This is a genomic window from Achromobacter sp. 1L-A-4-B-C2 (genome assembly GCF_057291955.1).
Genome location: NZ_JBXAWP010000004.1, coordinates 1 through 54183 on the forward strand (window position 1 = coordinate 1; position 54183 = coordinate 54183).

The following is a 54183-nucleotide window of genomic DNA, read 5'->3' on the forward strand; positions in this document are numbered from 1 at the left end:
TGCATCCTATCTTGCAACCCCGCCACCGGCTTTCGCTAGGGCGACTCTGGAAACCAGAGGTCGGTTACTACTCAGGTGGCTTGCGATTTCGATCCGGGTAAACCCTTGCTCGTCATCACCAGCCAAGCCCAAGACTATAGCACGATTTTTGCAGACTGTGCAACTGGCTTTTGCCTGATTTGCACCATTCCTTGCAATCCCGCTTAGCTGCCATTGCTGGCGGCTAAGCGGCAGGCCGGAGCCCGTCGTACTGCTTGGCTTCGCCGTTCAAAAATGTCTGAACTGCGAAGGAGCGAGACTATAGCACGAAATTTTTGGCGTTCTGGCCAAGTTGACACCCGTTTTGCAGAAAAATGAACTTTTAAAGGGACGCACCCTCTTTGAGGCCATCCGAAGCCATATCTTCGGAACCGTACGGAGGGCAAGTAGTGCAGGCCCGCGGGGAGCACCCCTCTATGTCTACAGATGAAGCCTCTATATATAAGGCGTCTATATATAGAGGCTTCAAAGACGCGCCTACAGACGCAGCTCCGTCGTTTCCTTGATTTGCTGAAGCGCAAAGAAGGAACGCATGTCGATGACTGCCGGGTGGCGCATCAGCGTGTCCATTGCGAAGCGTGAAAAATGCGCCAGGTCGGCCACCTGTATCCGGAGAAGGTAGTCCATATCGCCAGACATCGCATAGCACTCGACCACCTCTGGCCACAGCTGTACGTCCCGTGCGAAGTCGCTCATTGGTGCGTGACTGGAACCGCTGTGCTTGTTCAAGCGTATGTTCACGTATGCCAACAGCCCCAGTCCGACCTTCTCGGCATCGATCAAGGCGACGTACTTTTTGATGAAGCCCTTTTCTTCCAGCCGTCGGACCCGTCTCAAGCATGGGCTGGGGGATAAGGAAACGCGGTCAGCCAGTTCCTGGTTGCTTAAGCGACCGTCGCGCTGCAGTTCGGCCAGGATCCTGAGATCTGTCCTGTCAAGCTCGATATCAGACATTTATTGCCCCGAAGTTTTCCATTGCAGCAATATTATTGCCGAAGCCCGGGGCTTCGAAGCCATCTTTGCAATTGTCTGCCCGTCGATCCTACCTACAATCTCCTTCTAGACTTGAAGAACAAGTCGTCCTGAAAAATGATGCAAGGGAGCAGACATATGAGCAGCGCATTTCAACCGTGGGACAACCCAATGGGCACCGCCGGGTTCGAGTTCATTGAGTACGCCGCGCCGGACCCCGCCGCGTTGCGCAAGGTGTTCGAACTGCTCGGCTTCAAAGCCATCGCCAAGCACCGCCACAAGGATGTCACGCTGTATCGCCAGGGCGGCGTCAACTTCCTGATCAACGCCGAGCCGGATTCCTTTGCACAACGCTTCGCGCGACTGCACGGTCCGTCGATCTGTGCGATCGGTTTTCGCGTGCAAGACGCCAATGCGGCATACAAGCGCGCCTTGGAACTGGGTGCGTGGGGCTTCGACTCGCACAGTGGTCCGATGGAATTGAACATTCCCGCCATCAAGGGCATCGGCGATTCGCTGATTTACCTGGTTGACCGCTGGACCGGCAAGGAAGGCCACGGCGGTATTGGCGACATCAGCATCTATGACGTGGACTTCGTGCCCGTGGACCCGGACAATGCGCAGGCCGACCTGAACCATCGCGGCGCGGGCCTGACGCTGGTGGATCACCTGACGCACAACGTGCACAAGGGCCGCATGGCCGAGTGGTCGGAGTTCTACGAGCGCCTGTTCAATTTCCGCGAAGTGCGCTACTTCGATATCGAAGGCAAGGTGACGGGCGTGAAGTCGAAGGCCATGACTTCGCCTTGCGGCAACATCCGCATTCCGATCAACGAAGAAGGCACGGAAGAGAAAGGACAGATCCAGGAGTACCTGGACCTGTACCGCGGCGAAGGCATCCAGCATATCGCGATGGCTACGGATGACATCTACAGCACCATTGAGGCGCTGCGCGAGTCGGGCGTCGTGTTTCTGGATACGCCGGAAACGTACTACGAACTGCTGGACCGCCGCCTGCCCAACCACGGCGAAGACGTTGCCCGCCTGCAGAAAAACCGCATCTTGTTGGACGGCGCGCCGGGTGGTGGCCTGCTGCTGCAGATCTTCACGGAAAACCAGATCGGGCCGATCTTCTTTGAGATCATTCAGCGCAAGGGCAACGACGGATTCGGCGAAGGCAATTTCAAGGCCCTGTTCGAATCGATCGAGCTGGACCAGATGCGCCGTGGCGTTGTGAAGAACGTCGAGTAATCGCTTCCCCTGCCGGCGCGCGGTGCTCATGCAGCGGCGCCGGCCTTGAAACCTCACCAAATGGTGAGGTTTTTTTTGCCCCCGGCACACGCGCGGGCACCGGCGAAGATGGACTCAGCGCTTCAGGCGATCCTGGAATTGCTTGCGGAACTTCGCGACCTTGGGCGCGATCACGAACTGGCAATAGCCTTGTTCGGGATGCAAAGCAAAGTAATTGCTGTGGTAGTCCTCGGCTTGCCAGAACCGGGCCGGCGGCAGCAGCTTGGTGACAATGGGCGCGTCATACACCTGCTGCGCCTCCACCTCGGCGATGACCGCTTCGGCCTGCTCGCGCTGCGACTCGTTCTGCCAGAAGATGGCCGACTCGTACTGCGGGCCAATGTCATTGCCCTGGCGCCCCGGCGTGGTGGGATCGTGGGTAGCGAAAAACACACGCAGCAAATCGCTGAACGACAACTCCGACGGGTCGAATTCGATTCGGGCCACTTCGATATGCCCGGTCTCTTTGCCGCACACTTGCTCGTAGCTGGGGTTGTCGACGTGCCCGCCGCTGTAGCCGGGCAAGACGCTTTTGACTCCACGCAGATCGGCGAAGACCGCTTCGACGCACCAGAAGCAGCCGCCGCCAAGGACGGCGACCTCGTTGCCGGGGGAAGGTTGTTCTGCCATGACGATTCCTCTCTTATAGGCGACCCGTTCGTGGGCCGCGCCCCCGCGCATCGTGCGCGGGACGTAAAGATTAAGACTACTGCTTGGCGGGCGCCAGCGACAATATCCATTCGGCCAGCAGGCGGGCGTCTTCCTGGCTGACATGCGTTTGGGCAGGCATGGGAACCGCGCCCCACGCGCCACGACCGCCACCGCGAATCTTGCCCGCCAGGTAATCCACCATGGCGTCGCCCTGCCCGGCATAACGTTCCGCCACGCTCTTCAGCGGAGGCCCCACGCGCTTGGCTTCTACTTGATGGCAGGCCATACAGGCCTTGCTTTTGGCCAAATCCAGGCCGGTGGTTTCTGCCTGGACCGCGCCCGCGCTCAACACGCAGGCGGCGGCCACCCACAGACTAATCTTCAAATGCATCGGTAACTGCCCCACGGCTCGCGGTGCTGGCGAGCTTGCCGAATTTGGCAAGCACACCGCGTGTATAACGCGGCTTGGGCTGGACCCAGGCCTGGCGACGAGCCGCCAGGTCTTCGTCGCTGATGTTCAACTGCAGCAGCAGTTTGTGGGCATCGATGGTAACCGAATCGCCTTCCTGGATCAGGGCGATCGGGCCGCCAACGAAGGCTTCAGGCGCGACGTGGCCGACCACCATGCCCCACGTGCCGCCGGAAAAACGGCCATCGGTGATGAGCCCGACCGTTTCGCCCAGGCCCTGCCCCACCAGGGCAGACGTAGGCGCCAACATTTCGCGCATGCCGGGCCCACCCTTGGGACCTTCATAGCGGATGACAACGACGTCACCATCCTTGATCTGCCGCGCCATGATGGCCGTCATCGCGTCATCTTCGGAATCGAAGACGCGTGCCGGGCCGGTCATGACGGGATTTTTCAGCCCCGTGATCTTGGCCACACAGCCTTCCGGCGACAAATTGCCCTTGAGAATCGCCAGATGCCCCTGCGGATACAGCGCGCGGTCCAGGGGCATGATGACGTCCTGATCCGCGCGTGGTGTATCGGGCACATCCGCCAGCGTCTCTGCGATGGTCTTGCCGGTGATGGTAATGCAGTCGCCATGCAAGAGGCCGGCATTGAGCAGCAGCTTCATGACCTGCGGGATGCCGCCCGCGCGATGCAGATCGGTGGCGACGTATTTGCCCGACGGCTTCAAGTCGCACAGAACGGGCACACGCTTGCGGATCCTTTCGAAGTCGTCGATGGTCCACGGCACCTCGGCGGCATGGGCAATAGCCAGGAAGTGCAACACGGCATTGGTCGAGCCGCCAGTGGCCATGATGACGGACACGGCGTTTTCAATGGATTCGCGCGTAATGATGTCGCGCGGTCGAAGATTGCGCCGCACCGCATCGACCAGGACACGCGCCGACTCGGCGGCCGACACGACTTTCTCGTCGTCCTCGTTGGCCATCGTGCTGGAATACGGCAGGCTCATGCCCATGGCTTCGAAGGCAGAGCTCATGGTGTTGGCGGTGTACATGCCGCCACAGGAACCCGAGCCAGGTATCGCGCATTTTTCGATTTGCTTGAAGTCGGCTTCGGGCATGCGCCCCATGGTGTATTCGCCCACTGCCTCAAACACGGACACGATGGTCAGGTCGTTGCCTTTGTAATGGCCGGGCTTGATGGTGCCGCCATAGACGTAGATGCCGGGCACGTTCGTGCGCGCCAGGGCGATCATGCCGCCCGGCATGTTCTTGTCGCAGCCGCCGATGACCACCACGCCATCCATCCACTGGCCTTGCGCAGCGGTCTCGATGCAGTCAGCGATAACTTCGCGCGACACCAGCGAATACTTCATGCCCTCAGTGCCCATCGACATGCCATCGGATATGGTGGGCGTGCCGAACACCTGCGGATTCGCGCTGGATGCACGGATGGCGTCGATGGCCGCGTCCGCCAACCTTTGCAGGCCGCTGTTGCACGGCGTGATCGTGGAATGGCCGTTAGCCACGCCAATCATGGGGTTGTCGAAGTCGGCTTCCTTGTAGCCCAGCGCGTAGTACATGGCGCGGTTGGGCGCGCGCGCGACGCCATGGGTGATGTGGCGGGAACGTTCATTGTTCGGCATGGTCTGTCTCTCCTGTCGGCCGTCGGGGCGCGGACATGGCGAACGCACCCGGGGAGCTGGCTCGCTTGCACGCATGCGAATCTTCAGTGCTCGCCGGTTATTATCATTCAACTTTATTGTGTCGGGCAGAACATGCTGCAATATCCAAAATTCGATCCCGTAGCCCTGCAGATCGGGCCGCTGGCCATTCATTGGTACGGGCTGATGTATCTGGCGGGTTTCGCCCTGGTGTATGTGCTTGGGCGTCGGCGCATCACAAGCGGCCACACCACGTCGCTGAACATGCGCGACCTTGAAGACCTGATTTTTTACAGCGTGCTGGGCGTGGTGCTGGGTGGCCGGCTTGGCTATGTGCTGTTCTACAAGCCTGCGTACTATTTGGCGCATCCGCTGGAAGTCGCCTATCTATGGCAGGGCGGCATGTCGTTTCACGGCGGGCTGATAGGCGTGATCGTCGTCATGCTGCTGTTCGCCCGCAAGAAGAAGCTGCCGTTTTTCGCCATCAGTGATTTCATCGCGCCGCTGATCCCGCTGGGCCTGGGTTTTGGCCGACTGGGCAACTTCATCAATGGCGAGCTTTGGGGTCGTCCGACCGATGTGCCGTGGGCCATGGTGTTCCCGGACAGCGGCGACGGGCTGGCGCGCCATCCGTCCCAACTGTATGAGCTGGGCCTGGAAGGCATCGTGCTGTTTGCGTTGCTGTGGTGGTTTTCCAGCAAGCCGCGCCCGCTGGGCCAGGTTAGCGGGCTGTTCCTGATGGGCTACGGAACGTTCCGCTTCCTGGTGGAATTCACCCGCGAGCCGGACAACTTTCTTGGCCTGCTCGCGGGGGGCTTAAGCATGGGACAGTGGCTGTCCGTGCCGATGGTCGCCTTGGGCGCCATCATGTTCACCCTTACTGCAAAACGATCGTCCCGTTAACAGCGACGCTGACCGTGACGTCTCCCGCTTCCAGCGGGACGTCCGGGCTGAAGCCGCCAGAAGCGTCTTTGGCCATGGCGGCTGCGCCCAACATGCGCGGCATCGGTACCGGGCCACCCGAACCACCAAGCTCGAGCTTGGACAGGCGATAGCCCGAAAAGCCGAACGCGTTTGCCGCGGCCAGGGCGCGATCCTTGAACGCCTGCGCCGCTTCTTTCAGCAGCTTGCGTTCTTCGGCCTCGCGCGCTTCACGCGACAGCGAAAACGCGATGTTCGAGATGGCGGTCTTGTCCGATAGCTTGGACGCCAACGCGGCCGCCGCGTCGAAGTCCTTGGACTCCAGCACCACTTCGCCCTGGCCTCGCCAAGAACTGATCTTGCCCTTGCTGTTCGTGTTCGGCCACACGTTGAAACCGCCCGTGCGGACGTCAACGCCCTTGGTATCACGCGCGCGCTTGACGACGTCATCCAGGATGGCCGTCAGCTTCTTGCCCGCCGCAGGCTGATCGGGGGCATCGACTTCAGCAGTCAAAGAAATGCGAACGGTGTCCTGCTTGACCTCGGATGAGGCCGCAGCTTGCAGCGTCATTTCGGGAGAACGATTCGTGGACGATTCCGCTGCCGCGGGCGCCACGGCACCTTGCGCTTGTGCGTATGCCGGTTGCACGGCGGCGATGGCGGCCACGGCTGCGCACGCTGCGCCGAGTTTCGTCAGCGAAAAAACAGGGTGTTTGAACATGGACGGGTCCTAGGAAAGAGGACAGAGGGGAAGAACTTGGGGGATTTTTGGCACCCGACGCGGACCTGCGCTGTTGGCAGGCCCGCTGGGATAGATGCCCCGCCTGTGCCGTCAAGGCCGGCATCTCGAACCCTGAGGTTCAAGGTGGTCGCGTTCCGAAGAGCGTCGGGTTCGTCTACGAGAGACAATCACTCCAGCTCTGCACTCCCGCAACCAATATGCCAAAAGACATAGGTTCAGAGAATGTATGGCCTAGTCACGGACACGGCAGGGACAAACTGAAAATTCTTGAATACCGCTTTATGAACGTTAGAGCAGTTTTTCCTGACCCGACAAGGCGTCATCGAGTACTGCGTTCATGTCCTCAATTCTACGCTTGAAGTCGCCAACCGCCAAACCCCCTAGCGGACCATCGGGCGCTTTCATCGCAAGCAGCTCGCCGGCGACTTGCAAAGCGGCCATGACGGCAATGCGTTCGTTGCTGGAAATCTTGCCGGTTCCCTGGATGCGCAGCATCAACTGGTCGACATGACGCACGGCGGCCATCAACGTGGGCTTCTCTTCAGCAGAGCAAGCCAGTGAATAGTCGCGTCCTAATATGGTTACGTCTACGCGTTCCATCAGTGTTGCTCTCCAGACGGTGCGCCCGGCAGGCGGGCCAGCACGGCGTCAATGCGCTCGCGGGCCGAAGCGGCGGCCACGCGCAAGCGCTGTAGTTCGTTGTCGCGAGATTGCAAGGTGCCTTGCAGTTCGGATTCGCGGGCGGCGAAGCGCGACTCAAGCGCTTGGCGTTCGGCGGATTCGCGGGCAAGCTGCTCGCGCAGGGCAACTTCCGCCTGCTGGGCTTGCTCGAGCATTGCGGTGACGGCGCCGTCGTGATCCTGAAGCTTGGTTTTCAACGTGACGATGTCAGCCTCGCGCTCGGCGGCGCGCTGCTTCAGCACACGCTGTTCAGCTTCGAAGTCGTTCAAGCGTAGGCGCAACGCATCACGCTCTGCGTGGAGTTGGCGGGTGCGTTGCACCAGTTGCCCGATTCGGGCGGCGAGTTGGTCTAGATCTTGCAGCATGGGCGCTATCGTAAACCATCCTGAGGTAGACCGGGCCTCTTCACGCAAGGTGAGAAACCCGGCAATATTCGGTAGGAATTACGGTTGTGATGTCGGCGGCGCGAGGCTAACCGATTCCGGCCCAAGAAGAAAAGTCCCCCTCCTCCAAAATCCCCGCATCCGGCCGATCCGGCTTTCGCATTTCTTTCTATAAACTTTCACTTAGCTTTCAAAAAGCCCTCAATCTTCCCGCGCCGTTACATCTCGGGGTCGGGAGTTCCCGAATTCTAGGGAAAACCCCAGCCTTTCACGGACCTTACAGGGTTTGCAGCGTGGCAGGCGTCCATTACCATTCGCCCTTTCAAGAAACCACGCCGTCGCTTTCAGAATAACTAATGGCACCCTGAAGTGCCTTTTTTGTGCCTGTCACTCGCCTTTCGGCGAGTCCCCTCCGGCTACAAACTTTTTTATCTACATGCTGTAAACAGGAGCCAACCAATCATGCAGCTACGCAATCGACAGGACTTCTGGTCTGGGGTGATGTTCATCGCCCTTGGACTGGGATTTGCCTGGCAGGCCAGCAGCTACCAAATGGGTACTGCTGCCCGAATGGGCCCAGGGTACTTTCCTTTCTGGCTAGGCATTGTTCTGGCTTTGCTGGGCGCCATCGTGCTGCTTGGCTCGCTTTCCAAGAAAGCGCAGGACACGCACGTCGACAAGTTCGACTGGCGCATCGTTTTTCTCGTCGTGGGTTCAGTCGTCTTGTATGGCTTCATCCTCAAGCCGCTGGGCATCTACCTTTCGGTATTCATCCTGGTTGTCGTAAGCAGCCTGGCCAGCCATGAGTTCAGCTTGAAGGTCGCCGTCGCCAACGCGATCTTCCTGGTGGTGTTCTCGTATCTGGCATTCGTCAAGGGGCTGGGGCTGATCTTCCCGCTGTGGCCGTCCTTTCTGGGCATGAACTAAGGAGCAACCGGTCATGGAATTGTTTGACAACCTGATGTTGGGCTTCTCGGTGGCGTTCACGCCCGAGAACCTGGCCTATGCACTGCTGGGCTGCATTCTGGGTACGCTGATTGGCGTGTTGCCCGGTATTGGCCCGGTCCCGACCATCGCGATGCTGCTGCCGATCACGTATGTGTTGCCCCCGATTGCCGGCCTGATCATGCTTGCAGGCATCTATTACGGCGCGCAATACGGCGGTTCGACCACGGCGATTCTTGTGGCGCTGCCAGGGGAAACGTCCGCGGTGGTGACCGTGCTGGATGGCCACCAGATGGCCCGTAACGGCCGTGCCGGTGCCGCCTTGGCTATCGCTGCACTGGGCTCGTTCTTTGCCGGTTGCGTGGCCACGCTGCTGTTGGCCGCCTTCGCGCCCCCGCTGGCTGAAGTGGCCTTCAAGTTCGGCCCCGCCGAGTACTTCTCGCTGATGTGTCTGGGTCTGGTCGGCGCCGTGGTGCTGGCTTCCGGCTCGCTGCCCAAGGCGATCTCGATGATCATCCTGGGCCTGCTGTTGGGCATGGTCGGCACCGACGTCAACTCGGGCGTTGCCCGCTTCGACTTCGGCATCCCCGAACTGCAAGACGGTATCGACTTCGCCATCGTGGCCATGGGTGTGTTCGGCTTTGCCGAAATCATGACCAACCTGGAGCAGAAGGAAAACCGCGTCGACATCACCGACAAGATCGGCTCGCTGTACCCGAACAAGCAGGAATTCAAGGAAGCCGCTCCCGCCGTGCTGCGCGGTACGGCCCTGGGTTCGGCCCTGGGTATCTTGCCCGGCGGTGGCGCCGTGCTGTCGTCCTTCGCTTCCTACACCCTGGAAAAGAAGATCTCGAAGAATCCGGAACGCTTCGGCAAGGGCCACCCGGCCGGCCTGGCTGGTCCGGAATCGGCGAACAACGCTGCCGCGCAGACGTCGTTCATTCCGCTGCTGACGCTCGGTATCCCGGGTAACGCCGTGATGGCGCTGATGGTCGGCGCAATGACGATTCACAACATCCAGCCCGGCCCGCAAGTCATGACGAGCCACCCGGAGCTGTTCTGGGGCTTGATCGCTTCGATGTGGATCGGCAACCTGATGCTGGTGGTGCTGAACCTGCCGCTGATCGGCCTGTGGGTCAAGCTGCTGAAGGTGCCCTACCGCATCCTGTTCCCGGCGATTCTGGTGTTCTGCACGATCGGTGTGTATTCGTTGAACTACAACTCGTTCGACATCTTCACAACGGCTATCTTCGGTGTCATCGGCTACGTGTGGTCGAAGCTCAAGTGCGAAGGCGCACCGCTGCTGCTGGGCCTGGTTCTGGGCCCCATGATGGAAGAAAACTTCCGCCGTGCCTTGCTGCTGTCGCGTGGCGATTTCAGCACCTTCGTGACGCGTCCGCTGTCGGCATCGCTGCTGGCCGTGGCTGCCTTCCTGGTGATCCTGGTGGCCCTGCCCGCCATCCGCAAGAAGCGCGAAGAGACCTTCGTCGAAGAAGAGTAAGACGCGAACCCGCCGCCTTGCGCGGCGGTGTCGGCGCGATCCAAACCCCTGGGCTTGTCCCAGGGGTTTTTTTATTGGGCTGACCTGGCGAAAGCTGCCAAAGGCTACGCAGGACTACGCCCCGCCGGATTCGGGAAGCCGCTACGGTAAAGTACGGGTTTACCCCACGCGATGATTCGGCATGAATTTCGACTGGAACAACCCGTACCCCACCACCCGCATTCCCGTTTTCGCCCGCAACGTCGTCGCCACGTCGCAGCCACTGGCGGCGCAGGCGGGCTTGCGCATCCTGGCCCAGGGCGGCAATGCCGTTGACGCGGCCATCGCCACCGCCGCGACCCTCACCCTGACCGAACCAGTCAGCAACGGCCTGGGTTCCGACTGCTTCGCCGTCATCTGGGACGGCGCCAAGCTTCATGGCCTGAATGCCTCCGGCCCCGCCCCCAGCGCCTGGAATGTGGATTATTTTCGGCGCAAGCACCAAGGGGCGATTCCCATGCGCGGCTGGGACAGCGTCACCGTGCCCGGATGCGTGGCCGGCTGGGCCGCCTTGCATGAAAAGTTGGGCAAGCTGCCGTTCGCCGAGGTGTTGGGCCCCGCCATCGAATACGCCGAGCGCGGTTACGCCGTGTCTCCCGTTGTGCATGAAAAATGGGCGGCGCAAGCTGACTTGCTACAGCCCCAACCGGGCTTTGCCGACCATTTCCTGCCGCGCGGCCGGGTTCCCCACGTGGGCGAACATTTCGTGTTGGCGGGCGCCGCCGCTACCCTCAAGCGCATTGCCGCAACAGGCGGGCGCGATTTCTACGAAGGCGAAACCGCGCACAAGCTGGTGGCACACGCGCAGGCGCACGACGCGGCGCTGACCTTGGCGGACCTGCGCGATTATTCGCCCGAATGGGTAGCGCCCATCAGCCAGCCGTACCGTGGCCATACACTGCACCAGATTCCCCCCAACGGCCAAGGCATCGCGGCCCTGATCGCGCTGGGTATCTTGCAGAATTTCGACCTGGCCGCGCGCCCTGTCGATCATCCCGACACCCAGCATCTGCTGATCGAAGCCATGAAGCTGGCGTTCGCCGACGTTTATGCCCATGTCGCCGACTCCCGCCACATGCGCATGACGCCCGAGCAAATGCTGCGGCCCGATTACCTGGCTGAACGCGCACGCCTGATCAGTCGAAACGCGGCCCAGGACTTCCTGTCCGGCCATGCACCGCAAGGCGGCACGGTGTACCTGACCACCGCCGACAAGAGCGGCATGATGGTCAGCTTCATTCAATCGAACTATATGGGCTTCGGTTCGGGAGTGGTGGTGCCTGGCACCGGCGTCAGCCTGCAAAATCGCGGGCACTGCTTCAGCACCCGCCCAGAGCACCCGAATGTGGTGGCCGGCGGTAAGCGCCCTTTTCACACCATCATTCCGGCGTTTCTGATGCGGGACGGCGCGCCGGTAATGAGCTTTGGCGTCATGGGCGGCAACATGCAGCCGCAGGGGCAGGTGCAGACGCTGGTGCGCATGCTGGACTACGGCCAGCAGCCGCAAGCCGCCTGCGACGCACCGCGCTGGAAGTGGAACCACGGGCTGACCATCGACGCCGAACCCACTCTGTCGACCGCGGTGGCGCAAGGCCTGCGCGCGCGTGGCCACGTGCTGGAAAGCGTGGACGACCCTTACATGGACTTCGGATCCGGTCAGTTCATCTGGCGGCTGGGGGATCCTGCCGTTGATGGCTATGTCAGCGCCAGCGATAGCCGACGCGATGGACTCGCCGCCGGCTTTTGATTGCGTTAAGGTTAGTGTCCTCGGACAGACCTTACTCACATAGAGCGGAGTTTCCTGCATGGCAACGATCGGTACCAAGAGCTACGACGCGGTCGTAGCCCAGAAAGTCGCTTTTCTCGGCCTGGGCGTCATGGGTCTGCCCATGGCCGGCCACCTGGCCCGCGCGGGCCACACCGTGACGGTGTACAACCGCACGCCCGCCAAGGCGCAAGCCTGGGCCGCTGAATTCGGCGGCCGCCACGCAGCCACGCCACGTGAAGCCGTGGCCGGCGCACAAATCGTGTTTGCCTGCGTGGGCAATGACGACGACCTGCGCAGTGTGGTCCTGGGGCCTGACGGCGCTTTTGCGGGCATGGCGCCGGGCGCCGTGTTCGTCGATCACACCACCGCGTCGGCCGACGTTGCCCGCGAGCTCTACGCACAGGCCAAGGAACTGGGCCTGAACTTCGTGGATGCGCCCGTCTCGGGCGGGCAGGCCGGCGCCGTCAACGGCGTTCTGACCATCATGTGCGGCGGCGAAGCCGCGGTGTTCGACGCCATCAAGCCGGTGGCGCAGAGCTTCGGCCGCGCGGTCACGTTGGTAGGCCCCCCGGGCTCTGGCCAATTGGCCAAGATGGTCAACCAGATCTGCATTGCGGGCATCGTGCAGGGCTTGTCCGAAGCCGTGGCGTTTGGCCAGGCTGCCGATCTGGACATGAAGCTGGTGCTGGACGTGATCAGCAAGGGCGCCGCGCAAAGCTGGCAGATGGAGAACCGGGGCGGCACCATGGTCGACGACAAGTTCGAATTCGGATTTGCGGTCGACTGGATGCGCAAGGACTTGGGGTTGGTGCTGGCCGAGGCCCGCAACAACGGCGCCCGTGTGCCGGTGACGGCATTGGTGGACCAGTTTTATGGCGACGTCCAAAAAATGGGCGGGGGTCGCTGGGATACTTCCAGCCTGGTGAAGCGCCTGCGCGACTGAGCGTTGCGCGGGTAACGTCGCCGGAACGCGGCGACAAAAAAGGCGAGCCGGTTGGCTCGCCTTTTGTTTCTACATCATGGCATCACAACATCACGACACCCGTGACTGCCTGCATCCCGCGATCAGGCTGCCAGGCCCGCCGGTGCTGAATCCAGGACCAGTGCATCAATGCGCTGCTTGGCCAAGGTCACCCCTTCCAAGACTGCCACTTCGCCCATCGCCATGCCTTCGGCCGCGATGAACGTCACGGCGTCCATGCCCAGGAAACCCAGCATCTGCCGCAGGTAGGGCGTCATCGTGTCGGACGGCGTGCCTTCGGCCTTGCCCCCGCGGGCCGTCAACACGAACACCTGCTTACCCTTGACGAGGCCTTCCGGCACGCCTTCGGGCGTATAACGGAACGTGACGCCCGCGCGGGCCACGTAGTCCAGGTAGCTCTTGAACTGCGCCGGCAAATTAAAGTTGTACACGGGCACGGCGAACACGATGCGGTCGGCTTCCATCAGTTCCGCGACCAGCGAATCGCTCAACTCAACGATGCGTTGCTGTTCCACGGTGCGGGCATCGGCGGGCGTGAACAACGCACCGGCCGTGTTGCCGTCAAAGTACGGAATCGGTTGTGCGCCGATGTCGCGAACTTTCACGCTGGCGGCCGGGTTGGCGGCCTTCAGGCGGGCGATCAGGTGGTCAGCCAATTCCTTGCTGTGCGAACGGTTGCCGAGGATCGAGGAAAGGATAACAAGGGTCTTCATAGCGAATTTCTCCAGTTGGCCCGCCAGGGGCGGGCGTCGGAATCTGACAGCGCCACATCCGGTTCAAAGGGAAATCCGGACTGGGGCTGGGCGCCGGGTGGCGGTGGCAGATCCCGAATGCATGGCGTCACTGTAGACCGGTTCATTATTCGCATAAACCGGGATATGATGAACTGTTCGTTCCAGGAATAGAACAATCATGCAAGATCTAAACGACCTCTATTACTTTTCCCAAGTCGTTGAGCAGGGCGGATTCAGCGCCGCCGCCCGCGCGCTGGACATTCCCAAATCCCGCCTATCCAGGCGGATTTCGCATTTGGAGGAAAGCCTGGGCGTACGCCTGCTGCAACGCACGACACGACGCCTGCGGCTGACTTCCGCCGGGGAACGGTATCTGCACTACTGCCGTGAAATGGCGGCGTCCGCGCGCGCCGCCGACGACGCCATGCGCCAACTGCAAGCGGAACCGGCCGGCCCCGTCATCGTAAGTTGCCCGGTGTCGATTGCGCAGGACGTGCTGGCGCCGCTGTTGCCCGAATTCCTGGATGCGTGGCCGGCAATTTCCGTGCAGTTGCTGGTAACGAACCGGCGGGTTGACCTGATCCGGGAAGGCGTGGACCTGGCGTTGCGCGTCCGAACCAAGCTGGACACCGACGCCGAGCTGGTCGTGCGCCATCTGGGCACGGCGCGCGGCACGCTGGTGGCCAGCCCCGGCTACTTGCAGCGCCGGGGCAGCCCGGACACACCGCAAGATCTGGCCTCGCACACCACGTTGAGCTTTTCCGACCCGCAGAACGAAGTGCGATGGCCGCTGCGCAATGACAAGGGCGAAGAAGTGCAGATCGAGCTGAAGCCGCAGCTATCGTGCAACGACTTCATTGTGCTGACCGAAGCAGCCGTGCGTGGGCGCGGCATTGCACTCTTGCCGTCGATCGCCACGCAAGAACAGCTGCGCCGTGGCCAGTTGGTGCCGGTGCTGCCGCAATGGCAATCGCCGGAGGGCATCGTCCATTGCATCTATCCATCGCGGCGGGGCATGATGCCCGCCGTCCGGACGCTGTTGGATTTCCTGTCGCAACGCCTGCCTTCGATGTACCAGCGGCTGGAAAAAGCCGTGACGCCCGCGACTCAGTAGCCGCGCGTGCGCTCGACCACGCCGGTGATGGCTTCGCCGCGCATCAGTTGAGCGACCTTGCCCGCAATCTGCTCGATGCTTTCGTCGCGCAATGTACGGGCCGCGATGTGCGGCGTGACGTGCACGCGCGGGTCGCGCCAGAAAGGATGATCGCGGGGCAGCGGCTCGGTGTGAAAAACGTCAAGCGTCGCGCCGGCGATCTCGCCTTCTTCAAGCATCTGCACCAGATCCTCTTCAACCAGATGCTCGCCACGGCCGACGTTGACCAGGTGCGCCTCGGGCAGCAATTGCGACAGCGTCTCGCGGTTGAGGATGCCGCGCGTGTCGGGCGTCAGTGGCAACACATTGACCAGAAAGCGCGTGCGGGCCAGGAAGGCCGGCAGCGCGGCTTCGCCGGCAAACGATTCGACGCCGGCAATCTCGCGCGGCGACCGTGACCAGCCCGCCACCGGGTAGCCAAACTCCGCCAGGGTTTGCGCCACACGCGCGCCCACCTGACCCAGCCCCAACACGCCCACCGGCCAATCCGACTGTGCGGTGCCTTCACGCGTGTCCCAATGCTGACGGGCCTGCGCTTCGTCAAACGCCTGGAAATCACGCGACACGCGCAGCAGCGCGTACAACGCATATTCGGCCATCTGCACCGACATGCCGGCGTCTTCCAGGCGCACGATACGCACGTGCTCGGGAATCTCGGGCATCTTCAACAGGGCGTCTACGCCCGCCCCCAGATTGAACAGCGTCGTGATGCCCGTCTCGTGCTTGAAAAGCTCGGCCGGAGGACGCCAGACCAGCGCCACTTCGGCGCCTGACGGCGGGCCATCGGGATTCCACACCGAGATGCGGCACCCGGGCATCGCGGCTTCCAAAGGCGGCACCCAAACGTCGGGATCGTGGTGGGGGCAAGCGAAAAGAATATGCATGTTGGCGGCTCTGCAAGGCGTTTCGGAAACCGCAAGCATGCAGGATGGCGTCACACAAATCAAACGGCCCGGCATGAAGCCGGGCCGTCGTTGTACGGATGCAAGCGCCGTTTAAACCGTTTGCGGCACTTCCGGTTTGGTCTTGTCCTTGCCCTTGCCACGGCGCGCGAACGCCCACACTTGCAGCAGGATCAGCAAGGCGCTGGCGGCGATGAACCACGCGCTGATCGGGCGTTGCACGAACACCATCAGATCCCCGCGCGACAGCAGCAGGGCACGGCGGAAATTCTCTTCCACCATGGGGCCCAGCACGAAGCCCAGCAGGATGGGCGCCACCGAGAATTCCAGCGTCATAAGAATCGCGCCGATCACGCCGAAGGCCAGCACTTCCCAAATCTGGAAGAGACTGTTTTGCGTGCTGAACACGCCAACCGCAATGAAGAACAGCGCGGACGGGAACAGATAGCGGTACGGCACTTGCAGCAGCTTGACCCACACGCCGATCAGCGGCACGTTCAGCACCATCAGCAGCACGTTACCCACCCAGAAGCTGGCGATCAGGCCCCAGAAAATGTCCGGATGCTCGGTGATCAGCTGCGGGCCAGGCTGGATGCCCTGGATCAGCAAGGCGCCCAGAATCAACGCCATCACCGCGTCGCCGGGAATGCCCAGGCTCATCGTGGGAATGAAGTCGACCTGCGTCTTCGAGTGCGACGACGCTTCCGGCGACGCCACGCCGGCGATCATGCCGGTGCCGAACTTTTCGGGCGTCTTCGAGATCTTGCGTTCCAGCGCGTAGGCGACGAAGGTGGTGATGGTGGGACCCGTGCCCGGCATGGCGCCAAACAGCGTGCCCACCGCCGTACCACGAACCATCGGCCAGAAAGCCGTCTTCAATTCCTGCTTGGACGGCCGCATGTCGCGAATGCGCAGCTTGGCGCCGCTACCGATGATGGTCATGCGATTGACGCTCATCAGGAAGTCGGCCACGCCGAACAGGCCCATCGAAATCGCGACCAGTTCCAGGCCGTCGGACAAGTCCAGCAGGCCGAACGAGAAGCGGATGGTACCGGTGTTCACATCCGTGCCGACCACGCCGCACATCAGGCCGAACAGCGTCATCGCTACGCCCTTCAGCGGCGAGCCGCGCGACATCGTCGCACCCGCCAGCAAGCCCAGCAGCATGATCGAGAAGATCTCGGTCGGGCCGAACTTGAAGGCCACTTCCACCAGCAAGGGCGACGCGAAGATCATGACGATGATGCCGACCGAGGCCGCGAAGAACGAACAGATCATCGTGATGCCCAGCGCGGTCCCTCCCTTGCCTTGTTTGGTCAGGGGGTAGCCGTCAAGGCAGGTGACCGCGTGCGGCGGGTGCGAAGGCAGGTTGAGCAGAATCGCGCCGATGGCGCCACCATATTGCGATCCGTAGAAGATACCGGCCAGCATCAGAATGGCGGGCACGGGCTGCATGACGTAGGTCAACGGCAACAGGATCGAAATGGCCGACAAGGCGCCCATGCCGGGCAACACGCCGATCAGGTTTCCGACCAGCACGCCAAAGAACGACCACATCAGGTTGTGCCACTGGAACGCAACGCCGAAGCCGTACCAAAGGTCCATCAAAGATTGAGAGATCATGGCGCTTCAACCCCAACGAAACAGCGGCAGCTGCAATTGCAGCGCCCACCAGAAAACGACGACCGCGATCGCGGACATGGCGACCGACAACAGAATTGCTTGCTTGATGGTGTTCTTGCGATCACCCAACGCCGAGATGAATACGATGGCGAAGGTGGCCGGCAGCAGGCCGCCGTAGTGGCCCAGCAGCAGGAACGCCAGGATGCCGAGCAGGATGCAGGCGCTGCCGCGCATGTCCGGCAAACCATGTGCATGGCCGTCGCCCGGCGCGGGCGGCGTGGCATCGCCCGAGCGAGCGGATATCGCGATCAGCACACCGGTCAACGCCAGCAGGCCACCCAATGCGGCGGGGAAAAACCCGGGTCCCATGTGGCTCAGCGAACCGATGTGATAGTCGGTGCCGCCGTATATCGCCCCCAACCCGATCAGGACCATCAGCGCGCCGCCGTAGTAGTCCTTTCTGTTGATATTTTTTTGCACTTGCTTCCTCCTTCCGGTGCAGGACCGTGCCGGCCCTTGATGCGCCGCTCGACACGAGCCTCGCCCGGCCCTTTACAACGAACCGGAGCGCAGATTACGGAGGGAAGCTGCTAATTCGCTTTCTGTGCGCTGTCGCCTTCCTGAATTCGGGGGTTATCCCTGAGGAGCGGCAACGCGGGAAAGGGGGAAACAAAAAAAAAATTTGAAAGGCGGTAGCCAGCGGGTGGGGCAGGCGGGCGGCAGGCGGTAGGGCTTATTGCTCGCCTTTCAAGTCCATATCAAGCGGACGGGGGTACTGCGAAACCGTCGGCGCCAACGGTAACCACAACACCGATGCCAGCCCGACGCCGCCCTGTGCATTGCGCTCGCCGTCCCGCAGTTCGATGTCGCCATCGTTGCGGCGGGCATAGGCCCGCGCAATCGCCAGACCCAGCCCGGACCCCGATGACGCCACCGGCTTGTCCGTGCCGACCCGCTCAAATCGCGCAAAGGCGCGGCTGCGCAGCACCGGGTCCAGGCCCGGCCCGTTGTCCGACACCGAGACCTCGGCGCGGCTTTCCAGGCGGCTGACCGACACCGTGATGCGAGCGCCCACGGGCGCGTAGTTGATGGCGTTGTGCACCAGGTTGGACAGCGCTTCATGCAGCTCGGCTTCATTGCCCGACACCGGGGCGGACGTCTCCTGCCCTTCTTCGGAACCCGCCTGCACCCAGCCCAGGTCCTGCTGCTTTTCGTGCGCCAAGGGCAGGTATTGCAGCACCACTTCGCGCGACACGGCGTTCATGTCGAGCAGTTGGCGCGGCAGGGGTTCCGCCTGGTTGGCATGCGCCAGCGACAGCAGCTGCTCGGTCAAGCGTCGGGTGCGCCCCAGCTGGTCAACGATGGCGCGCAGCCCTTCGCGCGTGCGGGCGGGGTCGCGTTCACGAAGCGCGTATTGCGCCTGGGTCAACATGATGGCCAACGGCGTGCGCAGCTGATGCGAGGCATCGGCCAGAAAATGCGATTGTTCGTCCAGCACACGGCGGTATCGGGCGATGTGGTGATTGACGGCGTCGACCAGCGGCGCCACTTCGCTGGGTACACGAGAGGCGTCCAGCGGGGTCAGGTCATCGGGCCGCCGGTTGCGGATGTCGGCACGCAGGCGCCGCAAGGGCTTGAGCGCCCATGACACGCCCCACCACACCAGCACCACCACCAGCGCCAGCATGCGGGCGTCGCGCAAGATTTCCTGGCGACGCGCGTTGTTCTCGGCTTCGATCCGTTTGCCCGTGCTTTCGGCCACCACCACCATCACTTGCCGATGCAGGCCCTGGTAGTACAGGTCACGCACCACCGCCACGACCCGGACCGGATCGTTACGGTAGACGCCGTCGTAGAAAATAGGTTGGCCGTTAGAGCGGGGCCAGCTTGGAGGCCGCGGCATTTCCGGCATGCCCAACAGGGTCTTGCCCTGCTCGGTGGGCACGGGCGAGCCATCGGGCACGGGCGGGTCCATCTGTTCGATGCGGAAGTACTTGCGCAGGCCCGCCCGGGATTCCAGCATGACTTGCGCGTACAGCGGCGTGGCCACTTGCAGATTGCCGTCCGGGGTGAATTCCAGGCTGCTTTCAAGCACGCGCGCAGGCTCGACCAGCGCGCTGTCATAGGCTTCGTTGGTGATCTCGGACAACGTGCGGTAGTCGTTCAGGCTGTCGATGACCAACAGCACCACCACGCCGGGCAGCAGCAAAATGATAAGCAGCGCGCGGATGCCCACACGCGGCAACCCGGGGATCCGCAGGCTCACTTAGGTTTCCGTGGACTCGCTGGCCACGCTTTCCAGCATGTAGCCCAAGCCGCGAACGGTGACGATACGGACGTCGCTGCCGGCCAGTTTCTTGCGCAGCCGGTGCAGCACGACCTCGATGGCGTCCGGATTGGCTTCGCTATCGTGCGTGAAGACCTTGCCGAATAGCTGGGATTTGTCCACGGGGTAGCCACTGCGGGTCAGCAATGCCGCCAGGGCGGCATGTTCGCGCGGGGTCAGGAACAGCAGGGAGCCGTCCAATGTGAACGCGCGGCTTTCACTGTCGTAGGACAGCGAGCCGCATTGCAGGCGGGGATGTTGGCGGCCGCGGCTGCGACGCACCAGGGCGGTCAGCCGCGCTTCCAGTTCTTCCAGGGCGAAGGGCTTGGTCAGGAAATCGTCCGCGCCAAGATTCAGCCCGCGCACCCGGTCTTGCAGCGCACCTTGGGCGGTAAGCAGCAAGACCGGCGTGCGGTCGTCGCGGTTGCGCATTTCGCGCAGGACGACCAGACCGTGCTTGTCGGGCAGGCGCAGGTCCATGACGATGGCGTCATATTCCGTGCCCGCCATGAAGGCTTCGGCGGTGCGGGCATCTGCCGCGTGGTCCGGCACAAACCCGCTTTGGGCCAACGCGCGCATCAACCAGGACGCCATGTCCCGTTCGTCTTCAACCAACAATATGCGCATGACCGTCCGTTCCTTCGGGCAAATTCTCTGCTGCCCGCTGTCCGTGCACGCGTTGGCGCAGATAGCGGGTTTCGTGATGACGCCGAAAGAGGATCGCCGACAACTCGTTCAACGCCTGGGTATAGACGTCGCGCTTGAACTCGATGACAGCGTCCAGGGGTACCCAATACTGGCTCCAGCGCCAGGCATCGAATTCCGGATGCTGCGTCGCGCGCAAGCACACATCGCTGTCACGTCCCACCAGGCGCAACAAGAACCAAATCTGTTTTTGTCCTTTATAGTGGCCACGCCACTCACGCCGGACGAAGTGATCGGGCACGTTATAACGTAACCAATCGCGTGTACGCCCCAAAATACGGACATGCTCGGGCTTCAAGCCCACCTCTTCATGGAGTTCGCGATACATGGCCTGCACCGGGCTTTCGCCATATTTGATGCCGCCCTGGGGGAACTGCCATGCATGTTCCCTGATACGCTTGCCCCAAAAGACCTCGTTTCGACTGTTGACGAGAATGATGCCGACATTGGGGCGGTAGCCTTCGCGGTCAAGCATGGGCCACCCCCACCGAATTCAATACAATTACAGTCGATTATACGTATCTGCTGCCACCTTTAAACATGCGCGCATCCAACTACCACATCAACACCCTCAAAGAAGCCCCTTCCGAAGCCGAAGTCGCCAGCCACCAGCTGATGACCCGGGCCGGGATGATCCGCAAGCTCGCGGGCGGCATCTACACTTACATGCCCCTCGGGCTGAAGATCATCCGCAAGGTCGAGGCGATCGTCCGGGAAGAAATGAACGCGTCGGGCGCCATCGAGCTGCTGATGCCGGTGGTGCAACCCGCCGAACTCTGGCAGGAATCGGGCCGCTGGGAGCAATACGGCGCCGAGCTGCTGCGCATCAAGGATCGGCACCAGCGCGATTTCGTGCTGCAGCCTACGTCCGAGGAAGTCATCACCGACATCGCGCGCAATGAAATTCACAGCTATCGCCAGCTGCCGCTGAATTTCTATCACATCCAGACCAAGTTCCGCGACGAACGCCGTCCGCGCTTCGGGCTGATGCGTGGCCGCGAATTCACGATGAAGGACGCCTATTCGTTTGATCGCGACGAAGCCGGCGCGCTCAAGAGCTACGACACCATGTACGCCGCGTACATGCGTATCTTCGGCCGCCTGGGCCTGCAATTCCGCGCCGTGGCCGCCGATACCGGCTCCATCGGCGGCACGCGCAGCCACGAATTCCAGGTCATTGCCGACACCGGTGAAGACCTGCTGGTCTACAACGCCGAAACCGACTACGCCGCCAACATCGAACTGGCCGAAGCCGTGTCGCTGTATCCCACCCGGGGTGCGGCCACGCAAGCCATGGCCGACGTGGCAACGCCGGGCGCGGCCAAGTGCGAAGACGTGGCCAAGCTGTTGGGGCTGCCGCTGGACAAGACGATCAAATCGATCGTGCTTGCCACCGACGGCGACAAGGGCCGCGTCGACATCTGGCTGCTGCTCTTGCGCGGCGACCACGAACTGAACGAAATCAAGGCGGGCAAGCTACCCGGCCTGGCGGGCTTCCGCTTTGCCACGGAAAGCGAAATCGTCGAGTACTTCGGCTGCAAGCCGGGCTACCTTGGCCCCGTCAAGACGGCCAAGCCGGTGCACGTGATCGCCGACCGCACGGTCGCCAACATGGCGGATTTCGTCTGCGGCGCCAATAAAGAAGATTTCCACATCCAGGGCGTGAACTGGGGTCGCGACCTGCCCGAGCCCGAACTGGTGGCCGACCTGCGCAACGTCGTCGCGGGCGACCCGTCGCCGGACGGCAAGGGCACGCTGTCCATCCAGCGCGGCATCGAAGTAGGCCACGTCTTCTATCTGGGCAAGAAGTACTCCGAAGCCTTGAAGGCCACCTTCCTGGACGAGACCGGCAAGCCGGCGGTGCTGGAAATGGGCTGCTACGGCATCGGCGTGACCCGCATCGTGGGTGCTGCCATCGAGCAAAACCATGACGCGCGCGGCATCATCTGGCCCCGCGCGATCGCGCCTTTTGAAGTGGTTATCTGCCCGGTGGGCTGGGGCAAAAGTGAAACGGTGCGTGACACCGCGCAGAAGCTCTATGAATCCCTGCTGGCGCGCGGCGTGGACGTCATTCTTGATGACCGCGATGCTCGCCCCGGCGTCATGTTCGCCGAGTGGGAATTGATCGGCGCACCGCTGCGTGTAACAGTTGGAGAACGCGGCTTGAACGATGGTGTGGTGGAATTGCAAGCGCGTCGGGAAACCGAAGCTGCCAAGATTCCGGTAGAGTCCGCGCTTGAAGCGGTGCTGACGAAACTCGACACCCTTTAAACCCTATAGTAGATACGGACTTTACCGCGTCCCGACCCGCTTCATTGCCTACCCGCACCGTGACCGATCCGAAGTCCAACGAATCCCTGCTGCAAGTCCGTGTCTATTACGAAGACACGGATGCGGGCGGGGTGGTTTTCTACGCCAACTACTTGAAATTCCTGGAGCGCGCCCGCACGGAGTGGCTGCGCGCCCTGGGAGTCAACCAGTCCGGGCTGGCCGTTGACGAACAACGCTTATTCGTTGTCCGCTCCTTGGACATGTCCTACCGGAAACCGGCCAAACTGGACGATTTGCTTACCATACGCAGCCGAATCACCAAACTCGGCCGCGCTTCGATACACTTCGCGCAGCGCGCGGAACGCGACGGGGAACTGCTTGCCGAAGGCAACATCCAAGTCTGCTGTGTCGACGCCATTCACATGCGGCCGGCAGAGTTGCCAGCCGCCGTTCGCGCAAAACTGGAATTCATTCAGGAATAACCATGCAAGTCACCAACGACATGTCGTTGCTTTCGCTGATTTCGCACGCCAGCGTGCCGGTCCAGCTGATCATGTTGATGCTGTTGGGCATTTCGATCATGTCCTGGACGTACATTTTCGCCAAGCGCCTTGCCATCAAGCGGGCCCATACCCAAACCCGCCGTTTTGAAGACGACTTCTGGTCGGGCGGCGACTTGTCCATGCTGCAACAGGCCGTGGCGTCGCGCCGCGACGAACAAGGCGCCCTGGCCCGCATCTTCGATGCCGGCATGACCGAATTCCTGAAAGCGCGCCGCGGCAATTCGGCCGGCGACGCCACCGCATTGCTGGACGGCCCGCGCCGCGCCATGCGCGCCGCCTACCAGCGCGAAATGGACGCGCTGGAATCGCACCTGAACTTCCTGGCCTCGGCCGGTTCGGTGTCGCCTTACATTGGCCTGCTGGGTACGGTCTGGGGCATCATGCACGCCTTCATCGGCCTGTCGAACATGCAGCAAGCCACGCTGGCTTCGGTGGCTCCCGGCATCGCCGAAGCGCTGATCGCTACCGCCATCGGCCTGTTTGCCGCCATTCCCGCCGTGGTCGCCTACAACCGCTTCACGAACGACATCGACCGCATCTCGATCCGTTTCGATAGCTTCGTCGACGAATTCCTGAACATTCTGCAACGGCAGGTGCGCTAATGCCCTCGGTAAGCTCACGCGGCAGGTCCGGCCGCCGCATGAAGGCCGACATCAACGTGGTGCCGTACATCGACGTGATGCTGGTGCTGCTGGTCATCTTCATGGTGACCGCTCCGCTGATCACGCCCGGGCTGATCCAGCTGCCTTCCGTTGGCGCGGCCTCGGATGTGCCGGTCAAGCCGCTGGAAGTGCAGATCTCTGAAGACGGCAAGATCGCGCTGCGCATGCGCGAGCCCGGCGCGACGATGCAAGACATCGCCCGCCCCGAGCTCGTGGCGCAGGTGCGTTCGCGTATTACCGCGGAAACGCCGGTGGTGATCGCCGCCGACGGCAAGGTGCCCTATGAGACGGTCGTCAAGGTGATGGACGAGCTACGCACCAACGGCATCACCCGCCTGGGCTTGCTGGTGGACCAGTCCGCCGCAGGCACGTCCCAGCCCGCATCCGCGAAAAAACGCTAACGCGCCGCCTTCCGCCGGCTTTGCCGGCATGCAACGCCCATGACGCCACCCATTATTCGACACCGCAGCGGCCCACCGGCCACCCCGCCCAACAACGACAACCGGAATGCGCTCATTCTGGCCGTGGCGGTGCACTTGCTGCTGCTCGTCGCCCTGATTTTTGGCGTGAACTGGCGCACGGAGGCCCCCGGCCCCGTCGAAGTCCAGCTCTGGGCCGACGGCAATTCGCCCGTCGCCCCGCCGCCCACGCCGCAACCCGAACAGCCCAAGCCGCAGCCTAAACCCGAGCCCAAGCCCGAGCCCGAAAAGGCGCCCGAGCCGCCGCCCCCTCCCCCGCCTCCCCCTCCTCCGAAGCCCGAGCCCGCGGCTCAGCCCAAGACCGAGGAAGTCGATCCCGAGATCGCCATCCAGGAAGCCAAGAAAAAGCGCGAGCAGGAAGAAAAGGCAAAGCAGGCTGCTGAGGCCAAGGAAAAGGCGCGCCTTGAAGAAGAGCGCAAGCAGGCAGAACTGAAAGAAAAGAAGCGCCTGGAGCAAGAACGCCAGGCGGCTGAGAAGGCCGCTGCCGAGAAGGCGGCCGCTGAAAAGGCCGCGGCCGACAAGGCTGCTGCCGAGAAAGCTGCTGAAAAGGCCGCTGCCGACAAGGCTGCCGCCGAGAAAAAGGCCAAGGAAGACGCCGCCAAGAAGGCTGCCGCTGAAAAGGCTGCTGCCGACAAGGCTGCTGCCGAAAAGGCGGCCGCTGACAAAGCCGCTGCCGAAAAGGCCGCTGCCGAGAAAGCCGCCGCCGCCAAGAAGGCAGCTGCCGACAAGGCGCTCAAGGATGCATTCCGCAACGACGCGCTGGGCGCTGCCGGCATTCCCGGCGGCACGGCAGACCGCAACCAGGCGGGCGGCGGACGCGACAATGGCTACGCCGCCAAGGTCCGCGCCTGCATCCTTCCCGGCGTGGCTTACCAGCCCCCGCCGCGCAACGGCTCGGCCAATCCGACCGCACAATACCGGGTACAGTTAGGCACTGACGGGAAGGTTAACGGCGTGACCCTGACCGATTCTTCGGGCAACCCGGCATTCGACCGCGCGGTCGAAACCGGTATCCGCCGCTGCAACCCCTTCCCCAAGCCCTCCACGGGCGGCTACGACAAGTTCATTGACGTAGTGCACAAAATGTATGATTGACAGGAGATTGATGAATATGACTCCCGCTTATAGCCGACGAGGTTCCCTCCTCGCTCTCTGGCGATCGTATGGGCTCGGTTTGCTGATGCTTGCGCTGTGCCTGATGGCCGCCAAGCCCGCCCATGCGCAACTGCGTGTCGATATTTCCGGCACCGGCGCCACGCAATATCCGGTAGCGATCGCCGACTTTGCCGTTGACGACACCCACGGCCGCGCCCTGGCCGAAGTGATCCGCGCCGACCTGACCCGCACGGGCCAGTTCCGCCTGATCAACGCCGCGGGCTCCGGCCTGAATGTTGATTCCCCCATCGCCCATGACGACTGGCGCGGCAAAGGCGCCGACTTCCTGGCATATGGCAGCATCACCCGTGGCGCCGATGGCCGCTACGACGTCCGCTACCGCCTGGCCGATACGGTCAAGAAAGGTCAGCTGGATGGCGTGGCATTTTCGGGCACGGAGCAGGAACTGCGCCGCGTCGCTCACCAGATCGCTGACCGCATCTACGAAAAGATCACCGGCGTTCGCGGCGTGTTCTCGACCCGCATCGCCTACGTGCTGAAGAAGGGTGCCACCTACGAACTGCAAGTGGCCGACGCCGACGGGCAGAACCCGCAAGTTGCGCTGCGCTCGCGCGAGCCCATCATTTCGCCCTCGTGGTCGCCTGACGGCGCCAAGCTGGCCTACGTGAGCTTCGAGTCCGGCAAGCCCGTCGTATACGTGCACACGCTGGCTACCAGCGCCCGCGTACCGGTGGCGAACTTCAAGGGCAACAACAGCGCCCCCGCGTGGTCGCCTGACGGCTCCAAGCTGGCCGTGGCCCTGACGCGCGATGGTTTGTCGCAAATTTACATCGTTGGAGCGTCGGATGGCGCCAATCCCACGCGAGTTACGCGTTCTCCCGGGATTGACACTGAACCGACCTTTACGCCAGACGGTGCTTCCATTATCTTTACGAGTGACCGCAGCGGCGGGCCGCAAATCTATCAGACCGGCTCGACAGGTGGCGAAGCTCGCCGCCTCACGTTTAATGGTGGTTACAACATATCACCCCGAATTTCCCCCGATGGATCGACGCTGCTGTACGTTGCAAGACGCGACGGCGCGTTTCGAATCGCGTCGTTGAACCTGTCCTCAGGCTCCGAATCCTTGATCACTGATGGTCGTGACGATCAGTCGCCAAGTTTCGCGCCGAATGGCATGCAAGTCCTTTACGCCGCCATCCAAAATGGACGTAGCGTACTTGCGGGTGTTTCGAGCGATGGCCGCGTACGGCAGACGCTTTCGGTACTGAACGGGGAAATACGTGAACCGACTTGGGGCCCATTTACCCGATAACACGTGTGACTCTCTTTGCAAAGGAACTATCATGAAGTCGCGCATTGCCAAAAGCCTGACCATTGCCGCTCTGGCTGCCACTCTGGCAGCTTGCAGCTCCGTCCCTCTCGACGATAAAGCGGGTCAGGGCGGAGGCGCTGGCCAAGGATCTTCGGCCTCTGGCCAAATCCTTGATCCCTTTAACCCCCAAAGCATCCTGGCGCAACAGCGCTCGGTGTACTTTGATTTCGACAGCTACACCGTGTCGGACCAGTACCGCGGCTTGGTCGAAACCCACGCCCGCTACCTGGCTTCGCACCAGCAGCAGAAGGTCAAGATCGAAGGCAACACCGACGAACGCGGCGGTGCTGAGTACAACCTGGCCCTGGGCCAGCGTCGTGCAGACGCCGTGCGTCGCATGATGACCCTGCTGGGCGTCAGCGACAACCAGATCGAAACCATCAGCTTCGGCAAAGAAAAGCCGAAGTCGACGGGTACGTCGGAAGCCGACTTTGCTGAAAACCGCCGCGCCGATATCAACTATCTGCGTTAAGCTTTTCGCTTAAGTCAAAGAGCCCTACCACGCGTCGGGACGGTCAGCCGGCCGTCCCGACGTTTGTTTTTATACCCGGGAATATTCATGCGCGATAAAGTTCTGTCCCTGCGTCCTCTGATTGTGGCCTCCGGCCTTGTGCTTGCGGCATTGGCGGCGCCCGCCCACGCTTTTTCCGACGATGAGGCCCGCAAGGCCATCCTGGATTTGCGCCAGCAGGTGCAGCAGCAGAACGAGCAAAGCCAACGGGCCAAGCTGCAACTGGCTGATCAGATTCAATCCCTGCAGCAAGAGGTCGCCCAACTGCGCGACCAGCTCGAATTGGTGTCGCGCCAGCAGCCCAGCGCCAAGCCGGGCGCCCCCAGCGGCACCAACCCGCCGGGCACCGCCGCCGGCGATCCGCAGGAACAAGCCGCCTATGACGGCGCCATGGACCTGTTCCGCAAGGGCCAATACAAAGAAGCCGCCGAATCGCTGGCCGCTTTCACGGCCCTGTACCCGAACAGCCAACTGGCCCCCAGCGCGCAGTTCTACCTGGGAAGCAGCCGCTACGGCATGAAAGACTTCAAGGGCGCCATCGAACAGTTGACCGCCATGGTCCAGAAGTCGCCCGACAACGCGCGCGCCCCTGACGCCTTGCTCATCATCGCGGGCGGTCAGATCGAACTGAACAACCGCGCGGGCGCCAAGGCCACCTTGCAACGCATCGTGCGCGACTACCCCAACGCCCAAGCCGCCAGCACGGCCAAGAGCCGCCTCCAACTGCTGCAGTAATGCCAAACGCCGCAAGCGCGGTCAGCGCCTATCGGCGCATCGTGCGCCGCCGCGCGGGGCTTATCGCCCTGCTGCTGGCGGCGATTTTCATTGCGCTGCTGATTGACTTCACCATCGGCCCGTCGGGCCTGCCATGGCGCGAGCTATGGCTGACCCTGACCACGCCCGCGTCGGCGGATGCGACGGTACGCGTCATTGTCTGGGACATACGCCTGCCCTCCGCGCTGATGGCCGCGCTGGTCGGCATGGCGCTGGGTTTGGCCGGGGCCGAAATGCAGACCATCTTGAACAACCCGCTGGCCAGCCCTTTCACGCTGGGCGTCTCGTCTGCCGCGGCGTTCGGCGCGTCGCTGGCCATCGTGTTGCAGCTTGGCGTGCCCGGCATTCCGGACGCCTGGCTGATCGCCGGCAACGCTTTTCTGTTTGCGATGTTTGCGGCTTTGTTGCTGGACGTCGTGGCGCGCTGGAGCGGCATGAACACCTCGGGGGTGGTGCTGTTCGGCATCGCCATGGTGTTCTCGTTCAACGCCCTGGTGTCGCTGGTGCAATTCCTGGCCAGCGCCGAGGCCCTGCAAAGCCTGGTCTTCTGGACCATGGGCAGCCTGTCCCGCTCCAACTGGACAACGGCCGGCGTGCTGGCCCTGGCCGTCGCCGTGGCCATGCCCCTGGCAATGCGCCAGTCGTGGAAACTGACGGCGCTGCGGCTAGGTGAAGATCGCGCGGCCAGCTTTGGCGTGGACGTACGCCGCGTCCGGGTTGCCGCGCTGGCGCGTGTCAGCCTGCTGTCTGCGCTGGCGGTGGCATTCGTGGGCACCATTGGTTTCATCGGCCTGGTCGCGCCGCACATCGCACGCCGGCTGTTCGGCGAAGATCACCGCTTTTACCTGCCCGGCAGCGCGCTGGTGGGCGGGCTGATTCTGTCGCTGGCTTCCGTCGTTTCCAAAAACCTGATGCCAGGCGTCGTCGTGCCGGTTGGCATTGTGACGGCGCTGGTCGGCATTCCTTTTTTCGTGGCGGTCGTGTTGCGCCGACAACTGCCATGACGCGGCAAGCCGCCCTGGACGTACACGATCTGAACGCGGGCTATAGCCGCGAGGACGTCCTGCATGGGCTGTCCATCCCGTCGCTGGTGGCGGGCGAAGTCACCGCCCTGCTCGGGCCGAACGGCAGCGGCAAGTCCACCCTGCTCAAGGCATTGGCAGGGCTGGTTCGCACTCGCGGCGGCAGCGTCATGCTGGATGGCCAGGACATGACCCGCCTGGGCGTGGGCGAACGCGCCCGCCACATGGTGTATCTGCCGCAAAGCCTGCCGGCCGCCGTGCACCTGCGGGTGTTTGAATCGGTGCTGGTGGCGGCCAGGGCCAGCCGCGACGCCCTGGCGCCGCCGCTGCAATTGTCGGATATCGACCGCCTGCTGGCGCGGCTGGGCATAGCCCACCTTGCGCTGCATTACCTGGACGCGCTGTCGGGTGGCCAGAAGCAACTGGTGGGATTGGCGCAAGCGCTGATCCGCCAGCCGCGCGTTCTGCTGCTGGACGAGCCCCTGTCCGCGCTGGACCTGAATTACCAGTTTCACGTGATGCGGCTGCTCAAACAAGAAACCCAGGAACACGGGCTGATCAGCGTTATCGTGCTGCACGACCTGAACGTGGCTTTGCAGCACGCAGATCGCGCGGTGATGATCCAGCACGGACGACTGCACGCGCAAGGCGCGCCTGCCGACGTGATCACGCCCGAATCCCTGGCGGCGGTGTATGGCGTGCAAGGCCGTGTCGAAGCGTGTTCGCGCGGGCTACGCCAAGTGCTGATCGACGGGCTTAACGAACGCCCCCGTTAGCCCGCCGTGGACGCGTTAAGGCGCGCTCAGGCGCGTTGGGCCACATCGACCACCGGCGCGCCCGTCATGTCGGCGAGCTGCTTGGGCGTCAGGTTGAAGACGGCGTGCGGGTGGCCGGCGGCGGCCCAGAGGCTGTCGTAATTGAATAAATCCGCGTCCAGCAGCATGACCGGCTTGACGGCATGCCCGATGGGGCACACGCCGCCAATGGCGTAGCCCGTCATGTCGCGAACGAACTTGGCATCGGCCTTGGCCAACGCGCCGACCTGTTCGGCCACCTTCGCTTCGTCCACGCGATTAGCGCCGCTGGCGATGACCAGCACCGGCGCGTTGTCGGACGCGCGTCGGAAAATGATGGACTTGGCAATCTGCGCCACCTCGCAACCCAGGCCCTGCGCCGCCTCGGCCGACGTCCTGCCGGATTGCGGCAGGACCACCACCGGCTTGTCATGGCCGATTTCCAATAACAGGCGGGCAACACGCTGGGCGGATTCGGGCAACGCGGCAAGCGATTCGGGGGACATCGTGCGGACTCCATGAAAGACGGGCGGCAGCGCTGCGGACGCTGCCTTGTTCAATGCCGATGACGAGTTTATCAGCGGCGCCCCCGGGGCGTGCACGGGCGTTCCAGCGCGTAGCCGGACGTTGGCGCGGGACCTTGCCACGGCCCACGCTAGAATGCGGACCTGGCTTTTCCATTTATGCCCCTCATGCGTTCCGAACCCGTTCTTCCGCTGCAAACCGCCTTGATCGGCGGCTACGCCATGTCCTACACCGAGTACGGCAGCGGCGTGCCGCTGGTGCTGGTGCACGGGTCGCTGTCCGACTGCCGCTACTGGAAGTCGCAAATGGCACCGCTGGGCAAATCGTTTCGCGTGCTGGCGGTATGTCTGCGCCGCTATTGGCCGGAAAGCTGGGACGGTGAAGGCGACGGCTTTTCGATTGAGCAACACGCCGCCGACGTGCTGGAATTTATCGATACCGTGGCGGGCGGACCCGCCCATCTGGTGGGCCATTCGCGCGGCGGCCGCGTCGCGCTGGAAGCGGCATTGGCCATGCCCGATGCGGTGCGCAGCCTGACGCTGGCCGACCCCGGCTTGCCCCCGCCCGGCGGCGACGATGCGCGCGGCGGCTTTCGCCAACGCGCATTGGCGCTGATCCGCCAAGGCGACGTCGAAGAAGGGCTGGCCCTGTTCGTGGACACGGTAACGGGGCCGAACACGTGGCAGCGCATGGTGCCGTGGTTCAAGGAGATGGTGCGCGACAACGTCGGCACGCTGTTTGGCCAGGCCGACGAAAGGCCGGGAGCGCTGACGCCACAGCAGATCGGCACCCTGAAGATGCCCACGCTGCTGATCGGTGGGGCGTTAAGCCCCGCCCCCTATCCGGCTGTCCTGGACGCCTTGTCCGAATGGCTGCCGCACGCGCACCGCGTAACGGTGGTGGGCTCGTCCCATGGCATGAACCTGGGCAACCCGCGCGTGTTCAACAACGCCATTCAGGAATTCATCGGCGGCTGAAAGCGGCAGCCGTTCGCGCCGGCCTGGTTTGGCCGGCGCAAAACCAACGCCCCGGGCGCGCGCCACGCCCCTGCGCGCGTCGCCCCGTCCGCGTCAGCGGCCGGCGCCCTGGGCCGCGATGATCTCCTGCGCTACCTGACGCGGTGCTTCGGCGTAGTGCTTGAACTCCATCGTGTAGGTGGCTCGCCCCTGCGTCAGCGAACGCAATGACGTGGAATACCCAAACATCTCGGCCAGCGGGACCTCGGCGCGCACCACCTTGCCGCCCCCGCCCGCGATGTCTTCCATGCCCTGCACCATGCCGCGCCGCGAGGACAGATCGCCCATCACGTTGCCGGTGAAGTCCTCGGGCGTCTCCACCTCGACCTGCATCATGGGTTCCAGCAGCACCGGGTCCGCACGGCGCATGCCTTCCTTGAACGCCATCGAGCCCGCCATCTTGAACGCGTTCTCGTTCGAGTCCACGTCGTGGTACGACCCGAAGAACAGCGTTGCCTTCACGTCCACGACGGGGTAGCCCGCCAGCACGCCGGCATTGAGCGATTCGCGGATGCCCTTGTCGACTGCCGGGATGAATTCGCGCGGCACCACGCCGCCCTTGATGGCGTCGACAAACTCGTAGCCCTTGCCGGGTTCCTGCGGTTCAAGCTTCAACACCACGTGGCCGTACTGGCCGCGCCCGCCCGACTGCTTGACGAACTTGCCTTCGACTTCGTTGCAGGCCTTGCGGATGGTTTCGCGGTAAGCCACCTGCGGCTTGCCCACGGTGGCTTCCACGTTGAACTCGCGTTTCATGCGATCAACCAGAATTTCCAGGTGCAGTTCGCCCATGCCCGAAATGATGGTCTGGCCAGATTCTTCGTCGGTGCGCACGCGAAACGACGGGTCTTCCTGCGCCAGCCGGTTCAGGGCGATGCCCATCTTTTCCTGGTCGGCCTTGGTCTTGGGTTCCACCGCCTGCGAAATCACGGGTTCAGGGAAGATCATGCGTTCCAGCACGATGATGTGGGCAGGATCGCTAAGCGTGTCGCCCGTGGTCACGTCCTTGATGCCCACCGCCGCCGCGATGTCGCCGGCGTACACCTCGGTGATTTCGCGCCGCTCGTTGGCGTGCATCTGCAAGATGCGGCCCAGGCGTTCTTTCTTGCCCTTGATGGGGTTGTAGACCGAGTCGCCCGACTTCACCACGCCCGAATACACGCGGAAGAACACCAGTTGGCCAACGAACGGGTCCGTCATGATCTTGAAGGCCAGCGCCGAGAACGGCTCGTTATCAGCCGGATGGCGTTCAATTTCACGGTCGCGCTCGTCGTGCCCCTTGATGGCGGGCACATCCACCGGCGACGGCATGTAGTCGATCACGGCGTCCAGCATGGCCTGCACGCCCTTGTTCTTGAAGGCGCTGCCACAGAGCATGGGCACGATTTCGTTGGCGATGGTGCGCGCGCGCAGGCCCTGCTTGATTTCCTCTTCGGTCAGGGTCTCGCCGGACAGGTATTTTTCAAGCAGCGTCTCATTGGCCTCGGCCGCCTTCTCCACCATCTTGTCGTGCCACTTCTGCGCCTCGGCCTGCATGGCCTGCGGGATGTCTTCGTACTGGAACTTCACGCCCTGGCTGGCGTCGTCCCAGATGATGGCCTTCATCTTGACCAGGTCGATCACGCCTTCGAAGTGGTCTTCGGCGCCCACGGGCAGCTGGATCGGCACCGCATCGCCTTTCAGGCGTTCGGCGATCTGGCGTTGCACGCGCAGGAAATCCGCGCCCACGCGATCCATCTTGTTCACGAAGGCCAGGCGCGGCACCTTGTACTTGTTGGCCTGACGCCAGACCGTTTCCGACTGCGGCTGCACGCCGCCCACTGCGTCATAAACCATGACGGCGCCGTCCAGCACGCGCATGGACCGTTCCACCTCGATGGTGAAGTCCACGTGGCCCGGCGTGTCGATGATGTTGATGCGGTGTTCGGGATAATTGCCGGCCATGCCCTTCCAGAAGGCGGTGGTGGCAGCCGATGTGATGGTGATGCCGCGTTCCTGCTCTTGTTCCATCCAATCCATCACGGCGGCGCCGTCATGGACTTCGCCGATTTTGTGCGTGATGCCGGTATAGAAGAGGATGCGCTCGGTGGTCGTCGTTTTGCCCGCGTCGATATGGGCGCTGATGCCGATATTGCGGTAAAGCTCGATACGCGTCTTGCGGGTCATGGCCTCTTCCTTGCAGGGAACCACTGGGCAGTACGGCAAGCCCGACCGGGCGCTGCCGCGGCGGGCGCCATGCCGCGTTTCGTAGGGGTAATGCGTAACCGCGCCCGCGCTGATGCGTAAATATTACGCGCGGCGCGTCAACTTTCAAGCTTTGCCACTACGCGCGATAAGGATTCACGATTCGTCCGGGGACACCCGCTCATCGCGGCCCCGGCTTCGTTGCCCGCGTGCACAAAAAAAGCCCCTCGGGTAGTAGAGGGGCTTCGGCGCGCCGCGCAGGACGCGGCGGCGAGAAACAAGCGCGCGCTATCTGCTACGCGCTTACTTCTTTTCTTCCTTGACGCGGTACACCAGCACGGCGGTGGTGGCCAGCGACAGCACCTTGGCCGTGACACTGCCCAGCAGCAGGCGCGACAGGCCGCTACGGCCGTGGCTGCCAATGAAGATCAGGTCGCAACCGGCGTCGGTCGCCGCTTGCACGATGCCGTCGGCAACGTTGAAGTTGGAGACGGCGCGCGCCTCGGACTTGACGCCGGCGGTGTCGGCGCGGTCGGTGATCTGCTTGAGGTACTTGTCGGCTTGCTCGGCCGATGCCTTCTCGTAGTCTTCGTCGGTAATGGCGTACGCAGCGGCCATGCCGTCGAAACCGATGGTGGCAGCGAACGGCTGGGTCACGTACAGCGCGACGACTTCGGCGCCAACCGAACGGGCGAACGAAATGCCCGCGTTGGCGGCTTGGGCCGACAGCGGCGAACCGTCGGTGGGAATCAGGATCTTCTTGAACATCTTGCCTGCTCCTGTTTGAGAGGAATCTTTATGCTACTGGAAAAGCCGCCTGGTTCACATCAACGGAACCCGGCGACATTGATGCACGTCAAGATTGGGTTCAGCTGCCCAGCTGCTGCGCGGCGGCGTACAAGTTGGTGCAGCGCGTACCGGTGCGGCAGTAGGCCAGCACGGGACCGGGCAGCGTCTTGAGCAATTCGGCGAATCGGACCACGTCGGACACCGTCATGGCGCTGCCGACCACGGGCTGATATTCGATCTTCAGGCCGGCCGCTTCGGCGGCCTTGGAGACGTCGGCGGCCGTGGGCTGATCGGGGCCGCCTTCGAAATCGGGGCGGTTGATGATGACGCTTTTGTAGCCGGCGGCTGCGACATCGGCCATGTCGTCAGGGCCGAGCTGCGGCGCAACGGCAAAATTGTCGGTCAGGGGTTTGATGGGTGCGGACATGGCGGTTCCTTCAGATAGATAGCTGCCTATTATTGATTGTAGGAGCCGTTTTGAGCGAACAGTTTTTCCAATTGGGTCCAGATCCGGCGGTCGTCCGCGATGGACACGGAAAAGCGCAGCATCGTGGACGGCGCCTGGGACGGTGAAAACAGCGTGCCCGGCGCCAGCAGCATCCCCTGGTCAGCCGCTTCACGCGCCAGCACCTCGCTATCGCGGCCGCAATCGGCCCAGACGAACATGCCCGCGTTCGGTTCGTGCGGCACCGTCAGGCCCAGTTTCAAGAGCGTTTTCAGGCAGCGCTGGCGAGCCTCGTCCACGCGGGCGCGCACGCGCTCGATGTGGCGGCGGTATTGCCCTTCCATCAGCACCCGGTGGATCACGCGTTCACCCAGTTCCGGCGACGTCAGGCCGGCCAGCATTTTCAGGTCGGCCAGCTTTTGCAGGATGTCGGGGTTGGCGGCCACATAGCCGACGCGCAGGCTGGCCGCCAGCATCTTGGAATAGCCGCTGACCAGGATGACGCGGTTCAACCGGTCCAGCACCGCCAGCTTCATCGCGCCGCCGGGATGCAGCTCACCGTAGGTGTCGTCTTCGACGATGACGAAATCGTGCCGTTCGGCGATGCGCAGGATGTCGTAGGCCACACCGGCCGACAGCGTGTGGCCGGTGGGGTTGTGCACGGCGCTGTTGATGATGAACAGCTTGGGCTTGTGCTCGGCGGCAAGCTGTTCCAGTTGCGCGATGTCGGGGCCGTCCGGCCCGCGCGGCACGCCGATCAGGCGCGCGCCAAACGCCGCCAGGCGCCCAAAGATGACGAACCACGCGGGGTCTTCCACCAATACGGTGTCGCCCGGTTTGACGAAGTGCCGGGCGATCAGGTCCAGGCCGTGCGTGACGCCGTTCGTGGTCAGCAAATTCAGCTCGGGGTGCGCAGGCACGCCGTCATTCTGCAGCGACGCCGCGATCTGCTGGCGCAGCGGGGCGAACCCTTGCGGGTGCCCGTAGCTGACCAGATTCGCGCGCACCGATCGACCCACCGCGCGCACCGCGCCGGCCACCATGTCAGGGTCCAGCCAGTCAGCCGGCAGCAAACCGGCCCCGCCCGGCATGCCCAGCGAACTGGTTTCGCGGAACATGCTGCGCAATAACCAGGCGATGTCGATACGCGCGGGCGGCGCCAGCGACGTGGCCGGCGCTGCGGCCACCGCCGCCAGCGGGCCGCTGCGTGCGCGCACAAAGAAGCCCGCGCCGCGTCGCGACTGCACCAGCCCGCGCGCGACCAGGCGGTCATAGGCTTCCACCACGGTGAAGCGGCTGACGCCCGACTGTTCGGCCATTTTGCGGATGGAAGGCAAGCGCGTGCCCGGGCGCAGGCCCTGTTCATCGATACGGCGGGCCAGGCCATCGGCCAGTTGCGTGACCAACGAGGTGTCGGCCTGACGCACTGGCATCCAGGGCAGGGAAGAGGCAGGAGGGGGAGGCGGAGCAACTGTCATGGGATTTGGACCAGGCCAGTGATTAAAGTGATATGCAAAAGTGTACCGGTACTGTACCGATAACTATGCGTAGAGTGACAGCAATACGAACGGCCCGCAACCACGCTTCCGTTCCTTTCAGAATTTTTTTGGCAACCATCATGTCCCGATCCGCGCTTTACCCCTCGGCCCAGACGGCGCCCGCCGCGCCACCCCCTGTCTGGGAAGGCTATGGCTACGGGTTCCTGGGTGTACTGGTCTTTTCGTTGACGCTGCCCATGACGCGGCTGGCCGTCGCGGAACTGGCGCCGCTGCTGGTGGGCCTGGGGCGCGCATTGGTGGCGGCCGTACCGGCAGTGGCCCTGCTGTGGATCACGCGTAGCCGACGGCCGACGCGGCAGGAATGGCCGGGCGTCATCCTGGCGGCGCTGGGCATAGTGGTGGGGTGGCCGCTGGCCTCGTCGCTGGCGATGCAGACCGTGCCGTCCGCACAGGGCGCGGTGTTCAATGGATTGCTGCCGCTGTCGACCGCCGCGTTTGCCGCGTTGCGCAGTGGCGAGCGGCCGTCGGCCGCCTTCTGGGCGTGGGCCACGGCCGGCGCGGCCCTGGTCACGGTGTATGCGCTGCGCCAGGGCAACGGCACGTTGACCACCGGCTATCTGTGGCTACTGGTTGCCGTGGTGCTAGGCGGCATGGGTTACGCCGAAGGCGGCCGCGCGGCGCGTACGCTGGGCGGATCGCGCACCATCTGCTGGGCGCTGGCGATCAGCGCGCCGGTGGTAGCGGCGCCCGTGGGCTGGATGGCGGCGCAGGCCCACTGGCCCAGCGCGGCCGTGGTGTCCGCTTGCGCGTATCTGGCGTTCGGATCTATGTTTTTAGGGTTCTTCGCGTGGTATCGCGGCTTGGCCGTGGGCGGCATCGCCCGCGTGGGGCAAGTCCAGTTGTTGCAACCGTTCCTGACTGTCGTGGCGGCCGCATTGTTGTTTGGTGAATCCGTGGAGGCGTCGACGTTCGTGTTCGCCGCCACCGTGATCGCCGTTATCGCCGGCGGACGCCGCGCCATCGTAAGGACCAAAAAATGACTCTGTTCCCAACCAACTGGGCGGACGTGCCCCTGGCTTCCGCGTCGCTGTTGGGGCCGCTGGCGCTGTTCGCGCTGGTCAGCTCGATAACGCCGGGGCCCAACAACGTGATGCTGGCCTCGTCGGGGCTGAACTTTGGATTCCGCCGCAGCCTGCCGCATTTACTGGGCGTGAACCTGGGGTTCACCTTGATGATCTTCCTGGTGGGCGTGGGCCTGGGGTCGGTGTTCGAGCAGGTACCCGCGCTGTACACGGTGCTGAAATATGCCGGCGCGGCCTACCTGCTGTATCTGGCCTGGAAGATCGCCAATTCCGGCGACATGGAAGATGGCGAAGCGCGCGGCAAACCGTTCACGTTCCTGCAAGCCGCCGCGTTCCAATGGGTCAACCCCAAGGCCTGGGTGATGGCGGTGGGCGTCGTGGCCACCTACACGCCTCAGAATGGATTCTTTGCCAACCTGGTCATCGCCACCGTGGTGTGCGGCGTGGTCAACCTGCCCAGCATCGGCGTGTGGGTGACCTTCGGCACGGCGCTGCGCCGCGTGCTGCACAAGCCCTGGGCCGTACGCGCGTTCAACGTCGGCATGGCGCTGCTGCTGGTGGCGTCCCTGTATCCGGTGGCACTGGATTTGATGCATTAAGCCGAGGCCGCCCCGACAGCAGGCGCGGCCAGGGATGGCGGCCGGCAGCCTCGGGCAGCCTCTCATTGACGGGCGCGACACGTGCAGGAGTATGCTGACGGCGGAACCCAGCCGGCCCGACAGGGTCATATCGTCCATGCCCGCCCTGCCCCGCTTTTCCCCCCGCCGATTGTTCATTGCCGCCGTGCTGGCCGCCGCCAGCGTGGTCGGCTGCTCGCAGCTGGATTCCTGGCAACGCCAGACGATCTTTTCACCGCAGTCCGAGCCCCAGACCTGGTGGCGCGAACCCGCCGCCGGCACCAAGGTCTACGACCTGGCGCTGGCCAACGGCGACAAGATTCGCACCTGGTATTGGCAAAGCCCCAGCGCGGGCGCGCCTACCGTGCTGTATCTGCACGGCGCGCGCTGGAACCTGAACGGCAGCGCTTTTCGCATCGATGGTTGGACCCGCATGGGCTATTCCGTGCTGGCCATCGACTATCGCGGCTTTGGCGCGTCCACCCCCCGCCTGCCGTCGGAAGAAAGCGCGTTGGAAGACGCCATGGCCGGCTTGAAAGAGCTGGCCCGTCTGCAACCCGATCCCGCCCGCCGCTTCGTCTACGGCCATAGCCTGGGCGGCGCCATCGCCATCGACCTGGCGGCGCGCCCCGAGCAACCTGACTTTGCGGGCCTGATCGTGGAATCCAGCTTCACCAGCATCGGCGCCATGTTGGGCACGTTGCGTTGGGGCAAGGTCCCGGGCGCGGGGCTGCTGGTCACCCAGCCCTTCGATTCCGTGCAAAAGCTGGCGCAGTTGCACACGCCGATGCTGTTCATGCACGGCACCGCCGACCGTGTCGTGCCGCACACCATGAGCGACGAACTCTTCGCCGCCGCGCGCAACGTGGCGCCCGAGTTAAAGCGCCTGGTCAAGATCGAAGGGGCTTCGCACTCAGGCGCCTTCCGCAGTGGCCCGCAATACGACGCGGCCGTCAAAACCTTCATGCAGGACGCGTCGCGCGCCTACTCCCGCAAATCGGGCTGACGCGCCGGGAAAACCCGCTATCGGGAAACTCCCATATAAAAATATCTACTAAATATATTTAACGGATATTAGACTTTCTCCTGTTCGCCGCTCCCCCTTGAAGCGACGGCATCTTCAGGAGAAGCCAGTTGAGTAACGTGCGTTGGCAGGGCGTATATCCTGCCGTAACCAGTAAGTTCCACGCCGACGAATCGCTGGATTTCGAAGCCATGCGCAAGCATTTCGGCTTCTTGATCGACAACGGGGTTCACGGTCTGGTCACCTGCGGCTCGCTGGGCGAAGCCAGCACCCTTACCCTGGAAGAAAAGCTCCAAGTCACGCGCTGCGCTGTCGAAGTCAGCGCGGGCCGCATTCCCGTGCTCGCCAACGTGTCCGAGACCAGCACCCGCGAAGCGGTGCGCTTTATCAAGGCAGCAGTCGAACTCGGCGTGGACGGTTTCATGCTGATGCCTTCGCTGATCTACGTCGCCGACGCGCGCGAGGCGATGCAAAGCATCCGCACCATGGCCGAAGCCGCGCAAAAGCCCTGCATGATCTACAACAACCCGGTTGCTTACCGCGTGGATCTGAAGCCCGAGCACATGGTCGAGCTGGCCGACTGCCCCTGGCTGGTCGCCATCAAGGAAAGCAGCGACGACATCCGCCGCCTGACCGACCTGCGCAATGCGCTGGGCACGCGCTATCAGCTGTTCATCGGCGTGGACGACCTGTCGTTCGAGGCGCTGGCGCTGGGCGCAGACGGGCTGCTGGCCGGTTTGGTGACCGCATTCCCCCGCGAAACCGTGGCGCTGTATGACTTGATGAAAGCCGGCAAGTGGCAAGAGGCGTTGGCGCTGTATCAATGGTTCACGCCGCTGTTGCACCTGGACGTTTCCACCAAGCTGGTGCAGAACATCAAGCTGGCCGAAACGCTGGCCGGCGTCGGCAACGAGCATGTGCGCAAGCCGCGCCTGCCCCTGGTCGGCGCGGAACGCGAGCGCTGCACCGCCATCATCCAGGCCGCGATAGCCAAGCGCCCCAAAGCCTACCAGTCGACGTAAGCCACCCCACCCGCCCGCAGCACCATCCCCGGAAGGCCGCGCGGCGCGGTGTTCCGGGGCTGCCTCCACGCACGCTCATCGGACACCATGCAAAGCGACATCATCCTTCAGACCCGTGGCCTGACCAAGGAATTCCGCGGCTTCGTGGCAGTCAATAACGTCGACCTGAACGTGCGGCGCGGCGCCATCCATGCGCTGATCGGCCCGAATGGGGCGGGCAAGACCACGTTTTTCAACTTGCTGACCAAGTTCCACATCCCCACGCGCGGCGAAATCCTGTACGACGGCGTCGACATCACGGCAGAGCGCCCCGCCCAGACCGCGCGCCGGGGCATCGTCCGATCGTTCCAGATATCGGCCGTATTTCCGCAACTGTCGGTGCGCGAGAACGTGCGCGTTGCCTTGCAGCGCAAGCTGGGCGTGGACTACTGCTTCTGGCGGTCGGAACGCACGCTGGAAAGCCTGCACCACCGCGTCGAGGAACTGCTGGACCAGGTCGGCCTGCGCACGCATCTGGAGGTGCCCGCGGGCGACTTGCCGTATGGCCGCAAGCGCACCCTGGAAATCGCCACCACGCTGGCGCTTGAACCCGAGTTGCTGCTGCTGGACGAACCCACGCAAGGCATGGGCCACGAAGACGTGGACCGCATCAAGCACCTGATCAAGCAGGTATCCGCGGGACGCACCATCCTGATGGTCGAACACAACATGAAAGTGGTGGCGGACATCTCCGACACCATCACCGTCTTGCAACGGGGCGAGATCCTGGCGGAAGGCCCCTACGCCACCGTATCGATGAACCCGGCGGTGCGCGAGGCCTACATGGGAGCCGACGATGAATAACGCCCACGCCGGCGGGTCCGGCAACCTGCTTGAAATCCGCAACCTGCACGCCTGGTATGGCGAATCGCACATCCTGCATGGCATCGACCTGGACGTGAAGCCCGGCGAATGCGTGACGCTGCTGGGCCGCAACGGCGCGGGCCGCAGCTCGACGCTGAAAGCCATCCTTGGCCTGGTGGGCCGCCGCAGCGGCTCGATCAAGGTGCAAGGCCAGGAAACGGTGGGCATGCCCACTCACAAGATCGCGCGCCGGGGCATCGGTTATTGCCCTGAAGAGCGCGGCATCTACGCGTCACTGACCGCGGAGGAAAACCTCATGCTGCTGCCCTCTGTGGGGCCGGACGGCATGTCGGTGGAAGAGATCTACACGATGTTCCCTAACCTGAAAGAGCGTGCGCAAAGCCCCGGCACGCGGCTGTCAGGCGGCGAACAGCAGATGCTGGCGATGGCGCGCATCCTGCGCTCCGGTGCTCGCCTGCTGTTGCTGGACGAAATCACCGAAGGACTGGCGCCTGTGATCGTGCAGTCGCTGGGCCGCGTGATCCGGCAATTGAAAGAGCGCGGCTACACCACCGTGCTGGTCGAACAGAATTTCCGCTTCGCCCAGCACCTGGCCGACCGCCATTACGTCATCGAACACGGCCAGGTGGTTGCCGTGATCGACCGTGCCGACGTCCAGCAATCGCAGGACAAGCTGAACACCTTGCTGGGCATTTGAAGTTTTGCCGTATTGGTTTTTCCGTATTCCTTCCGACCGCAGTGCCCCTTCCTACACGGAGCGTAGTCAGATGAAATTGAACCGAATTGCAGCAGCGTTGCTAACCCTGGGTGTCGCCGGCGCCGCCCACGCGCAGGCCAAGATCAGCGATGACGTCGTCAAGGTGGGTGTGCTGACCGACCTGTCCGGCGTGTATTCCGACCTGGCCGGTAACGGCTCGGTGATCGCCGCGCGCCTGGCCGCCGAAGAGATGGGCAACAAGGTGCTGGGCAAACCGGTGGAAGTGGTGGCGGCAGACCACCAGAACAAGCCGGACGTCGCCGCCAACTTGGCGCGCGAATGGTTCGACCAGGGCAAGGTCGACATGATCACCGACTTTCCCACCGCATCCACCGCGCTGGCCGTGATGGAAATCGCCAAGCAGAAAAACCGCGTGACGATGCCCTCGGCGGGCCTGTCCACCGCCATCCTGGGCGAAAAATGTTCGCCGCTGAATGCGCAATGGACCACCAACACGTACGCGCTTGCCGCCGGCACCGCGCGCGCGCTGGTGCAAGAAGGCAAGAAGACCTGGTACTTCATCACGGCCGATTACACGTTTGGCCATTCGCTGGAAAAGGACGCGACGGAAGTCATCAAGGAAAACGGCGGAACGGTCGTGGGCGTATCGCGCCACCCCTTCCCCGGCAACGACTTTTCATCGTTCCTGCTCAAAGCCCAGGCATCGAAGGCAGACGTGATCGCGCTGGCCAACGCGGGCAACGACACGGTCAACGCCGTCAAGCAAGCGAACGAATTCGGCATCAACAAGAAGCAGATCGTGGCGCCGTTGCTGACGTATATCTCGGACGTGCACAGCATGGGCCTGCCCAAGGCGCAGGGCATGTACCTGACCGAAGCGTTCTACTGGGACTATGACGACGCCTCGCGCGCATGGGCCAAGAAGTTCTTCGAAAAAGCCAAGAAGATGCCGACCGCCTCGCAGGCCGGTGTGTATTCCGCCACGCTGTCCTACCTGAAGGCGATCGAAGCCGCCGGCACCGATGACGCGCCCGCCGTGATGGCCAAGCTGCGCGAGATGACCATCAACGACGCCGTGATCCGCAACGGCCATCTGCGCGCGGACGGCGCACTGGTGCACGACATGCTGCTCTTGCAGGTGAAAACGCCCGCGCAGTCCAAGGCCCCGTGGGACTACTACAACGTGAAGTCGGTACTCAAGGGCGAGGACGTGTTCCCCAAGCCCCAGGCCGCCTGCCCGCTGAACAAGTCCTAAGCCCGCGCCATGTTCGACATCTCGCTCCCCGCCCTGTTGGCCCAGTTGCTGGTCGGGCTGATCAACGGCTGCTTCTACGCCATTCTCAGCATGGGGCTGGCCATCATTTTCGGCCTGCTCAACATCGTCAACTTCACGCACGGCGCGCAGTTCATGATGGCGGCGTTCCTGGCGTGGATCGGCTTCACGCAGCTGCCGCAATTGCTGGGCCCCGGCGTGCAGGTCAACTTCTGGGCCGCGCTGATCCTGGCGCCTCTGGTGGTGGGCGCGGTGGGCGTCCTGATCGAAAAGACGCTGCTCAAGCGGCTGTACCACCTGGACCATCTGTATGGGCTGCTGCTGACCTTCGGTATCGCGCTGATGATGGAAGGGGGCTTCCGTTACTTCTACGGCATTTCCGGGGTGGGCTATGAGCCGCCCGAGATCCTGCAAGGCGGCTTCGACCTGGGCTTCATGTTCTTGCCGGCGTACCGAGGTTTTGTGGTGGTGGCGTCGCTGACGCTGTGCATCGCGACCTGGTACCTGTTCGAGCGCACCCGCCTTGGCGCCATGCTGCGCGCCGGCACCGAAAACCCGAAGCTGCTACAGGCGTTCGGCGTCAATGTTCCGGTGATGATCACGCTGACGTACGGCTTCGGCGTGGCGCTGGCCGGCGTGGCGGGCGTGCTGGCCGCGCCCGTCATGCAGATCAACCCGTTGATGGGGTCCAACCTGCTGAACATCGTGTTCGCCGTGGTGGTGATCGGGGGGCTGGGTTCCATCATGGGCGCCATCGTCACCGGCCTGGCGCTCGGGCTGCTGGAAGGGCTGACCAAGGTGTTCTATCCCGAAGCGTCCACCGTTGTCGTGTTCATCGTGATGGCCGTCGTGCTGTTGATGCGCCCCGCTGGCTTGTTCGGCAAGGAGAAATAAGGTGTCGCGCATTCCGTTTTCCATTCGCATCCTGGCCTTGCTGCTGGTGCCCGCGCTGCTGGTGCCGTTCTTCCCCCAGGTCGTGTACCCGGTGTTCGTCATGAAGGTGTTGTGCTTTGCGCTGTTTGCGCTGGCCTTCAACCTGCTGACCGGGTTTACCGGCCTGGTGTCTTTCGGCCACGCCGCGTTTTTTGGCTGGGCCGGCTACGCGGCGGGGGAAATGATGATCCTGTTCGGCGCACGCGGCCTGCCGCCCGAGCTTGCCATTGTGTGCGGCGTGGCCATGGCGGCCGCCATCGGGTATGCGATAGGCTGGCTGGCCATCCGCCGCACCGGCATCTATTTCGCAATGATCACGTTGGCGCTGTCGCAGGTGGCGTACTTCATGGCGGTGCAGGTCGGCTGGACGCGCGGCGAGGACGGCATGCAGGGCATTCCGCGCGGCAAGTTCCTTGGGCTGGTGGACCTGAGCGTAGACACCAACATGTATTACTTCGCGCTGGGCGTGTTCGTGCTGGGCTTTCTGTTCGTCTACCGCGTGATTCATTCGCCCTTCGGGCAGGTGCTCAAGACCATTCGGGACAACGCGCCGCGCGCCATTTCGCTAGGTTACGATACGGATCGGTGCAAGCTGCTGGCCTTCGTGCTGTCCGCGTCGGTTGCCGGTCTGGCCGGCTCCCTGAAGGCGCTGGTGCTGCAATTGGTGGCCCTGAACGACGTGTCGCTGGCCACCTCCACCGAAGTATTGCTGATGACGCTGCTGGGCGGCATCGGCACGGTGTGGGGCCCTGTCGTGGGCGCTACGCTGGTGGTCAGCCTGCAGAACTATCTTGCCACCCTTGGCGATGTTGTCACCATCGTCATCGGGCTGATTTTCGTGTTGTGCGTGTCGTTCTTCCGACGCGGGTTCGTCGGCGAATGGCTGGCGTACACGCAGTGGCGCAAAACGAAGGAAAACAATAATTGATGGCAGGAGCAGAACCCAAACGACGCGCCGCGGACGTCGCCTACGACCAGATCGAAAGCATGATCGCCACCTTGCAATTGCAGCCTGGCAGCGCGGTCGTGGAAGCGGAACTTGTCGAGAAAACCGGCCTGGGGCGCACGCCCCTGCGCGAAGCATTGCTGCGCATGGTGGCGGCTGGCCTGATCCGCCAGGAGCCCCGGCGCGGCTTGCGCGTATCGATGATCCAGCTGGCCGACCACATGGATCTGATCCAGACGCGCCGCGCGCTGGAACAATTGATCGCCGCCAGCGCCGCCCGCCGCGCCACGCCCGCGCAGCGCACCCAGATCGTGGAATGCGCCGCGCAGATGATTCGCGCCTCGGAAGGCGGCAACCTTGACGACTACATGCACGCGGACCAATTGCTGGACCACGTCTGTCATCTGGCTTGCCGTAATGTGTCTGCCGTGAATGCGGTCGAACCGCTGATCATCCAGTGCCGGCGCTTTTGGTACGCCTATCAGCACGAAGGCGACATCGCGGAAGGCGCGCGCCGCCACATGCTGATGGCGCAAGGCATTGCCACCGGCAACGAAGCCGACGCCATCAAGGGCGCCGATTCGTTGATGGACTACCTGGAAATGTTTACGCGCAAGGTGATTGACGCGTAACGGCGGCAGCCCCCGCCGGCGCCACGGCCGGAGCGATACCGGCGGCGTCGGCCGGCGCGGCTTGCGCCTTGCCGCGTCCCAGCCACGCCATGACGCGCGGACGGGACCGGTCATAGGCCAGGTTATACAGAAACGCGTAGGGCAGATAGAACAGCACCAACGCGATATCCAGCACAAAGGCTTCCCAAAGGCTGATGTCCAGCCACCAGGCCGCCAGCGGAATCACGATCAGGATCAGGCCCAGCTCAAATCCAAACGCGTGCACCACGCGCATGCGCATGTTGCGCACGAAGCCCAGGCGGTTTTGCAGGCGGTCGAAGCCGGCGTTGTAGATCATGTTCCAGACCAGCGCGATCCAGGCGATGACGGCGGTGAGCACGCCCATTTCGAACAGGGATTTGCCCATGGCCCAGGCAGCGGCCGGCGCGCACAGGCCGATGGCCAGGATTTCAAACAGGAAGGCGTGAAAAAAACGCTCTTTGAGCGTTTTGGTGACTTGCTTTTTTTGGGTAGGGGTGTGAGTGGCTTGCATGACCCGCCTGCGGTCGGTTTGTCAGAATGGAAGCGATTTTCCACGACATTTCCGTTACGATAAAGATACTATCCATCGGAATTCCCGATAATTCATGCGCCACTCTCTTGAATCCCTGGCCGCGTTCGCCCAGGTTGCCTCTGAAGGCTCGTTTTCGGCCGCTGCCCGCAAACTGGGCAAGAGCCAGTCCACCATCAGCGAAACCATCGCCAACCTGGAAGTCGACCTTAACGTCACGCTGTTCAACCGCAGCCAGCGGCAACCCGCGCTGACCGAAGCAGGTCAGGTGCTGCTGGGCCAGGCCTTGCAGGTGCTGGCCGCGAACGATCGCTTCAACCGCAGCGCCAATCAGTTGGCCGACGGGCTTGAGCCCCGGCTGACCGTGGTGCTGTCGGACACGTTCCAGTCCAAGACCTTTGAGAACATGCTCAGCCAGATCGACCAGCGCTACCCCGCACTGCGCTTCGAATGCCTGATTGCGGAGTATGAAGACGTGGTGGCGTTGGTGCAGCAAGGCCGCGCGCACCTGGGCCTGATGGCGGCGCAAGACGACTACCCCCCTGACGTGGCGCATGCGACGCTGCCGGAACGATCCGAAATCGTGCTGTGCGTGGGTCGCGGGCACCCGCTAGCCGACCGTCCCGCCGTCAGCAACGACGAGCTCAAGACGCACCGCGAATTGCGGCTCAGCACTTACGAACTGGACGACAAGGACACGGCGCCGCCCCACGCAACGTGGTCCGCGCCCGGCTATCTGATGCTGCTGGAAATGGCCAGCCTGGGGTTCGGCTGGACCGAGCTGCCTCGCTGGATGATTCAGCGTTTTGGCCGCGACCAATTGGTGGAACTGACGGTGCCCGGCTGGCCGCGCCACATACGCGTCGACGCCGTGTGGTCTACCCGCCGCGCGCTGGGGCCGGCGGGGGCATGGTTGCTGGAAAGCCTGACCCGGGCAGACGACACGCCGGCATGATGCCCGCGCGGCGTAGCGATCAGTGCGTGGGCAGACGTGAAATGCGCACGCCGTTGGCGTTCATCCAATCACCCAGTTTGGGGCTGGCCAACACGTCGAATTCAGCGCGCCGTTGTCGCGACATGGCACTGCCCTCTTGGCTATTCATCGCGGGATGGCACATCAGCAGATCCCCATCGCGCGCGTTGAACAGCCAGTTCTGCAGCAGGCCGGCATAGCGCCGCTTGCCGCCGTCGAATCCATACACGCCCAGCAGCCGGCGATTGGTGCGCAGGCCGTCGCGGCTTGCCTGACGCGCCAGCGCTGCCGCCCCCAACGCGCCGATGATGCGCGCCTTGATCGCTTCCTTCATGGGGATGCCGCTAAGCATGCCCGGCGCCGTCTGACGCAGCCACGGGCGTTGTTCGCCAAAGCGCCGCTTCAGTTGCGCCAGCACTTGATCGCGCACGCCCGGCAACTGGTGCACGTGTTGATGGCCGTCGATATAGTCGGGCGCGCGCCCCAGGGCGGCTTCAAAGGCGTCGAACTGGCGGTTCAATTGCGTTTGCACCCAGGCCGCGTCCAGTCGCCCTGTGTACGCGCTGATGATGAGTTTGCTCAAGGACGGCATCGGTTCGGCATCCGCGCCCAGCGACTCGGACAGGTTCACATGCAAGCCGATATCCACGTTGCGCGCGCCAAGCCGGCGAGCGTTGGCGGCAAACGTCGGGCCAAGCGACAAGCAGCTGACAGCGCTGATGCGCCCCATGTCGGCCAACGCAATCATGCCTTCATCGATGTCGGCATTCATGCCAAAATCGTCGCCGCAGACTATGACTCGTTTGCTCATTGCATTTCCTCGCAGTTCCATTCCACTTGGGCACTCATGCGCGCCTTGCTTCGTCAGATCAGCCTGTTTGTCGCCGTCGGATGCGCGGCTGCCGCCACCCATTGGGCGGTGGCTGTCGGCTGCGTCGAAGCCTTCGCCCTGCCCCCGCTGGCCGCCAACCTGATCGGCTGGCTGGTCGCCTTCGTCGTATCTTTTGCCGGCCACTATCGGCTTACGTTCAGACATGCCCAAATACCCTGGACCATAGCGATCCGCCGTTTCTTTTTCATTTCAGCGGCGGGCTTTTTCATCAACGAATCGGCCTACGCGCTGCTGCTGCACACCACCAGCATCCGCTACGACGTGTTGCTGGCATTGATCTTGATCGGGCTGGCGTTCGCCACATTCATCGCGAGCCGTCTGTGGGCGTTTCGCAAGCCCACCGCGTAATGGTTGCGATGCAATGCAAGGCATTGGCGGGTGCCCGCGCGCTGCGCGGCGGCGCAAGAATCAGAGGGGCCGCGCGCCGCTGTCGGCGGGCCGCCCTTGGCGGCGGCGCACCACGTACAGCGGCCGGCCTTTGACTTCGTCAAAGATGCGGGCAACGTATTCGCCCACCACACCCAACGAAATCAGGTTCACGCCGGCAAAGAACAGCACGGCGGTGACGATGGTGGTCCAGCCAGACACGGGATTGCCCGACAGCAGATAATCGCCCACCAGATAAGCGGCGTAAGACATCGCCACCAACGCGAACGCCACGCCAACCAGGCTGACCAAACGCAGCGGCCAGGTCGTGAAGGCGGTCAACCCATCCAAGGCCAGACGGAACAGGCGCAGCCCGCTGAAGCGGCTGTTGCCATGCATGCGTTCGTCCGGCGTGTAGGGTAACGCTTCGCCCTTGAAACCGACCCAGGCGTACAAACCCTTCATGAAGCGCGTGCGCTCGGGCAATGCGTTCAGCGCATCGACCACGCCACGGTCCATCAGGCGGAAGTCGCCTGCATGCGCCGGCACATCCACGCCGCGCGCGCTGCTCAGCAGCTTGTAAAACCACCGTGCGCCAGATCGCTTCAACCACGACTCGTCTTGACGCGTTTCGCGCACGGCATAAACCATTTCGGCGCCTGCCGCCCAGCGTGCCAGCATCTGTTCGATCAACGCCGGCGGGTGTTGCAGGTCGGCGTCCAGGCAGATCACCGCGTCGCCGGTGGCCGCTTCCAGCCCTGCGCTAAGCGCGGCTTCCTTGCCGAAATTGCGGGATAGCTGGACGTAGCGAAAACCCTCGTGCTGAGTCCATTCGCCCATCAATGATTCCGTGCCGTCCGTGCTGCCATCGTCGGCCACGATGATTTCCCAGCGCGTGCACAGCGCCTGCAAACGGCTGCGCAACAGCGGCAACAAGACGCGCAGGTTTTCGGCTTCGTTCAGGCACGGGATGACGCACGTCACGCAGGCGTCGTAAGGCACCACGGCAGCCTTGCCGGACCAAAGCGCTTCCATAGGATACGTTTTGGCCAGCACTTGCGAAGGAATCGGATCGGGCCGGTATTGGATGTGCATAAGACGAAAGGGCTGGGAATACGGGAATGCTATGACCGGCAGTATGCGTAGCGTCTCGTCGAATTTTCATGAAATGCCTGCGACACGGCGCCGAGGCAGGAACGCCCCCGCAGTTCCCTCTTCCGTCACTTCGCGCGCACCGGTTTTTGACCAACCGGTCTTTATCCGACCCCTATTTCCTGACCCCATTGAACCGACGTTTCTTCCCGCATCGGTAAAATGCGCGGCTGTTTTGTCCCTACAGGTAGTCATGCAATACCGAGTCCGCCCTATGCTGGCCAGCGACGTGGACGGCATCTTGGATGCCCAGACCCTGGCCTACCCCGACTTCCTGCTTGAAAGCGCGGAGTTCTTCTTAAACCGCTTGCAGCTTGCGCCTGATCATTGCTGGGTGGCGTCCGCGCCTGACAGCAGCACCCTGCTGGGTTACCTGGTTTCGTATCCCTGGGATGCCGGGCTGCCCCCGGCGCTGGGCGTGGCGTTGACGGCATTGCCTTCGCCGGCCAAACACTGGTTCGTGCACGACTGCGCCGTGGTCCCGCGCGCGCAAGGGCATGGCGTGGCCCAGTCCCTGCTGCAAACGGGCGCTGCGCGCGCAATGCAAAGCGGCTTGCGTCGCGCCAGCCTGGTTTCATTGCAGTCCGCGGTGGGCTATTGGCTGCGCCACGGCTATCGGCCGGTGTCCGCCATGGACGGCATGCGCGATCTGGCCGACAAGTTGGCGGGCTACGGCCCCGACGCCCGCTACATGACGCGCGACTTCCCGCTGTAGCCCCTCGCGGTAGCCCCTTATTTGCGAGGGCCTTGCACGACTGGCCCCGCGAGTTGCCGCTTTCCTATACATCGCCAATTCGCGGTCGTAATATAGGGCCGCAATCCCGAACGATGTGGCGGCAACGGTTCCGATAGTCCGACTTGCTGCGCCCTGCCGGGGCGCGAAGGTTCTTATGATTTCCCTTTCGCCCGTTCAATCTTTGCTTGCCTGCTGCCTGGTGCTGGTCATCGGCCGCGTGCTTACCACCCGTATCGGCATCCTGCGCCGATACAGCATCCCCGACCCTATTGTTGGCGGCCTGTTGTTCGCGATCCTGGCGTATGCGCTGGCGAACTGGGGCGGCGTCTCGGTCTCGCTGGAAACCAGCATCCGGCCCACGCTGCTGCTGCTGTTCTTCGGCTCTATCGGGCTGACCGCCAATCTGAAACTGCTGGCCAAGGGCGGCCCCCGGCTGATCGCGTTCCTGTTGGCGCTGATTCCCTTCTTGATTCTGCAAAACGCCGTCGGGCTGGGCATGGCCTGGCTGCTTGATATGCACCCGCTGATGGGCCTGCTGGGCGGCACGATCACGCTGGTGGGCGGGCACGGAACCGGCGCGGCCTATGCCACGCGCTTTGCCGACTTCAACAACATCCAGGACGTCATGGCGTTGGCCATGACATCCGCCACCTTGGGCCTGGTGCTGGGCGGCGTGGTCGGCGGCCCCGTCGCGGAATGGCTCATGCGCCGGCACAAACTGCAAGGCAGTCTGGACCACAAGGCCGGCGACGGCCAGGTCGCGCCCGACCTTGCCGAACCCGCCGAACCGCCCACCGCCGGTTCGTTCATTGTGTCGATGACCGCCGCCTTCGTCTGCCTGGTCGTCGGCGGCTACCTGGCCATGCTGGTCGAGGGCGCGCCCGTGAGCCTGCCCAACTTCTTGTGGTGCCTGGCCACCGGTGTGCTGATCCGCAACGGCGGCGCGCGCCTGGGGCTGAAGCTGGACGACCGGGCCACCGAAATCATCGGAACGATTTCCTTGTCGCTGTTCCTGGGCATGACGATGATGACGCTGGACCTGTCCAGCGTGGCCCGCCTGGCCGGCCCGCTGGCGTTGATGCTGGTCGTGCAAACCCTGTTCTGCGCGCTGTACGCTGCCTGGGTGGTGTTCCGGTTGCTCAAGCGCGACTACGAGGCGGCCATCATGTCGGCGGCGTTCTGCGGCTTTGGCCTGGGCGCCACCGCCACCGCCATCGCCAACATGCAGGCGCTGACGCGCCGTCACGGACCCGCGCCGGAAGCCTTCATCGTGGTGCCGGTCACCGGCGCGTTCCTGGTCGACATCCTGAACGTGATCGTGCTGACGTCGCTGATCTCCTTGCCCTTCGTAGGGGGGATGTGACCATGTTCAAACGCCTGGTATTGATCGCGTTCTGCCTGCTGCTGGCCGCCTGCGGCCGCGCCCCCGACGCCGACGCGCTGCGCACGGACGTCGACACCGCCCTGGCCACCACGTACGGCCAGGGCCTGTTCCGCATCACCGATCTCAAGCGCAGGGGTTCAGCCAGCGACAGCACGGCCCCCGCCGGTGAAAGCCGACGCGTGGTGTATTACGACGTGGAATTGACCTTGGGCCGGGATATGACCCTGGGTGCCTGGGACCAGCCCGGCGCGGCCTCGCTGGTGACATTGCTGGGCGCGGGCCCGCGCAGCATCATCGGCGTGAAGTCCGGCGGCAACCAGGCCGGGGACCGCATCGTCGCGCACGCCAGCGCTATCTACCGTAAAGAAGGCGATACCTGGAAGCTCATCACGCCCGCCGGTTTCAAAGCCGCCGAGGCGCCGTCGCTGGATACGGGCGCGCCCCCGCCCGTTACGCGGCAGTTGCTGGACACGCTCGACCAGATCACCCATTCCGTGGCCTACAGCGCATCGAGCACCGCGCAGAACGTGGTGCAGCAAGAGCTGGAACGCTCGGTGGCGCGCATCAACGGCCGGCTGGCGCGGTTGCAACAAGGCTATCCGCTGGCGGGTGGGCCAGACCGCGGCGAATATGTGGCGTTTGCCCGCGCGCTGAGCGCCGTGGCGCGCGCCCGGCAAATCCGCGTCACCCCGCTGATCACCGGTGGCGGCGCCGAAAACATCGCCCTGCTGCGTAGCGGCGACGCCGTGGTTGGCCTGGCGCAGGCCGACACGGCGCGCCTGGCTTACGAGGGTCGCGGCCCATTCGCTGACCAGGGGCCGTTCAGCGGCCTGCGCGCGCTGGGCAGCTTGTATCCCGAACTTGTCCACATCGTGGTGCGTGATGATCCGGCGTTGCGCAGCGTGCGCGACTTGAAGGGCAAGAAGATTGCGCTGGGCCCCGAGGGCTCGGCGGTGCGCGCCACGTTGCAAGCGGTGCTGTCCGCCCATGGCCTGGAGCCCGGGCGCGACTACACGGTCATCGACACGCCTTTCGCGGCGTCCTTGCCCGCGCTGAACGCCGGGACGGTCGATGCCGCCGCGCAGGTCATCGGCGTGCCCGCCACGCCACTGCGCGACGCGCTGACCGAGGCGCGCTTGAAGCTGCTGCCGCTGGACCCGGCCGCCATCAAGTCCTTGACCGGCAACGACAGCGCCCTGATGCCCCTGGAGATTGCCGCGGACACCTATCCCAACCAAACCGCTCCGGTTGCCACGGTGGGCACCGCCGCACTGATGCTGACCACGGCAAACCTGACCCGGGATGAAGCCTTGATGGTGGTTCGCGCCGTCTACCAGACCGGCCAGGACTTGCTGGCGGCCGGCTCGGCGCAGGGCGCGCAGGTGTCGATCGCCAATGCGCGACGCGGCCTGACCGTCCCGTTGCACGACGGGGCCGAAGAAGGCCTGGCCGCGTTGGAACTCGCCAAACCGCGCTGATCCGGATGCGCTTATGATTGCGCTCCTAATCAGGAATTTCCATGAATAAATTTGATCTTCAAAAAACCCAGGCCCTGAAGCTGGCCGGCCAGCTCAAGGCATCCGCCACCCCCGACCGCTTCGGCGTCGCTTCTCAAGCGCCCGACCGCCGCGAGCAGCGCAAGCTGGATCAGGCGGCCGGCCTGGTGCCGTTTCCGTTGAAGCTGTCGCAGGCGCACGCCGACAAGCTGCGCGCGCTGGCTGCCGAACGTGGCGTGTCCACGAACGACATCGTGGCCGAAATCCTGCAAAAAGCGCTGGGCGAATAAGCGTTTATGCACATCTGGGTCGATGCGGACGCGTGTCCCGTGGTCATCAAGGACATCTTGTTCCGCGCCGCGCAGCGCTGGCAGGTGCCGGTGACCCTGGTCGCCAACCAGCCACTGTCCACGCCGCCTTCGCCGCTGATCCGCGCGGTGCAGGTGCCGCGCGGTTTTGACGTGGCGGACGCGCACATCGTTGAACGCGCCGAGCCGGGCGATCTCGTCATCACCGCTGACATCCCGCTGGCCGCCGACGTGCTGGCCAAAGGGGCGATGGCGCTGAACCCGCGCGGCGAACGCTATTCGCCCGAAACCATCCGGGAACGGCTGGCGGTGCGCGACATGATGGAAGAATTGCGGGCAAGCGGGATCGACACGGGCGGCCCGTCGTCATTCAGCCAAGCCGACCGCAAGGCGTTCGCTAACCAGCTGGATACTTTGCTGGCACGGTTAAACAAGAAAGCGCCTGAACAGTAAAGGCCTGAACAGGGAAGGCCTTAATAAAACGTGACGTAGGCCTTGTAAATGATGGTGCCTATGGCGGTGATCAAGCCCAGGCCCATCAAGCCCATCCCGATATTGCGATCGCGCATCCCGAAACCGATCAGCATCAGCGCCACGCCCGTGACGATGATGATCAACATGGTATTGGTGTTCGGCGGCATGGACGTCTCCTATGCTCGGGCATCCGGCAGGCCGTCAAAAGGCATTTCTTTTGCTGGCGGCACCGTGAAGCCATCATAAGCGCCTGCTAACGCATCGGCACGCAAGGCTGAAAG

58 protein-coding genes and 1 other RNA gene are annotated in these 54183 nt (G+C 63.4%); 35 read left to right on the forward strand and 24 right to left on the reverse strand.

The genetic code is table 11. The annotated features are described in order from the left end of the window. Positions 1–516 precede the first annotated feature (516 nt). Positions 517–993 carry an Lrp/AsnC family transcriptional regulator gene (locus AC0Z35_RS18630; protein ID WP_006221896.1) on the reverse strand — a complete coding sequence of 159 codons (477 nt, stop codon included), beginning with the start codon at positions 991–993 and terminating at the stop codon, positions 517–519. A 156-nt stretch (positions 994–1149) separates the two neighbouring features. Here AC0Z35_RS18630 and hppD point away from each other — a divergent pair, with 156 nt between their 5' ends. Next, on the forward strand, positions 1150–2262 hold the full coding sequence (gene hppD, locus AC0Z35_RS18635) for a 4-hydroxyphenylpyruvate dioxygenase (RefSeq protein WP_046807628.1): 1113 nt from the start codon (positions 1150–1152) through the stop codon (positions 2260–2262). 114 nt (positions 2263–2376) lie between these two features. Here the strand turns inward: hppD and msrA are convergent, their stop codons facing one another. The 3 genes from msrA to ilvD form a co-directional block, all read right to left on the reverse strand. Further along, positions 2377–2931 (reverse strand): peptide-methionine (S)-S-oxide reductase MsrA, encoded by a 555-nt coding sequence (msrA, locus tag AC0Z35_RS18640; protein WP_046807627.1) that lies wholly within the window; start codon positions 2929–2931, stop codon positions 2377–2379. Positions 2932–3007: 76 nt separating this feature from the next. Continuing rightward, on the reverse strand, positions 3008–3343 hold the full coding sequence (locus tag AC0Z35_RS18645) for a c-type cytochrome (RefSeq protein WP_485132501.1): 336 nt from the start codon (positions 3341–3343) through the stop codon (positions 3008–3010). Then, positions 3327–5012 carry a dihydroxy-acid dehydratase gene (gene ilvD, locus AC0Z35_RS18650; RefSeq protein ID WP_120153816.1) on the reverse strand — a complete coding sequence of 562 codons (1686 nt, stop codon included), beginning with the start codon at positions 5010–5012 and terminating at the stop codon, positions 3327–3329. Before ilvD ends, AC0Z35_RS18645 begins: the two co-directional genes overlap by 17 nt. A gap of 132 nt (positions 5013–5144) precedes the next feature. Between ilvD and lgt the strand changes: the two genes are divergently transcribed. Then, on the forward strand, positions 5145–5933 hold the full coding sequence (lgt, locus tag AC0Z35_RS18655; protein WP_046807624.1) for a prolipoprotein diacylglyceryl transferase: 789 nt from the start codon (positions 5145–5147) through the stop codon (positions 5931–5933). Here the strand turns inward: lgt and AC0Z35_RS18660 are convergent. From AC0Z35_RS18660 to AC0Z35_RS18675, 4 genes are all read right to left on the reverse strand, one after another. Continuing rightward, entirely contained in the window at positions 5908–6672 is a 765-nt protein-coding gene (locus AC0Z35_RS18660) for an SIMPL domain-containing protein (protein WP_046807623.1), read from the reverse strand. The two genes, lgt and AC0Z35_RS18660, sit on opposite strands and share 26 nt — an antisense overlap. A 92-nt stretch (positions 6673–6764) precedes the next feature. Continuing rightward, positions 6765–6949: non-coding RNA, 6S RNA (gene ssrS / locus AC0Z35_RS18665), on the reverse strand. A 32-nt stretch (positions 6950–6981) separates the two neighbouring features. Continuing rightward, positions 6982–7293: a cell division protein ZapA gene (locus AC0Z35_RS18670; RefSeq protein ID WP_006217444.1), complete on the reverse strand. Its 312-nt coding sequence runs from the start codon at positions 7291–7293 to the stop codon at positions 6982–6984. Further along, positions 7293–7739 (reverse strand): hypothetical protein, encoded by a 447-nt coding sequence (locus AC0Z35_RS18675; RefSeq protein ID WP_046807622.1) that lies wholly within the window; start codon positions 7737–7739, stop codon positions 7293–7295. Before AC0Z35_RS18675 ends, AC0Z35_RS18670 begins: the two co-directional genes overlap by 1 nt. Before the next feature lie 480 nt (positions 7740–8219). Here AC0Z35_RS18675 and AC0Z35_RS18680 point away from each other — a divergent pair, with 480 nt between their 5' ends. The 4 genes from AC0Z35_RS18680 (at position 8220) to AC0Z35_RS18695 (ending at position 12953) form a co-directional block, all read left to right on the forward strand. Next, on the forward strand, positions 8220–8684 hold the full coding sequence (locus AC0Z35_RS18680) for a tripartite tricarboxylate transporter TctB family protein (RefSeq protein ID WP_104145125.1): 465 nt from the start codon (positions 8220–8222) through the stop codon (positions 8682–8684). 13 nt (positions 8685–8697) lie between these two features. Next, positions 8698–10203, forward strand: coding sequence for a tripartite tricarboxylate transporter permease (locus tag AC0Z35_RS18685; protein ID WP_104145126.1), 1506 nt, complete (start codon positions 8698–8700; stop codon positions 10201–10203). A gap of 181 nt (positions 10204–10384) precedes the next feature. Then, a complete protein-coding gene (locus AC0Z35_RS18690; RefSeq protein WP_485132502.1) occupies positions 10385–11989 on the forward strand; it encodes a gamma-glutamyltransferase family protein in 1605 nt (534 codons plus the stop codon). A gap of 58 nt (positions 11990–12047) precedes the next feature. Further along, positions 12048–12953 carry an NAD(P)-dependent oxidoreductase gene (locus AC0Z35_RS18695; RefSeq protein WP_485132503.1) on the forward strand — a complete coding sequence of 302 codons (906 nt, stop codon included), beginning with the start codon at positions 12048–12050 and terminating at the stop codon, positions 12951–12953. Positions 12954–13075: 122 nt separating this feature from the next. Here AC0Z35_RS18695 and AC0Z35_RS18700 read toward each other — a convergent pair whose 3' ends face one another. Next, positions 13076–13705, reverse strand: a complete 630-nt coding sequence (locus AC0Z35_RS18700) for an FMN-dependent NADH-azoreductase (RefSeq protein WP_104145129.1) — start codon at positions 13703–13705, stop codon at positions 13076–13078. A 199-nt stretch (positions 13706–13904) separates the two neighbouring features. Between AC0Z35_RS18700 and AC0Z35_RS18705 the strand changes: the two genes are divergently transcribed. Further along, a complete protein-coding gene (locus AC0Z35_RS18705) occupies positions 13905–14840 on the forward strand; it encodes a LysR family transcriptional regulator (protein ID WP_046807616.1) in 936 nt (311 codons plus the stop codon). Here AC0Z35_RS18705 and AC0Z35_RS18710 read toward each other — a convergent pair. From AC0Z35_RS18710 to AC0Z35_RS18735, 6 genes are all read right to left on the reverse strand, one after another. Further along, positions 14834–15763 (reverse strand): 2-hydroxyacid dehydrogenase, encoded by a 930-nt coding sequence (locus AC0Z35_RS18710; RefSeq protein WP_046807615.1) that lies wholly within the window; start codon positions 15761–15763, stop codon positions 14834–14836. The two genes, AC0Z35_RS18705 and AC0Z35_RS18710, sit on opposite strands and share 7 nt — an antisense overlap. A 111-nt stretch (positions 15764–15874) precedes the next feature. Further along, positions 15875–17404 carry a tripartite tricarboxylate transporter permease gene (locus tag AC0Z35_RS18715; RefSeq protein WP_046807614.1) on the reverse strand — a complete coding sequence of 510 codons (1530 nt, stop codon included), beginning with the start codon at positions 17402–17404 and terminating at the stop codon, positions 15875–15877. A 6-nt stretch (positions 17405–17410) separates the two neighbouring features. Next, positions 17411–17839, reverse strand: a complete 429-nt coding sequence (locus AC0Z35_RS18720) for a tripartite tricarboxylate transporter TctB family protein (protein WP_046807631.1) — start codon at positions 17837–17839, stop codon at positions 17411–17413. Positions 17840–18137: 298 nt separating this feature from the next. Further along, positions 18138–19640, reverse strand: a complete 1503-nt coding sequence (locus AC0Z35_RS18725) for a sensor histidine kinase (protein WP_485132712.1) — start codon at positions 19638–19640, stop codon at positions 18138–18140. Between the two features lie 30 nt (positions 19641–19670). Then, positions 19671–20357 carry a response regulator gene (locus tag AC0Z35_RS18730; RefSeq protein WP_046807613.1) on the reverse strand — a complete coding sequence of 229 codons (687 nt, stop codon included), beginning with the start codon at positions 20355–20357 and terminating at the stop codon, positions 19671–19673. Continuing rightward, entirely contained in the window at positions 20338–20910 is a 573-nt protein-coding gene (locus AC0Z35_RS18735; RefSeq protein ID WP_006217428.1) for an RNA pyrophosphohydrolase, read from the reverse strand. Before AC0Z35_RS18735 ends, AC0Z35_RS18730 begins: the two co-directional genes overlap by 20 nt. Positions 20911–20975: 65 nt before the next feature. On the opposite strand from AC0Z35_RS18735, the gene AC0Z35_RS18740 reads away from it, so the two are divergent. From AC0Z35_RS18740 to AC0Z35_RS18785, 10 genes are all read left to right on the forward strand, one after another. Then, entirely contained in the window at positions 20976–22706 is a 1731-nt protein-coding gene (locus tag AC0Z35_RS18740; protein WP_046807612.1) for a proline--tRNA ligase, read from the forward strand. Between the two features lie 59 nt (positions 22707–22765). After that, complete coding sequence (gene ybgC, locus AC0Z35_RS18745; RefSeq protein ID WP_046807629.1) at positions 22766–23188, forward strand: tol-pal system-associated acyl-CoA thioesterase; 423 nt, start codon at positions 22766–22768, stop codon at positions 23186–23188. A gap of 2 nt (positions 23189–23190) precedes the next feature. Then, positions 23191–23871, forward strand: a complete 681-nt coding sequence (gene tolQ, locus AC0Z35_RS18750) for a protein TolQ (protein ID WP_046807611.1) — start codon at positions 23191–23193, stop codon at positions 23869–23871. Then, positions 23871–24332, forward strand: a complete 462-nt coding sequence (locus tag AC0Z35_RS18755) for an ExbD/TolR family protein (protein WP_039882755.1) — start codon at positions 23871–23873, stop codon at positions 24330–24332. Before tolQ ends, AC0Z35_RS18755 begins: the two co-directional genes overlap by 1 nt. Positions 24333–24371: 39 nt before the next feature. Beyond that, entirely contained in the window at positions 24372–25505 is a 1134-nt protein-coding gene (tolA, locus tag AC0Z35_RS18760; protein ID WP_219991686.1) for a cell envelope integrity protein TolA, read from the forward strand. A 16-nt stretch (positions 25506–25521) separates the two neighbouring features. Further along, positions 25522–26841: a Tol-Pal system beta propeller repeat protein TolB gene (gene tolB / locus AC0Z35_RS18765; RefSeq protein ID WP_104145209.1), complete on the forward strand. Its 1320-nt coding sequence runs from the start codon at positions 25522–25524 to the stop codon at positions 26839–26841. 31 nt (positions 26842–26872) lie between these two features. Next, positions 26873–27373: a peptidoglycan-associated lipoprotein Pal gene (gene pal, locus AC0Z35_RS18770; RefSeq protein WP_006217420.1), complete on the forward strand. Its 501-nt coding sequence runs from the start codon at positions 26873–26875 to the stop codon at positions 27371–27373. 87 nt (positions 27374–27460) lie between these two features. After that, on the forward strand, positions 27461–28147 hold the full coding sequence (ybgF, locus tag AC0Z35_RS18775; protein ID WP_046806162.1) for a tol-pal system protein YbgF: 687 nt from the start codon (positions 27461–27463) through the stop codon (positions 28145–28147). Further along, on the forward strand, positions 28147–29190 hold the full coding sequence (locus AC0Z35_RS18780) for a FecCD family ABC transporter permease (RefSeq protein WP_104145134.1): 1044 nt from the start codon (positions 28147–28149) through the stop codon (positions 29188–29190). The genes ybgF and AC0Z35_RS18780 overlap by 1 nt, the downstream gene beginning before the upstream one ends. After that, positions 29187–29984: an ABC transporter ATP-binding protein gene (locus AC0Z35_RS18785; protein ID WP_219991685.1), complete on the forward strand. Its 798-nt coding sequence runs from the start codon at positions 29187–29189 to the stop codon at positions 29982–29984. The genes AC0Z35_RS18780 and AC0Z35_RS18785 overlap by 4 nt, the downstream gene beginning before the upstream one ends. A gap of 26 nt (positions 29985–30010) precedes the next feature. Here AC0Z35_RS18785 and AC0Z35_RS18790 read toward each other — a convergent pair whose 3' ends face one another. Then, positions 30011–30508 carry a YbaK/EbsC family protein gene (locus AC0Z35_RS18790; RefSeq protein ID WP_046806159.1) on the reverse strand — a complete coding sequence of 166 codons (498 nt, stop codon included), beginning with the start codon at positions 30506–30508 and terminating at the stop codon, positions 30011–30013. Positions 30509–30694: 186 nt separating this feature from the next. Between AC0Z35_RS18790 and AC0Z35_RS18795 the strand changes: the two genes are divergently transcribed. After that, the gene (locus AC0Z35_RS18795; protein ID WP_485132713.1) at positions 30695–31504 is read left to right on the forward strand and encodes an alpha/beta fold hydrolase; all 810 of its coding nucleotides are present in this window, start codon (positions 30695–30697) and stop codon (positions 31502–31504) included. 93 nt (positions 31505–31597) lie between these two features. On the opposite strand, the gene fusA is transcribed toward AC0Z35_RS18795, so the two are convergent. The 4 genes from fusA to AC0Z35_RS18815 all read right to left on the reverse strand — a co-directional run bounded on the left by fusA (position 31598) and on the right by AC0Z35_RS18815 (position 36388). Further along, positions 31598–33709, reverse strand: a complete 2112-nt coding sequence (fusA, locus tag AC0Z35_RS18800; RefSeq protein ID WP_485132504.1) for an elongation factor G — start codon at positions 33707–33709, stop codon at positions 31598–31600. A 321-nt stretch (positions 33710–34030) separates the two neighbouring features. Next, complete coding sequence (locus AC0Z35_RS18805) at positions 34031–34495, reverse strand: universal stress protein (protein WP_046806156.1); 465 nt, start codon at positions 34493–34495, stop codon at positions 34031–34033. 100 nt (positions 34496–34595) lie between these two features. Next, positions 34596–34943, reverse strand: coding sequence for a protein tyrosine phosphatase family protein (locus AC0Z35_RS18810; RefSeq protein ID WP_046806155.1), 348 nt, complete (start codon positions 34941–34943; stop codon positions 34596–34598). 29 nt (positions 34944–34972) lie between these two features. Continuing rightward, positions 34973–36388, reverse strand: coding sequence for an aminotransferase-like domain-containing protein (locus AC0Z35_RS18815; protein WP_485132505.1), 1416 nt, complete (start codon positions 36386–36388; stop codon positions 34973–34975). A 191-nt stretch (positions 36389–36579) separates the two neighbouring features. Between AC0Z35_RS18815 and AC0Z35_RS18820 the strand changes: the two genes are divergently transcribed. The 10 genes from AC0Z35_RS18820 (at position 36580) to AC0Z35_RS18865 (ending at position 45571) form a co-directional block, all read left to right on the forward strand. Further along, a complete protein-coding gene (locus AC0Z35_RS18820) occupies positions 36580–37500 on the forward strand; it encodes a DMT family transporter (protein ID WP_046806153.1) in 921 nt (306 codons plus the stop codon). Beyond that, entirely contained in the window at positions 37497–38141 is a 645-nt protein-coding gene (locus AC0Z35_RS18825) for a LysE family translocator (protein WP_485132506.1), read from the forward strand. The genes AC0Z35_RS18820 and AC0Z35_RS18825 overlap by 4 nt, the downstream gene beginning before the upstream one ends. Positions 38142–38277: 136 nt before the next feature. After that, positions 38278–39165 carry an alpha/beta hydrolase gene (locus AC0Z35_RS18830; protein WP_046806172.1) on the forward strand — a complete coding sequence of 296 codons (888 nt, stop codon included), beginning with the start codon at positions 38278–38280 and terminating at the stop codon, positions 39163–39165. Between the two features lie 128 nt (positions 39166–39293). After that, a complete protein-coding gene (locus AC0Z35_RS18835) occupies positions 39294–40205 on the forward strand; it encodes a dihydrodipicolinate synthase family protein (protein ID WP_046806151.1) in 912 nt (303 codons plus the stop codon). Between the two features lie 87 nt (positions 40206–40292). After that, the gene (locus tag AC0Z35_RS18840; protein WP_120153798.1) at positions 40293–41048 is read left to right on the forward strand and encodes an ABC transporter ATP-binding protein; all 756 of its coding nucleotides are present in this window, start codon (positions 40293–40295) and stop codon (positions 41046–41048) included. Next, positions 41041–41766 carry an ABC transporter ATP-binding protein gene (locus tag AC0Z35_RS18845; RefSeq protein WP_104145137.1) on the forward strand — a complete coding sequence of 242 codons (726 nt, stop codon included), beginning with the start codon at positions 41041–41043 and terminating at the stop codon, positions 41764–41766. The genes AC0Z35_RS18840 and AC0Z35_RS18845 overlap by 8 nt, the downstream gene beginning before the upstream one ends. 70 nt (positions 41767–41836) lie before the next feature. Beyond that, positions 41837–43042 (forward strand): ABC transporter substrate-binding protein, encoded by a 1206-nt coding sequence (locus AC0Z35_RS18850; protein WP_104145138.1) that lies wholly within the window; start codon positions 41837–41839, stop codon positions 43040–43042. 9 nt (positions 43043–43051) lie between these two features. Continuing rightward, positions 43052–43954, forward strand: coding sequence for a branched-chain amino acid ABC transporter permease (locus AC0Z35_RS18855; protein ID WP_104145139.1), 903 nt, complete (start codon positions 43052–43054; stop codon positions 43952–43954). Position 43955: 1 nt separating this feature from the next. After that, positions 43956–44921, forward strand: a complete 966-nt coding sequence (locus tag AC0Z35_RS18860) for a branched-chain amino acid ABC transporter permease (RefSeq protein WP_052946069.1) — start codon at positions 43956–43958, stop codon at positions 44919–44921. Next, entirely contained in the window at positions 44921–45571 is a 651-nt protein-coding gene (locus tag AC0Z35_RS18865; RefSeq protein WP_046806146.1) for a GntR family transcriptional regulator, read from the forward strand. The genes AC0Z35_RS18860 and AC0Z35_RS18865 overlap by 1 nt, the downstream gene beginning before the upstream one ends. Here the strand turns inward: AC0Z35_RS18865 and AC0Z35_RS18870 are convergent. Beyond that, the gene (locus tag AC0Z35_RS18870; protein ID WP_485132507.1) at positions 45546–46103 is read right to left on the reverse strand and encodes a multidrug/biocide efflux PACE transporter; all 558 of its coding nucleotides are present in this window, start codon (positions 46101–46103) and stop codon (positions 45546–45548) included. The genes AC0Z35_RS18865 and AC0Z35_RS18870 overlap by 26 nt on opposite strands. 94 nt (positions 46104–46197) lie before the next feature. Between AC0Z35_RS18870 and AC0Z35_RS18875 the strand changes: the two genes are divergently transcribed. Next, positions 46198–47076, forward strand: a complete 879-nt coding sequence (locus AC0Z35_RS18875; RefSeq protein ID WP_485132508.1) for a LysR family transcriptional regulator — start codon at positions 46198–46200, stop codon at positions 47074–47076. 19 nt (positions 47077–47095) lie between these two features. Here the strand turns inward: AC0Z35_RS18875 and AC0Z35_RS18880 are convergent, their stop codons facing one another. Further along, the gene (locus tag AC0Z35_RS18880) at positions 47096–47905 is read right to left on the reverse strand and encodes a ChbG/HpnK family deacetylase (RefSeq protein ID WP_052946068.1); all 810 of its coding nucleotides are present in this window, start codon (positions 47903–47905) and stop codon (positions 47096–47098) included. A gap of 36 nt (positions 47906–47941) precedes the next feature. On the opposite strand from AC0Z35_RS18880, the gene AC0Z35_RS18885 reads away from it, so the two are divergent. Further along, entirely contained in the window at positions 47942–48334 is a 393-nt protein-coding gene (locus AC0Z35_RS18885; protein WP_082134564.1) for a GtrA family protein, read from the forward strand. 60 nt (positions 48335–48394) lie between these two features. Here AC0Z35_RS18885 and AC0Z35_RS18890 read toward each other — a convergent pair whose 3' ends face one another. Further along, complete coding sequence (locus AC0Z35_RS18890) at positions 48395–49447, reverse strand: glycosyltransferase family 2 protein (RefSeq protein WP_485132509.1); 1053 nt, start codon at positions 49445–49447, stop codon at positions 48395–48397. Between the two features lie 271 nt (positions 49448–49718). On the opposite strand from AC0Z35_RS18890, the gene AC0Z35_RS18895 reads away from it, so the two are divergent. The 5 genes from AC0Z35_RS18895 to AC0Z35_RS18915 all read left to right on the forward strand — a co-directional run bounded on the left by AC0Z35_RS18895 (position 49719) and on the right by AC0Z35_RS18915 (position 53881). Then, positions 49719–50219, forward strand: a complete 501-nt coding sequence (locus AC0Z35_RS18895; protein WP_104145141.1) for a GNAT family N-acetyltransferase — start codon at positions 49719–49721, stop codon at positions 50217–50219. A gap of 175 nt (positions 50220–50394) precedes the next feature. Next, a complete protein-coding gene (gene gltS, locus AC0Z35_RS18900) occupies positions 50395–51603 on the forward strand; it encodes a sodium/glutamate symporter (protein WP_104145142.1) in 1209 nt (402 codons plus the stop codon). Then, complete coding sequence (locus AC0Z35_RS18905; RefSeq protein ID WP_046806140.1) at positions 51600–53102, forward strand: TAXI family TRAP transporter solute-binding subunit; 1503 nt, start codon at positions 51600–51602, stop codon at positions 53100–53102. Before gltS ends, AC0Z35_RS18905 begins: the two co-directional genes overlap by 4 nt. 41 nt (positions 53103–53143) lie before the next feature. Continuing rightward, positions 53144–53410, forward strand: a complete 267-nt coding sequence (locus tag AC0Z35_RS18910; RefSeq protein WP_046806139.1) for a hypothetical protein — start codon at positions 53144–53146, stop codon at positions 53408–53410. Between the two features lie 6 nt (positions 53411–53416). Beyond that, positions 53417–53881 carry a YaiI/YqxD family protein gene (locus AC0Z35_RS18915; RefSeq protein ID WP_104145145.1) on the forward strand — a complete coding sequence of 155 codons (465 nt, stop codon included), beginning with the start codon at positions 53417–53419 and terminating at the stop codon, positions 53879–53881. Positions 53882–53901: 20 nt separating this feature from the next. On the opposite strand, the gene AC0Z35_RS18920 is transcribed toward AC0Z35_RS18915, so the two are convergent. Then, positions 53902–54069, reverse strand: coding sequence for a hypothetical protein (locus tag AC0Z35_RS18920; protein ID WP_046806137.1), 168 nt, complete (start codon positions 54067–54069; stop codon positions 53902–53904). Positions 54070–54183: the final 114 nt, after the last annotated feature.

What these genes read in the sequence shown, in the direction of transcription:
- AC0Z35_RS18630 (WP_006221896.1), bottom strand. Translation starts at nt 993, where the DNA reads ATGTCTGATATCGAGCTTGACAGGACAGATCTCAGGATCCTGGCCGAA.
- hppD (WP_046807628.1), top strand. Translation starts at nt 1,150, where the DNA reads ATGAGCAGCGCATTTCAACCGTGGGACAACCCAATGGGCACCGCCGGG.
- msrA (WP_046807627.1), bottom strand. Translation starts at nt 2,931, where the DNA reads ATGGCAGAACAACCTTCCCCCGGCAACGAGGTCGCCGTCCTTGGCGGC.
- AC0Z35_RS18645 (WP_485132501.1), bottom strand. Translation starts at nt 3,343, where the DNA reads ATGCATTTGAAGATTAGTCTGTGGGTGGCCGCCGCCTGCGTGTTGAGC.
- ilvD (WP_120153816.1), bottom strand. Translation starts at nt 5,012, where the DNA reads ATGCCGAACAATGAACGTTCCCGCCACATCACCCATGGCGTCGCGCGC.
- lgt (WP_046807624.1), top strand. Translation starts at nt 5,145, where the DNA reads ATGCTGCAATATCCAAAATTCGATCCCGTAGCCCTGCAGATCGGGCCG.
- AC0Z35_RS18660 (WP_046807623.1), bottom strand. Translation starts at nt 6,672, where the DNA reads ATGTTCAAACACCCTGTTTTTTCGCTGACGAAACTCGGCGCAGCGTGC.
- AC0Z35_RS18670 (WP_006217444.1), bottom strand. Translation starts at nt 7,293, where the DNA reads ATGGAACGCGTAGACGTAACCATATTAGGACGCGACTATTCACTGGCT.
- AC0Z35_RS18675 (WP_046807622.1), bottom strand. Translation starts at nt 7,739, where the DNA reads ATGCTGCAAGATCTAGACCAACTCGCCGCCCGAATCGGGCAACTGGTG.
- AC0Z35_RS18680 (WP_104145125.1), top strand. Translation starts at nt 8,220, where the DNA reads ATGCAGCTACGCAATCGACAGGACTTCTGGTCTGGGGTGATGTTCATC.
- AC0Z35_RS18685 (WP_104145126.1), top strand. Translation starts at nt 8,698, where the DNA reads ATGGAATTGTTTGACAACCTGATGTTGGGCTTCTCGGTGGCGTTCACG.
- AC0Z35_RS18690 (WP_485132502.1), top strand. Translation starts at nt 10,385, where the DNA reads ATGAATTTCGACTGGAACAACCCGTACCCCACCACCCGCATTCCCGTT.
- AC0Z35_RS18695 (WP_485132503.1), top strand. Translation starts at nt 12,048, where the DNA reads ATGGCAACGATCGGTACCAAGAGCTACGACGCGGTCGTAGCCCAGAAA.
- AC0Z35_RS18700 (WP_104145129.1), bottom strand. Translation starts at nt 13,705, where the DNA reads ATGAAGACCCTTGTTATCCTTTCCTCGATCCTCGGCAACCGTTCGCAC.
- AC0Z35_RS18705 (WP_046807616.1), top strand. Translation starts at nt 13,905, where the DNA reads ATGCAAGATCTAAACGACCTCTATTACTTTTCCCAAGTCGTTGAGCAG.
- AC0Z35_RS18710 (WP_046807615.1), bottom strand. Translation starts at nt 15,763, where the DNA reads ATGCATATTCTTTTCGCTTGCCCCCACCACGATCCCGACGTTTGGGTG.
- AC0Z35_RS18715 (WP_046807614.1), bottom strand. Translation starts at nt 17,404, where the DNA reads ATGATCTCTCAATCTTTGATGGACCTTTGGTACGGCTTCGGCGTTGCG.
- AC0Z35_RS18720 (WP_046807631.1), bottom strand. Translation starts at nt 17,839, where the DNA reads ATGGTCCTGATCGGGTTGGGGGCGATATACGGCGGCACCGACTATCAC.
- AC0Z35_RS18730 (WP_046807613.1), bottom strand. Translation starts at nt 20,357, where the DNA reads ATGCGCATATTGTTGGTTGAAGACGAACGGGACATGGCGTCCTGGTTG.
- AC0Z35_RS18735 (WP_006217428.1), bottom strand. Translation starts at nt 20,910, where the DNA reads ATGCTTGACCGCGAAGGCTACCGCCCCAATGTCGGCATCATTCTCGTC.
- AC0Z35_RS18740 (WP_046807612.1), top strand. Translation starts at nt 20,976, where the DNA reads ATGCGCGCATCCAACTACCACATCAACACCCTCAAAGAAGCCCCTTCC.
- tolQ (WP_046807611.1), top strand. Translation starts at nt 23,191, where the DNA reads ATGCAAGTCACCAACGACATGTCGTTGCTTTCGCTGATTTCGCACGCC.
- AC0Z35_RS18755 (WP_039882755.1), top strand. Translation starts at nt 23,871, where the DNA reads ATGCCCTCGGTAAGCTCACGCGGCAGGTCCGGCCGCCGCATGAAGGCC.
- tolA (WP_219991686.1), top strand. Translation starts at nt 24,372, where the DNA reads ATGACGCCACCCATTATTCGACACCGCAGCGGCCCACCGGCCACCCCG.
- tolB (WP_104145209.1), top strand. Translation starts at nt 25,522, where the DNA reads ATGACTCCCGCTTATAGCCGACGAGGTTCCCTCCTCGCTCTCTGGCGA.
- pal (WP_006217420.1), top strand. Translation starts at nt 26,873, where the DNA reads ATGAAGTCGCGCATTGCCAAAAGCCTGACCATTGCCGCTCTGGCTGCC.
- ybgF (WP_046806162.1), top strand. Translation starts at nt 27,461, where the DNA reads ATGCGCGATAAAGTTCTGTCCCTGCGTCCTCTGATTGTGGCCTCCGGC.
- AC0Z35_RS18780 (WP_104145134.1), top strand. Translation starts at nt 28,147, where the DNA reads ATGCCAAACGCCGCAAGCGCGGTCAGCGCCTATCGGCGCATCGTGCGC.
- AC0Z35_RS18785 (WP_219991685.1), top strand. Translation starts at nt 29,187, where the DNA reads ATGACGCGGCAAGCCGCCCTGGACGTACACGATCTGAACGCGGGCTAT.
- AC0Z35_RS18790 (WP_046806159.1), bottom strand. Translation starts at nt 30,508, where the DNA reads ATGTCCCCCGAATCGCTTGCCGCGTTGCCCGAATCCGCCCAGCGTGTT.
- AC0Z35_RS18795 (WP_485132713.1), top strand. Translation starts at nt 30,695, where the DNA reads ATGCGTTCCGAACCCGTTCTTCCGCTGCAAACCGCCTTGATCGGCGGC.
- fusA (WP_485132504.1), bottom strand. Translation starts at nt 33,709, where the DNA reads ATGACCCGCAAGACGCGTATCGAGCTTTACCGCAATATCGGCATCAGC.
- AC0Z35_RS18805 (WP_046806156.1), bottom strand. Translation starts at nt 34,495, where the DNA reads ATGTTCAAGAAGATCCTGATTCCCACCGACGGTTCGCCGCTGTCGGCC.
- AC0Z35_RS18810 (WP_046806155.1), bottom strand. Translation starts at nt 34,943, where the DNA reads ATGTCCGCACCCATCAAACCCCTGACCGACAATTTTGCCGTTGCGCCG.
- AC0Z35_RS18820 (WP_046806153.1), top strand. Translation starts at nt 36,580, where the DNA reads ATGTCCCGATCCGCGCTTTACCCCTCGGCCCAGACGGCGCCCGCCGCG.
- AC0Z35_RS18825 (WP_485132506.1), top strand. Translation starts at nt 37,497, where the DNA reads ATGACTCTGTTCCCAACCAACTGGGCGGACGTGCCCCTGGCTTCCGCG.
- AC0Z35_RS18830 (WP_046806172.1), top strand. Translation starts at nt 38,278, where the DNA reads ATGCCCGCCCTGCCCCGCTTTTCCCCCCGCCGATTGTTCATTGCCGCC.
- AC0Z35_RS18840 (WP_120153798.1), top strand. Translation starts at nt 40,293, where the DNA reads ATGCAAAGCGACATCATCCTTCAGACCCGTGGCCTGACCAAGGAATTC.
- AC0Z35_RS18845 (WP_104145137.1), top strand. Translation starts at nt 41,041, where the DNA reads ATGAATAACGCCCACGCCGGCGGGTCCGGCAACCTGCTTGAAATCCGC.
- AC0Z35_RS18850 (WP_104145138.1), top strand. Translation starts at nt 41,837, where the DNA reads ATGAAATTGAACCGAATTGCAGCAGCGTTGCTAACCCTGGGTGTCGCC.
- AC0Z35_RS18855 (WP_104145139.1), top strand. Translation starts at nt 43,052, where the DNA reads ATGTTCGACATCTCGCTCCCCGCCCTGTTGGCCCAGTTGCTGGTCGGG.
- AC0Z35_RS18865 (WP_046806146.1), top strand. Translation starts at nt 44,921, where the DNA reads ATGGCAGGAGCAGAACCCAAACGACGCGCCGCGGACGTCGCCTACGAC.
- AC0Z35_RS18870 (WP_485132507.1), bottom strand. Translation starts at nt 46,103, where the DNA reads ATGCAAGCCACTCACACCCCTACCCAAAAAAAGCAAGTCACCAAAACG.
- AC0Z35_RS18875 (WP_485132508.1), top strand. Translation starts at nt 46,198, where the DNA reads ATGCGCCACTCTCTTGAATCCCTGGCCGCGTTCGCCCAGGTTGCCTCT.
- AC0Z35_RS18880 (WP_052946068.1), bottom strand. Translation starts at nt 47,905, where the DNA reads ATGAGCAAACGAGTCATAGTCTGCGGCGACGATTTTGGCATGAATGCC.
- AC0Z35_RS18885 (WP_082134564.1), top strand. Translation starts at nt 47,942, where the DNA reads ATGCGCGCCTTGCTTCGTCAGATCAGCCTGTTTGTCGCCGTCGGATGC.
- AC0Z35_RS18890 (WP_485132509.1), bottom strand. Translation starts at nt 49,447, where the DNA reads ATGCACATCCAATACCGGCCCGATCCGATTCCTTCGCAAGTGCTGGCC.
- AC0Z35_RS18895 (WP_104145141.1), top strand. Translation starts at nt 49,719, where the DNA reads ATGCTGGCCAGCGACGTGGACGGCATCTTGGATGCCCAGACCCTGGCC.
- gltS (WP_104145142.1), top strand. Translation starts at nt 50,395, where the DNA reads ATGATTTCCCTTTCGCCCGTTCAATCTTTGCTTGCCTGCTGCCTGGTG.
- AC0Z35_RS18910 (WP_046806139.1), top strand. Translation starts at nt 53,144, where the DNA reads ATGAATAAATTTGATCTTCAAAAAACCCAGGCCCTGAAGCTGGCCGGC.
- AC0Z35_RS18915 (WP_104145145.1), top strand. Translation starts at nt 53,417, where the DNA reads ATGCACATCTGGGTCGATGCGGACGCGTGTCCCGTGGTCATCAAGGAC.
- AC0Z35_RS18920 (WP_046806137.1), bottom strand. Translation starts at nt 54,069, where the DNA reads ATGCCGCCGAACACCAATACCATGTTGATCATCATCGTCACGGGCGTG.